Annotated in this window: 41 protein-coding genes; 15 read left to right on the forward strand and 26 right to left on the reverse strand. The window is 38.5% G+C overall.

Translation table 11 applies throughout. The annotated features are described in order from the left end of the window. Positions 1 to 239 precede the first annotated feature (239 nt). The 5 genes from NEOC95_RS09480 (at position 240) to gatB (ending at position 4,910) form a co-directional block, all read left to right on the forward strand. On the forward strand, positions 240 to 371 hold the full coding sequence (locus tag NEOC95_RS09480) for a hypothetical protein (RefSeq protein WP_283248237.1): 132 nt from the start codon (positions 240 to 242) through the stop codon (positions 369 to 371). Between the two features lie 160 nt (positions 372 to 531). Continuing rightward, entirely contained in the window at positions 532 to 1,551 is a 1,020-nt protein-coding gene (locus NEOC95_RS02465; protein WP_213151287.1) for a hypothetical protein, read from the forward strand. Positions 1,552 to 1,664: 113 nt separating this feature from the next. Continuing rightward, positions 1,665 to 1,964, forward strand: a complete 300-nt coding sequence (gene gatC / locus NEOC95_RS02470; RefSeq protein WP_166158015.1) for an Asp-tRNA(Asn)/Glu-tRNA(Gln) amidotransferase subunit GatC — start codon at positions 1,665 to 1,667, stop codon at positions 1,962 to 1,964. Positions 1,965 to 1,981: 17 nt separating this feature from the next. After that, positions 1,982 to 3,439: an Asp-tRNA(Asn)/Glu-tRNA(Gln) amidotransferase subunit GatA gene (gene gatA, locus NEOC95_RS02475; protein ID WP_249270141.1), complete on the forward strand. Its 1,458-nt coding sequence runs from the start codon at positions 1,982 to 1,984 to the stop codon at positions 3,437 to 3,439. A 10-nt stretch (positions 3,440 to 3,449) separates the two neighbouring features. Beyond that, entirely contained in the window at positions 3,450 to 4,910 is a 1,461-nt protein-coding gene (gatB, locus tag NEOC95_RS02480) for an Asp-tRNA(Asn)/Glu-tRNA(Gln) amidotransferase subunit GatB (protein WP_213151289.1), read from the forward strand. A 398-nt stretch (positions 4,911 to 5,308) separates the two neighbouring features. Here the strand turns inward: gatB and NEOC95_RS02485 are convergent, their stop codons facing one another. Beyond that, entirely contained in the window at positions 5,309 to 5,713 is a 405-nt protein-coding gene (locus NEOC95_RS02485; RefSeq protein ID WP_166158021.1) for a hypothetical protein, read from the reverse strand. A 119-nt stretch (positions 5,714 to 5,832) separates the two neighbouring features. Here NEOC95_RS02485 and NEOC95_RS02490 point away from each other — a divergent pair, with 119 nt between their 5' ends. Next, positions 5,833 to 6,339 (forward strand): SycD/LcrH family type III secretion system chaperone, encoded by a 507-nt coding sequence (locus NEOC95_RS02490; RefSeq protein WP_166158024.1) that lies wholly within the window; start codon positions 5,833 to 5,835, stop codon positions 6,337 to 6,339. A 35-nt stretch (positions 6,340 to 6,374) separates the two neighbouring features. On the opposite strand, the gene xerD is transcribed toward NEOC95_RS02490, so the two are convergent. From xerD to NEOC95_RS02515, 5 genes are all read right to left on the reverse strand, one after another. Next, the gene (gene xerD / locus NEOC95_RS02495) at positions 6,375 to 7,277 is read right to left on the reverse strand and encodes a site-specific tyrosine recombinase XerD (RefSeq protein WP_213151294.1); all 903 of its coding nucleotides are present in this window, start codon (positions 7,275 to 7,277) and stop codon (positions 6,375 to 6,377) included. A 3-nt stretch (positions 7,278 to 7,280) separates the two neighbouring features. Beyond that, complete coding sequence (locus NEOC95_RS02500) at positions 7,281 to 7,787, reverse strand: hypothetical protein (RefSeq protein WP_213151295.1); 507 nt, start codon at positions 7,785 to 7,787, stop codon at positions 7,281 to 7,283. A 19-nt stretch (positions 7,788 to 7,806) separates the two neighbouring features. Further along, entirely contained in the window at positions 7,807 to 9,426 is a 1,620-nt protein-coding gene (locus NEOC95_RS02505; protein ID WP_249270142.1) for a glucose-6-phosphate isomerase, read from the reverse strand. A gap of 179 nt (positions 9,427 to 9,605) precedes the next feature. Next, positions 9,606 to 10,652 (reverse strand): hypothetical protein, encoded by a 1,047-nt coding sequence (locus tag NEOC95_RS02510; protein WP_213151296.1) that lies wholly within the window; start codon positions 10,650 to 10,652, stop codon positions 9,606 to 9,608. Next, positions 10,649 to 11,326, reverse strand: coding sequence for a tRNA (guanine(46)-N(7))-methyltransferase TrmB (locus NEOC95_RS02515; RefSeq protein ID WP_213151297.1), 678 nt, complete (start codon positions 11,324 to 11,326; stop codon positions 10,649 to 10,651). Before NEOC95_RS02515 ends, NEOC95_RS02510 begins: the two co-directional genes overlap by 4 nt. Before the next feature lie 227 nt (positions 11,327 to 11,553). Here NEOC95_RS02515 and NEOC95_RS02520 point away from each other — a divergent pair, with 227 nt between their 5' ends. Next, on the forward strand, positions 11,554 to 12,447 hold the full coding sequence (locus tag NEOC95_RS02520) for a methionyl aminopeptidase (protein WP_213151298.1): 894 nt from the start codon (positions 11,554 to 11,556) through the stop codon (positions 12,445 to 12,447). Between the two features lie 122 nt (positions 12,448 to 12,569). On the opposite strand, the gene NEOC95_RS02525 is transcribed toward NEOC95_RS02520, so the two are convergent. From NEOC95_RS02525 to NEOC95_RS02535, 3 genes are all read right to left on the reverse strand, one after another. After that, the gene (locus NEOC95_RS02525) at positions 12,570 to 14,624 is read right to left on the reverse strand and encodes a hypothetical protein (RefSeq protein WP_213151299.1); all 2,055 of its coding nucleotides are present in this window, start codon (positions 14,622 to 14,624) and stop codon (positions 12,570 to 12,572) included. A 492-nt stretch (positions 14,625 to 15,116) separates the two neighbouring features. Beyond that, the gene (locus tag NEOC95_RS02530; protein ID WP_166158045.1) at positions 15,117 to 15,320 is read right to left on the reverse strand and encodes a hypothetical protein; all 204 of its coding nucleotides are present in this window, start codon (positions 15,318 to 15,320) and stop codon (positions 15,117 to 15,119) included. Positions 15,321 to 15,684: 364 nt separating this feature from the next. Next, positions 15,685 to 15,927, reverse strand: a complete 243-nt coding sequence (locus tag NEOC95_RS02535) for a hypothetical protein (protein ID WP_213151300.1) — start codon at positions 15,925 to 15,927, stop codon at positions 15,685 to 15,687. 306 nt (positions 15,928 to 16,233) lie between these two features. Here NEOC95_RS02535 and recD2 point away from each other — a divergent pair, with 306 nt between their 5' ends. The 4 genes from recD2 to dapA all read left to right on the forward strand — a co-directional run bounded on the left by recD2 (position 16,234) and on the right by dapA (position 21,280). Next, positions 16,234 to 18,417 (forward strand): SF1B family DNA helicase RecD2, encoded by a 2,184-nt coding sequence (recD2, locus tag NEOC95_RS02540; protein ID WP_213151302.1) that lies wholly within the window; start codon positions 16,234 to 16,236, stop codon positions 18,415 to 18,417. Next, entirely contained in the window at positions 18,417 to 19,466 is a 1,050-nt protein-coding gene (locus tag NEOC95_RS02545; protein ID WP_213151304.1) for a phospholipase D-like domain-containing protein, read from the forward strand. The genes recD2 and NEOC95_RS02545 overlap by 1 nt, the downstream gene beginning before the upstream one ends. 156 nt (positions 19,467 to 19,622) lie before the next feature. After that, positions 19,623 to 20,390, forward strand: a complete 768-nt coding sequence (dapB, locus tag NEOC95_RS02550; RefSeq protein ID WP_213151306.1) for a 4-hydroxy-tetrahydrodipicolinate reductase — start codon at positions 19,623 to 19,625, stop codon at positions 20,388 to 20,390. Positions 20,391 to 20,392: 2 nt separating this feature from the next. Further along, positions 20,393 to 21,280, forward strand: coding sequence for a 4-hydroxy-tetrahydrodipicolinate synthase (dapA, locus tag NEOC95_RS02555; RefSeq protein WP_213151308.1), 888 nt, complete (start codon positions 20,393 to 20,395; stop codon positions 21,278 to 21,280). Positions 21,281 to 21,382: 102 nt separating this feature from the next. On the opposite strand, the gene NEOC95_RS02560 is transcribed toward dapA, so the two are convergent. The 3 genes from NEOC95_RS02560 to NEOC95_RS02570 form a co-directional block, all read right to left on the reverse strand. Further along, positions 21,383 to 23,929 (reverse strand): leucine-rich repeat domain-containing protein, encoded by a 2,547-nt coding sequence (locus NEOC95_RS02560; RefSeq protein WP_213151311.1) that lies wholly within the window; start codon positions 23,927 to 23,929, stop codon positions 21,383 to 21,385. Positions 23,930 to 23,952: 23 nt separating this feature from the next. Further along, positions 23,953 to 24,198, reverse strand: coding sequence for a hypothetical protein (locus tag NEOC95_RS02565; RefSeq protein ID WP_213151313.1), 246 nt, complete (start codon positions 24,196 to 24,198; stop codon positions 23,953 to 23,955). A 201-nt stretch (positions 24,199 to 24,399) separates the two neighbouring features. Next, a complete protein-coding gene (locus NEOC95_RS02570; RefSeq protein WP_249270143.1) occupies positions 24,400 to 25,086 on the reverse strand; it encodes a uracil-DNA glycosylase in 687 nt (228 codons plus the stop codon). 472 nt (positions 25,087 to 25,558) lie between these two features. Between NEOC95_RS02570 and NEOC95_RS02575 the strand changes: the two genes are divergently transcribed. Then, positions 25,559 to 25,813 (forward strand): nucleotidyl transferase AbiEii/AbiGii toxin family protein, encoded by a 255-nt coding sequence (locus tag NEOC95_RS02575; protein ID WP_213151345.1) that lies wholly within the window; start codon positions 25,559 to 25,561, stop codon positions 25,811 to 25,813. A 51-nt stretch (positions 25,814 to 25,864) separates the two neighbouring features. Then, positions 25,865 to 26,077: a hypothetical protein gene (locus NEOC95_RS02580; protein WP_213151315.1), complete on the forward strand. Its 213-nt coding sequence runs from the start codon at positions 25,865 to 25,867 to the stop codon at positions 26,075 to 26,077. Between the two features lie 200 nt (positions 26,078 to 26,277). Here NEOC95_RS02580 and NEOC95_RS02585 read toward each other — a convergent pair whose 3' ends face one another. Continuing rightward, complete coding sequence (locus tag NEOC95_RS02585; RefSeq protein WP_213151317.1) at positions 26,278 to 33,759, reverse strand: ubiquitin carboxyl-terminal hydrolase; 7,482 nt, start codon at positions 33,757 to 33,759, stop codon at positions 26,278 to 26,280. Between the two features lie 1,247 nt (positions 33,760 to 35,006). Between NEOC95_RS02585 and NEOC95_RS02590 the strand changes: the two genes are divergently transcribed. Next, a complete protein-coding gene (locus NEOC95_RS02590; RefSeq protein WP_213151319.1) occupies positions 35,007 to 35,264 on the forward strand; it encodes a type II toxin-antitoxin system Phd/YefM family antitoxin in 258 nt (85 codons plus the stop codon). 358 nt (positions 35,265 to 35,622) lie between these two features. Here NEOC95_RS02590 and NEOC95_RS02595 read toward each other — a convergent pair whose 3' ends face one another. The 13 genes from NEOC95_RS02595 to murG all read right to left on the reverse strand — a co-directional run bounded on the left by NEOC95_RS02595 (position 35,623) and on the right by murG (position 54,495). Beyond that, a complete protein-coding gene (locus tag NEOC95_RS02595; protein ID WP_213151320.1) occupies positions 35,623 to 36,045 on the reverse strand; it encodes a bis(5'-nucleosyl)-tetraphosphatase in 423 nt (140 codons plus the stop codon). Continuing rightward, positions 36,045 to 37,292, reverse strand: coding sequence for a beta-ketoacyl-ACP synthase II (gene fabF, locus NEOC95_RS02600; RefSeq protein WP_213151322.1), 1,248 nt, complete (start codon positions 37,290 to 37,292; stop codon positions 36,045 to 36,047). The genes NEOC95_RS02595 and fabF overlap by 1 nt, the downstream gene beginning before the upstream one ends. A 17-nt stretch (positions 37,293 to 37,309) precedes the next feature. After that, on the reverse strand, positions 37,310 to 37,675 hold the full coding sequence (gene rsfS, locus NEOC95_RS02605) for a ribosome silencing factor (protein WP_213151324.1): 366 nt from the start codon (positions 37,673 to 37,675) through the stop codon (positions 37,310 to 37,312). 14 nt (positions 37,676 to 37,689) lie between these two features. Then, a complete protein-coding gene (gene nadD / locus NEOC95_RS02610; RefSeq protein WP_213151326.1) occupies positions 37,690 to 38,325 on the reverse strand; it encodes a nicotinate (nicotinamide) nucleotide adenylyltransferase in 636 nt (211 codons plus the stop codon). A 358-nt stretch (positions 38,326 to 38,683) separates the two neighbouring features. Beyond that, positions 38,684 to 39,664 carry a hypothetical protein gene (locus NEOC95_RS02615; protein ID WP_213151328.1) on the reverse strand — a complete coding sequence of 327 codons (981 nt, stop codon included), beginning with the start codon at positions 39,662 to 39,664 and terminating at the stop codon, positions 38,684 to 38,686. A gap of 88 nt (positions 39,665 to 39,752) precedes the next feature. Then, complete coding sequence (locus NEOC95_RS02620) at positions 39,753 to 44,861, reverse strand: hypothetical protein (RefSeq protein ID WP_213151330.1); 5,109 nt, start codon at positions 44,859 to 44,861, stop codon at positions 39,753 to 39,755. A gap of 115 nt (positions 44,862 to 44,976) precedes the next feature. After that, positions 44,977 to 45,651 (reverse strand): HAD family hydrolase, encoded by a 675-nt coding sequence (locus tag NEOC95_RS02625; RefSeq protein ID WP_213151332.1) that lies wholly within the window; start codon positions 45,649 to 45,651, stop codon positions 44,977 to 44,979. Further along, positions 45,614 to 47,335 carry a coiled-coil domain-containing protein gene (locus tag NEOC95_RS02630; RefSeq protein WP_213151334.1) on the reverse strand — a complete coding sequence of 574 codons (1,722 nt, stop codon included), beginning with the start codon at positions 47,333 to 47,335 and terminating at the stop codon, positions 45,614 to 45,616. The genes NEOC95_RS02625 and NEOC95_RS02630 overlap by 38 nt, the downstream gene beginning before the upstream one ends. A 94-nt stretch (positions 47,336 to 47,429) precedes the next feature. Then, a complete protein-coding gene (gene miaA, locus NEOC95_RS02635) occupies positions 47,430 to 48,461 on the reverse strand; it encodes a tRNA (adenosine(37)-N6)-dimethylallyltransferase MiaA (RefSeq protein ID WP_347566664.1) in 1,032 nt (343 codons plus the stop codon). A gap of 905 nt (positions 48,462 to 49,366) precedes the next feature. Next, positions 49,367 to 49,597: a KH domain-containing protein gene (locus NEOC95_RS02640; protein WP_039384138.1), complete on the reverse strand. Its 231-nt coding sequence runs from the start codon at positions 49,595 to 49,597 to the stop codon at positions 49,367 to 49,369. A gap of 264 nt (positions 49,598 to 49,861) precedes the next feature. Beyond that, positions 49,862 to 50,764, reverse strand: a complete 903-nt coding sequence (locus NEOC95_RS02645) for a cell division protein FtsQ/DivIB (protein WP_213151336.1) — start codon at positions 50,762 to 50,764, stop codon at positions 49,862 to 49,864. 204 nt (positions 50,765 to 50,968) lie between these two features. Next, on the reverse strand, positions 50,969 to 53,395 hold the full coding sequence (gene murC / locus NEOC95_RS02650; protein WP_213151337.1) for a UDP-N-acetylmuramate--L-alanine ligase: 2,427 nt from the start codon (positions 53,393 to 53,395) through the stop codon (positions 50,969 to 50,971). Next, positions 53,392 to 54,495, reverse strand: a complete 1,104-nt coding sequence (gene murG, locus NEOC95_RS02655) for an undecaprenyldiphospho-muramoylpentapeptide beta-N-acetylglucosaminyltransferase (protein ID WP_213151338.1) — start codon at positions 54,493 to 54,495, stop codon at positions 53,392 to 53,394. Before murG ends, murC begins: the two co-directional genes overlap by 4 nt. A gap of 508 nt (positions 54,496 to 55,003) precedes the next feature. Here murG and NEOC95_RS02660 point away from each other — a divergent pair. Further along, positions 55,004 to 55,323: hypothetical protein (locus NEOC95_RS02660; RefSeq protein ID WP_213151339.1), on the forward strand; the 320-nt coding region annotated here is incomplete at its 3' end.

Genomic DNA, 55,323 nt, shown 5'->3' on the forward strand with positions numbered 1-55,323 from the left:
TGTAATGATTTACTTGTAAAGAAAATATAGCATTTTTTGATAAAAAACTCTCCTAAAATATTATCTCAGGGCAAAAATACTTTAAATCATGTTGAACTACCTTAAGCTTTCTTTGCCAAAGTCAATATTTAGTTTAAAGTTAAGAATTTCTACACTCAAGGGTTCGGGTGTAATTAAAAGTGTTGGCAAGATAAGAAAGGATTAATACATACTGAAAGCGTAGCAATAGGAGGTTGCATATGCTTAACGAAGAAGAAGCTAATAATGTAGTAAATTGCTTAAAGAATCATCCCGGCCTATTAGAATCCATTAAAGATTTATTAGATATTACCGAAGGAGTTAAAGGGATTGAAGCGGCGGATGATGCTTAATTTGCTCTTATTCCCGAAGTTAGAGGCTTAGGGAAAAAATGCCTAGAGGATTGGGCAAAGCATCAAGTAAATGAGCAAGAAGCCAAGGCTCAGGAAATGAAATTAAGACAGCATTCCAAAAAAAAAACTAAGTTGGCATACAACATTTGGGATAGTAGGCATGGAAGAGAGATGCTTCCTACAAGCAGGAAAATTGATTAGACCCTTTTCCTTTTCTTCCAAGGTTAGATGCAGAGGGCATTCTTTACCATTAGAGCGAGCAATAACCGACTTTGGAGCAGATATTGCTTTTGGAAAAGTAGGAGAAAAGATGAAGGAACATTATGGAATTGAAGCTTCTTCTTCCATGGTTAGATTGATTACCCAAAAGCATGCAAGCAGAATAGCTAAGCTAAAAAAAGAAGCGGTTAGTCAAGAAGCAATCATTATTAGTAAAACAGATAGGAGTATGGTACCCATTGTGGAGATAGGCGAGGCCGGCAAACAAGCAAAAAAAGATGCAAGAAAAGCAAGAAAAGCAAGAAAAGTTTGTTGGAAAGAAGCCAAGCTAAGTCTGGCAAGAGGCAAGGACAGAGCCAACCGCTTCTATGCTGGTAGTATTGGGACGGCAGAACAAGCAGGCCAACAGATGCTAGAATGCGCTCTTATAGCGGGCCTGAAAGAAGGCAGCTATGTGCATGCCATAAGTGATGGAGCGCCTTGGATAGCCGAACAAGTAAAGCTAAAATTTTGCAATCGAAGCGGCCACTTAATTGATTTTTACCATCTATGTGGATATTTATCCGAGGCTGCCATTTGGTGCAATATTTTTGAGCCAAAAAAGTGGCTAGAAGAAAGTAAAGAGAAGTTAAAAGCTGGGAAAAGCCGAGAGGTTTTCAAAGAGATTGAAATTAAGTTCAAAGCGTTAGATCATCCTGAGCAGGAGAATGGCTTAGTAAGATGCTATAGGTACATGGAAAAAAGACTGGATATGATGAATTATAAAAGCGCTTTGGATAAAGGCTTACCGATTGGATCAGGCGAGATAGAGAGTAGCCTTAAGGCTGTGGTACAAAAGAGGCTGGAAATAGCGGGAGCTTGGTGGAGGACAGAAAATGCTAATGCGATGCTGAACTTAAGAATAGGTAGGTTAAATGGTTATTGGGAAGCTTACTGGAATTCCTACAAAGCTGCTGCTTAAAAAGAATTGCCAACACTTTTGTTTACACCCAATCCCCTGCAAATTTTTTAGCTTCTGTTGCATAATAAGCAGACTCTCATTATTATAAAGCGATTCATTTCAGGAGCTATAAAATGGCACATATTGATAAAGATACTATTCAGAACCTAATGGCTTTAAGTCGCATCGAGTGTACTGAAGAACAAAAAGAGGTTCTGCTTAACAATTTAAAGAAAATTATTGGATACTTTGAGCAATTGAATGAAATCAATACCGATGATGTGCCACCTTGTGATCATGTTCTTGCTGATATGTGCAATGTGATGAGAGAAGATGTGCCTGGGCCTACCCTGCCCCGTGAAAAGTTTTTATCCAATGCTCCTGCGCACATTGGAGGAATGATAAAAGTTCCTACCATCATTAAGCAAAACTGATTATCTGAAGGAAAGACATGATACATACACTGACCGCCTGTGAAATTAAAGATAAGTTTTTAAAAGGAGATCTTACCGCGCTAGCTGTTACCGAAGCTTTTTTAAAACGTATCGATCAATATGACAGCCAGATTGGAGCTTTTCTTGCAGTGTACAAAGAACGCGCGATTGAAAAAGCTAAGCAGCTGGATAAGAAGAGAGCGTTGGGAGAAAAATTAGGAAAACTTGCGGCTGTTCCCATGGCTATCAAAGACAACATCCATATTAAAGAAGAAATTTCTACATGCGCCTCTAAATTCCTCGTTAATTATCGCGCTCCCTTTGATGCTACGGTTGTTCGCCTTTTGGAAGAAGAAGATGCTATTCTTTTAGGCAAGACTAATATGGATGAATTTGCGATGGGCTCTTCTAATGAAAGCTCTGCTTTACAAAAAACTTATAACCCTTGGAACTTAAAATGTACTCCCGGTGGCTCTTCAGGTGGATCGGCTGCTGCTGTTGCTGGACGTCTATGTCCCCTTGCGCTAGGTAGCGATACAGGAGGATCTATCCGCTTGCCCGCTTCCTTTTGTGGAGTGGTAGGTTTTAAACCTACCTATGGAAGGGTTTCCCGTTATGGATTAGTCGCTTATGCTTCTTCCCTTGATCAAATAGGCCCTTTTGCTACCAATACGCGAGATGCCGCTTTAGTGATGGAAGTGATTGGAAAGCACTGTGATAAAGATTCTACCAGCTTACCCGCTGAAGCGGACGATTACCTTACGAAGATGAATAAGGACATTAAAGGAAAAAAGATTGGAGTACCTTGGCATTTTTTAGATACTCTTGCTGCCGAGCCTAAAAAAGTCTTTAACAATTCTTTAGAAATTCTGAAGGGCTTGGGAGCTGAAATTGTAGAAATTGATTTAAGTATTTTAAAGTATTCTTTACCTGTTTATTACATTCTGGCCACAGCCGAAGCTTCTACCAATTTGGCACGCTTTGATGGAGTGCGCTATGGCCACCGTTCTAGCCGTGCTCAAACCTTAGAGGAAATCTATGATTTTTCAAAAAGTGAGGGCTTTGGAGAAGAAGTGAAGCAAAGAATTCTTCTAGGCACCTTCGTACTTTCCTCCGGTTATCAACAGGCTTACTATAAAAAAGCACAAAAAATTCGTACTTTAATTATACAAAGCTATCAAGAAGCCTTCAAAAGATGTGATTTGGTGGCCAGTCCCGTTAGCCCTTTTGCGGCCTTTGAAATAGGATCGATTAAAGATCCCATACAAATGTATTTAGAAGACATCTACACGATAGGCATTAACTTAGCAGGTCTTCCTGCCATCAGCATTCCTGCCGGTTTCTCTGCTGAAGGAAAACCTATGGGCTTGCAATTAATAGGTCCTCAAAAAGATGAGGTAGGTGTTTTTCAAGTCTCTCATGCTTTTGAAAAGGCTACCTCCTATCATATGCACATGCCTGAACTAGTGAAATAGGAGAAATTCAATGACGCAGCATATTAACTGGGAAGCCGTAATTGGTCTTGAAATACATGCCGAACTTAACACCAAAACTAAACTGTTTAGCGTAGCTCCCAATCATTTTGGCGACGAACCTAATACAAACATTACAGAAGTTTGCACAGGCCAGCCAGGAGCTCTACCCGTGCTCAATAAGGAAGCCGTTCGAAAAGCCGTGCAATTTGGATGTGCCATCAATTCCACTATCGCTAAATTTAGCAAATTTGATCGTAAATCCTATTTTTATCCTGATAGCCCTCGCAATTTTCAGATCACTCAATTTGAGCAGCCTATTGTATTGGGAGGAACTGTTGTCGCCGAAGTTAATGGAATAGAGAAAACTTTTGCTGTCAACCGGGTACACTTGGAAGATGATGCAGGCATGCTTAAACATTTTACCAATTTTGCGGGGGTGGATTATAATCGTGCAGGTGTTCCTTTGATTGAGATTGTTTCTGAGCCTGTCATTCATTCTGCCGATGAAGCTGTAGCTTATGCATCAGCTATAAAAGCCATTTTACAATATATTGATGTTTCTGATTGCAACATGGAAGAAGGCTCGCTACGTGTAGATGCTAATATTTCCGTGCGCCTGAAAGGCGAAACGGGGCTTCGTAATAAGATTGAAATCAAAAACATGAATTCATTCAGCAATATGCATGTAGCGATTGAATGCGAAATTAAACGTCAAATCTCTGCCTACATAAAGCACCCTAACATTCCTTACAACCAAATTATTCAACAGTCCACTTATCGATGGGATCCGGAAAAAAAAGAGACGGTTCTTATGCGCCGTAAAGAGCGAGCCGATGACTATCGTTATTTTCCTGAACCCGATCTTGTACCTATTGTTTTGACCGATAGCTATATTGAGGAAGTGCGCCAGTCATTACCAGAACTACCTTTGCAAAGAGAGAGGCGTTATGTAGCCGAGCTTGGTCTTTCTCCTCATCACGCCTTTGTTTTAACGCAAGATAAGCCAATAGCTGATTACTTCGAGGAAGCTCTTAAAAATTGCTCAAATGCACGCAATCTTTGTAATTGGATCATTGTAGAATTTGCAGGAAGGCTTAAAGATTCGGGCAAAAATCTTTTAACTCTTGGTATTCCTCCTATTCAGCTAGCCAAATTAGTAAATATGATTGATAAAGGAACGATCACGGGAAGAATAGCTAAAACTGTAGCTGATCAAATGGTTGCTCAGCCCCAGATGGATTGTGAAAAAATTGTAGCTGATAATCCTGATTTTAAACCGGTGAGCGATCAAGGGGAAATTGCAGCTATTGTGGATAGAGTATTAGCACAAAACCCTCAATCTATTGCTGATTTTAAAGCAGGTAGAGAAAAAGCATTTGCTTTTTTAGTAGGACAAGTGATGAAAGAAACTAGAGGTAAAGCGGCACCCACCGTGGTAAACGAGATGCTCAAGCAGCGTATAAATTCCTAAAGAATGAGCTAATAAACTTGCCAAAAACTTCTATTTTTTTGACTTTATTCTTTTAAATTAATTTTTAAATATTAAAGAGAGAGAAGCTAAAAAAAACTAGATGCTCTTTTTAGCAAGCTTATAGGTAAGAAAATTAAATAAAAACGCTCGAAAAATAATCAGTTCTACTTAAGGTGGAGGTATTAATTTAAAATCTATTCAAATAACCTCTTCCTTTCTCTTTGTAGTTCACGCCCGCTTAAGGAATAAATTAATAGCTAGCTTCTTCGCTCGTTTTAATTACTTCAAGCATTAAAAAATTGGTACAAAGATTTTTATCTTGTAGCTAGCCTTATTTATAAGCTAATCCAATTAAAAAGGGGTGAATAAAAAGAAAAATAGAGCTTTTAGAATTCCTTTCAAGCTTTATAAAGCATTTTTTCATCAGCTTTTTTATAAAGATAGCTTCCTAATGAGGCTTGCCAAATAACTGCGGCAGTAGCAAGGAAGACAGGCAATACCAACATACCTATTCCCCAACAGGCAATAATTACAGGGACGGAATAAGCGGACAGAAATACTTTTATCCTATTTACAGCCTTTTCTATCGATTGACTAAAAGCTACCCCTATTACTAATGAAATAAAGCACATTCCAGGATTGGTAGCAAAAAGAGCTAAGGTTAGTAGGCTAATAAACACAACGTTAGCCACTTCCTTCACTTTGGAAAAAGCCTGAGAAGCTTTCTCTCGCCATGCAGGATTAACAGGCAGATGAATAGATCTTCTATCACTCTTTAAGTCGACAGATGCTAACGTTGTCATATAAACCTCTTTATTATTGAGGAAGTATTATGCTAAATCAGAAGATAAGAAACAAGCCTGAAATGTTTTATTGACAAACTGAAGAAGAAATTCATAATATCAGCCCAACGGGGTTAAAAATGGAAAGCGACGATATTGGTGAATTTAAGATAACTAAAAAAGTCAAAATGAAGCTTAAAAATAAAAAGCTTCTTAAAAAGCAACTTGCCCAAGGTAAAACTGCTCAGCAAATTTTAGAATTTAGCGATGAAACCATGGCTAAATTCTATGGCGCTGCCTATCGCCTCTTTGACCATCGTCGCTATGGGGAAGCGGCTCAAGCTTTCTTATTCCTGGTCACTCTTAATCCTTATAACCATGAATATTGGGTGGGGTTAGGAATGTGCTCTCAACTTAACAAAGATTACGAAGCTGCTATCGATGCTTACGAAATGGCAGCTATATGCCGTATTGATAACCCCGTTCCCTATTTTTATTTAGCTAAATGTCTCTTTGCTCTGCATGATAGAGAGAGTGCTCTGCAAGCCCTAGATTTGGCTATAGAATATGCCTCCAACCATCCTGAATTTTTAGAGCTTCAGCATCATGCCGAAAATGCTAAACGGCTTTTACTTAAAGATATATAAATATTTTCTTAATTTTTTAAACCTTTAATATTCAATTAAGCCCGCGGGTGAAATTCATCAAAGCTTTTTTGCAAGCGCGATTTGCTGATCTGCGTGTATCTATCTGTACTACTGATACTTGCATGCCCAAGCATTTCTTGGATAACGCGTAAGTCAGCCCCATTTTCTAATAGATGAGTGGCAAATGAATGGCGAAGAGAATGAGGGGATATATTTTTAAGGATTCCTGCTTTTTTCATATATGTTTTGATCATCCTCCATACACTCACTCGATCGATAGGTTTTCCACGGCTAGAAACAAATAATTCTTTAGATTTTTCACTCTCTGTTAATGAACGATAATGATGAAGATAATGATCGATAGCTTGGATAGCTTTAAATCCTATAGGAACTAAACGTTCCTTCTTTCCTTTACCCATCACCCGCACATACTCATCATCCACATCATAGATCTTCAAGCTACAAACTTCAGAGACCCGCAACCCGCACGCATACATAATTTCTAGCATAGCTTTATCCCGTGAGCCTTGTAGAGTCTCTACATCAGGAGCTCCTAATAATCTTTCAATTTCTTCGTAAGAGAGCACTGTAGGAATAAGCTGCCAAGCTTTAGGTGTAGCAAAATATAAGGAGAAATTGCTGGGTAGATTCCCCTCTCTTTTTAGAAAACGACATAATACTTTAATGGCTATGAGATTGCGTACAATACTTGAACTGGCATATCCTGCTGCTTGCAGAGAGGCCACGAAATCCATCAGCTGTTCTTCATCGACCTGTTGTATAGCATCAAAGCCTTTCTTGCTTAAAAAAGCAAAAAATGCGGCTATATCTCGTTGATAAGCTTCTATAGTATTTACAGCTAAACCTTTTTCCGAGCCTATATAGCTTAGAAAATCTTCAAAAATAGTATCCAAAAGACTAGAAGAGGATTTCTGCATGGCTTAGCGCGCTAACTTTTCGGCAATTTTTACTTGAAGGGCTTCAATGTCGCTAGCGCTCAATGGCTTTCGTTTAACAGCCCACATCTCTTCAGTAGCTGCTACCTCATAAATAGCAAGTACCGATCCATCCTCCTGCGCCAACTCTTGCCTTAAATAAATAATTTTTCGTCGCGCCAGGTAAAGTGCCAATATGAATGCTTCTGCCCATTCTTCTTCCGAAGGAGATTGCAATAAGTTTTTCAATAAATAAAAAGCTTTTTCATCGCGTGTTTTAAAAGATATTTCTTCCTTCTCTTTTTTCGAAACGACTTTAGCTTTCCAAGCCGTTTTAGCCCTAGCGCTAAAATTTTCTTTAGCAAATTTTTCCCAGCAAGCTAAGCAAAAGTCTTTCCTCTCGTATTCTTCTTCTTGAGAAAGCAAGATCGAATAAAACTCCATCTCTGGAATAAGAGGTTCGTTGCCATGCATGCAATGCGCGGCACGTTTGGGAATTTCGATTTTCAACATGATTTTCTCCCTAAGGACATTACAAAGTCTCTAAATGGCGAACCATTGCCTCACCTAAAGCAAACTCAGATTTTTCGCCCATCCCTCTTTTAAAAGAAAATTGATCAACAATTTTATTAGCTAAAATTTTACCCAATTGCACTCCTTCTTGATCAAAAGAATTAATCCCCCAGATAAATCCTTCAAAGGCTACTTTATGTTCGAAGTAGGCAAGTAAAGAGCCTAAAATATGGGGCGTTAACTGACGTGCTAACAGAATATGAGAAGGCCTATTGCCAAAAAAGCTTTTATTTATATTTTCAGGATCTTTTTGACCGGCTGCTAAAGCTATGGCTTGCGCAAAAAGATTAGCTAGCAGCTTTTCTTGAGAGTAAGTCCCTTTATATAAAAAATCTTTTTTATACTGAGATTCTTTAAAACCGATAAATTCCACAGGAATGGGAGATGTTCCTTGATGAATAAGCTGAAAGAACGAATGTTGGGCATTGGTACCTGGCTCACCCCATATGATAGGCCCTGTCTGAAAATTAACGTGATTGCCTCTTCGATCGGTATGTTTTCCGTTAGATTCCATGTCAAGCTGCTGGATATGAGCAGGAAAACGTGATAAAGCGTGAGAGTAAGGAATAAGCGCCACGGTAGGATGCCCTAAAAAATTTCGATTCCAAATGCCTAATAAAGCTCCTAGTAAAGGCAAATTATGCTTGATGCTTGGATTTAAAGCCACCTTATCCATCGCGTTGGCGCCTCTAAGTAGCTCCCAAAACACTTCAAATCCAAAGGCAAAAGAAAGCATCACTCCTCCTACCATCGAGGTGGTAGAATAACGTCCTCCAATCCAATCCCAAATGTAAAAGCTTTCTAGGTATTGATCAGGATTATCCATAGGGCTGTCACGACCTGTAACAGCTACAAAATGATTACGAGGATGAAGGGAAGCTTTTTGGAAATGAGACCGAACAATTTCTTCATTCGTTAATGTTTCAAGTGTGGTCCCAGATTTTGATACACAAACCACTAAAGTAGCAGACAGATCCACATCTTTAAGAACCGTGGTGGCATCATCAGGATCGACATTGGAAATAAAGTGCACTTTTCGGCCCTTTTTCTGCAAAGGCTGCAAAGCCAAATAATGAGCTTTGGGTCCTAAATCTGAACCTCCGATGCCTATCATAATTAAATCTGTAAAACTTTGATCTTTATCAATTTTATTGATAAAATGCTGCAGCTTATCGATCTCCTTTTTAGCCTCTTTTGTTGCCTCGCAAGCCTCTTTCGACTGATTAGGAGCCTCAAAAAAATCTCTTACCGCTGTATGTAAAACCTTTCTATTCTCACTAGGAAAGCCTTCAATTTTATTAACAGTTTCACCCGCCTGCATCTTTTTCATCGCTTGTATTACGCCTGCTTCGCGTGATAGCTCCACCAAAGCTTGCATAACCTCTTCTGTTACTTGTTCTGTGCCATACAAAAATTTTATGCCACAAGCTTCAGCACTAAGCTGCTGCAAACGAGTTGGAGTTAAGAGTTGGGGATCCGTTAAGTCACAAGGATGCCTGGCTAGTTCCTTTAGTTTCGCAGTAGCAAGAAAATGATCAAATGACCGACTGTTCACACCACACTTTTCTACCATAGACATAAAAAAACCTCACTTGAATAGGATAGCCTTGTTATAACCGATGAACAATAAATGATGAAGAGCAAAAGTAAAATTTATAAATAAAATTTTATTACTTTTTTGGGGCTTAAAAAGGAAGGCTAATCAACTAAACTTTTCTCTTGTCCAAACCCTTAATAGAGAATGAAAGTTAAGCTGCCTTACTCGCCATCTCTATTATTCATCATGCTAAAAGATCCTTTTTCACTTTTTACATACGGTATCTCTTTTGCTAACCCTAGAGAAGAACCCACAGTAATGACTGTCCCCCCTGCAGCACAAAAGCCTTGCAGGTTGCGCTTACCTTGCCTTGTTAAGCTGGAGGAAATGACGACTAAATAGTCCAGCCCTTCCCATTCATGAAGAAGATAATTTTCTGGGATAATATTGAGAGCAACTCTTTCATTTAATAAATCGCGTAATATCTCTTCTAGCTCTTGATAGGTTTGTTGATCTCTCCATTGATAGTTAGGGAGGCAAACACCTACAGGTGCAGGCTTAAAATTAAATAAGTAGGGAAGCTCACTATTTTTAACGAGCAGATGTAATCTCCCCCATCGTTCGCGATGCGTTAGCTGAACTTCTAAACTTAAGCTTAACGATAGATCTTTATCTAAAGTCACAAAGATAGGCATTTCATCAGGCATTCGATTGGCTAAAAGTGCTAAATATTCTGCTCCCACCTCACGTGCAAATAATGCTTGAGAGGTAGAAAAGGGTAATTGATCATTTTCATTACCCTTCGTAGTTTTCCATTCTTTATAATTAGATTGTAGTTCATCATCCCAGCTCATTTGAGATTTAAAGTTTACGGGCCCTCGATAGATGTTTACCCCTAAGGTTTGAGCTTTAAATTTATCCCATAAATTATCCCGAAAGTGCTCGAGAGAAAGAAGCAGAGATAAAAACTGGGTTTGATTAGATAAGGGCCACTCTAAACGATCAAATAAACCTAAATCTAAGTCCCAAAAAAGCAGAAAGCCTTCTTTCGAATAATTTTCTGCCACCTTTTCTATTTTTTTCCAGTCAAGGCTTGCCGTCACTTTGCCATCTAATTTAAGTGAAATGACATTATAGCCAGCAGGGATTTTTTCATCCTCTGCTTGCCATTCATAAAGCTTAGGCTTAAAAATTTTTCCTTGGTAATAAAAGTAAGGTTTATCCCAAACTAGCCTTTTTGTATTTTCAGGGATCTCCTCGACACTCATTTTTTAATAAACCTATGATAGCGAATTGTTTTACCCTTGGAGCGCCAAAGCTCCTCAAAATAAGAAGTGCCATAACCTTCTTCTTCGGTAGAAAAGTAGGGGTGAGAATAGTAAGATTTAAAATCTGCGGCTGACAAGAAAACTTCAATCGCTTCTTGCGAGTAGCTTATATCATCCGTAACAAAAGTAAGAGCTTTATCTGTTTGCATCACCCGGGCTAATTCCTGGACAAAGTGAGGCTGTATTAAACGGTGCTTAGCATGTCGCAATTTAGGCCAAGGATCCGGAAAGTTGATGAATACATTAGCAATACTAGCTGAAGGAAAGTAAGTGCGAGTGGCCATCAACCCTTCTCCACAAACAACAATCAAGTTCTTGAGCGAGCCATTTTTAATTTTGGACCAGATCTTACGCACACGGGTAAATTTTCTCTCAATGGCAACCCAATTAAGATGAGGATGGGCCTCTGCTTGTGCTACTATCCAAGCCCCATTTCCGCTGCAATATTCTATGTTAACAGGCTGATCATTGCCAAAAAGCGAAGGATGAGACCACCCAGGAAACTCAAAATGATTTTGAGCTAGATGCCTATCGGGTAAGTACCATATGCCATCATGGATGGTAACTTTTCTATTATCTTTAGGAAAAGGGGGTATCAAATCAGCAGGCTTCATAATCCCAATAATTTTTTTGAAACAAGTTAATATAATCTGCCACCCAAGCATGTAGCCAGGGTACATTATTCCAAGCGGCCTTACTAAAAAACGGCTTTAAGTCAATCGATCATTCATCTATAATGCTCAGGAGAGAAAATAAGCCCTTTTTTAAAATTTACTTAAAATAAGATATATCAAATCTACCAAAAAGTCTACTGCTTATCTTTGGGGATTTAAGGAACTCTATGATCGGTCGAAATCATGAATGTTGGTGTAAAAGCGGTAAAAAATGGAAGAAATGCCATTTTCCTCATCTTAGCCCTGCATTAAAAGAAACAGAACACTCCCAACTTTTAAAGAAAGAGTATTTAAAAAGATACAATATCATCCTTAAAAATGAGCAGGAAATCACAGCCATACGTAGAGCCTGCCATCTAGCTTCCTATATTCTTGAAGAAACCTGTAAAATAGCTAAAGAGGGTATTACCACCTTGGAAATCAATGATTTTGCGCATCGGTTGCATTTAGAGATGGGAGCCATTCCTGCTCCTCTTCACTATGGCCATCCACCTTTTCCTAAAAGCATTTGTACTTCTCTTAATGAGGTCGTTTGTCATGGCATTCCTAATAAAATCCCCTTAAAAGAGGGAGATATATTAAATATTGACGTCACTTGCATTTTTGAAGGCTACTATGGCGACTGCAGCAAGATGGTTAGCATAGGTAAAGTTTCAGAAGAAAAACAGCTAGTCATGGAAGTAGCGTATGAGTGTTTAAAACGCTCTCTTGCTATTTGTAAACCTGGGGTGGAAATCAAAGAAATTGGTAACGTAATAGAAGCTTATGCGCGCGCGCATCACTGTTCTGTTGTCCATCAGTTTGTAGGACATGGGGTAGGAATAAACTTTCATGAAAACCCCCAAATTCCTCATGCCTATAATGGAAGCCAGATTCCTTTGGCACCAGGGATGATATTTACTATCGAGCCTATGATAAATGCAGGGGTTCAAGAGGCGATAATTGACCAAGAGGATGAGTGGACAGCTCGCACTAAAGATGGTAAAGCGAGTGCTCAATTTGAGCATACTTTACTCATTACTCCTGAGGGGCATGAAATTTTAACTAACTGGCAAAGATAACGATCTTTAAATTTCCCCTCACCTTCCCTTTTCCTTTATATACCTACTCTCGCTTACCTTCATTGCAAGCTAGTAGCTAGAGCAAGTGGCGGTGGCTTTACCTTTTTTAAAAGAATAAAAAATTATAAGCTAAGCTTAGTAATAATCTCGTTTAAACTCTCTACCTCTAGATAATAAGTTTTTTCTAAATTATCCAATTGGTTTTGCATTTGGATGATATGTTGCGTTAAATGTTGGGCATAAGGGTCTACATTAAACTGCTCTTTTTCTTGAATAAGCAGTTGTAATTGAGAAATTTTTTCTTCTGCATAAAAAAGTTTTTGCCTGGTGTGCTCTAAAACAATAGATTTATCATTAAATTGCTCTTTTAGCTGTAAGTACATTCCCTCGGCACGGCGCCTTAAAGCATACTCTTCATGGGAATTGGGTGTAGGTTGAAGGATAAGTTTTTCTTTCTTATCTTGCCTAGCATACTGCTTAGCACTTTCCTCTGCTTTTTCTATTGCCAGGCGAGCTGCCTCAAGCTCCTGCATGTTTTCCTTTAAAGCCGCTTCTAACCGCGCTTTTTCTTGCTCAAGATCTTTAAACTGTTGGAGCTCATCTTGAAACTTTATAAGAGTAGAATTTAAGCTTATCTTTTCCTGTTGCAAGTCTTCGATTTGATGGGCCCATTTTTCTTGTAGAGCTTGATAGGCTATTTTCTCTTCCTGAAGCTGAGTTAGTTCTTTTTCATGCGTTTGTAAATCTTCTAAAGCACTCTGCAGGCTAAATTGTATATTAAATATCTCTTGATCTTTGGCGTTAATTAGCTCGCTAAGATTTTGAGTTTCACTCTTATGACAAAGAATACAATCTTTAAGCTCATTTTGCACTTGTTGCAGCTGCATTTTTACTTCAAGAGAAGCTTTCTTTTCTTCTTCCAGTTCTTCCCAAGCTTTCTTTTCATTAAAACTTTTAAGCTCTAGCTCTTTTTGCATGAACTGCAGGTTATCCTTAGAACGCTCAATTTCTTGCTTGGCAAGTTCTATCTCAAGGGTAGCTTGTTCAGATCGCTCTTCTAGCCAGGAGCTTTTCTCTTCAAAATCTTTTAGTGCTTGAGAAAGAGCTCTCACCTGCTCTTCAAAATGTTGAATTTCTCGTTGATGTTGGCTTTTGATATTTTCTATATTTTCTGCAGAATGGCTATCAATGATACTTGCACACTTTTCCAGCTCTTCATGGGCTTCTTGAAGTTGATCTTTAATGTAAAGGATTTCCTTACGTTTCTCCAAAAGCTCATCTAGCATACGCTCATTTCTAACCGCTTGATTATTCAGCTCTGCAGTGAGTAAATGCACTTCTTTCTTAAAAGCTTGAGCCTCTTGTTGGGAATCTTTTAGCCCCTCAGTAAGTGCTTCTAGTTGTTTATTTGCACTTTGCATGTCAGCTTGGTATTGCAGCCTAAGCTTTTCTAATGGAGGATCATCCTGCATAAGCTTGAGTGCTTCTGTTCGCTTAGCTAGCTCTTTATTAATTTCAACGAGTTGATCGCTAAGCTGCAGGGCTTCTCCACGTTTGTCCAGCAGCTCTTGTAATAGCTGCTCCTCTTTAAAAGATCTTATTTCAAGTTCATGTTTAATAGCTTGGGCATCAGCCTTATACTTTTCATTTTCTAATTTTACCTGCTCAATCTCAGCTTGAGAGCTTTTTAAAAGAGAGTCTAGATGATTATTTTTCTGCTGAGAATGGTAGAGTTTTTGAGTAATTTTCTCTAATTTTTCCTGGGGACTTTCTTTTTCATGCTGGCTCTCTAGCCTCCCATTTTCAAGCTTAAAGAAGCCTTCTTCTGTAGCAGAAGAGGGAGATTGAACCTCTTGTATCAGAACTAAAGCAGTATCATAGCTATAACTGGTGATAAAAAAAGTAAGTAAAATGGAAAAAGTAATCCCTCCATGCCACGCGGGAGAATTAATAAGTATCGGATGATAGAAAGACAGCAAAAATGCTAATGAAAAGCCAGCTAAAATGAGACCGCCTCTTTTTAAATACCAGCAAACAGGTAAACCTAAAACAAGAGTGAAGGCTAACAAGGGTGTGAGTGGAGTGGGACGCAAGAACATGATGAAAAGGGTAGCTAAGGCTAAGAGTGGACCTACCACGCTCCATAGAAAAAACTGACGTTCACGCGTTAAGTTCATTACTATACAAAAATGCTCTAAAGTCTATTAATTAGGGTCAACCTTATAACAAACTCATCAAAATGTAAAGTAGTAAGTGTGAGAGCCTGCTTAATAACATTTAGAGCAAAGCTTTATTGGCACAACCCGAATTTCAGAACTAAAGGCAATAGAGAAGCTAGCTCTCTCTATAAATAGTGGTGATAAAAAAATTCTGCAAGCTTAAATAGAACCCTATGCGTAGAATATTAATCAATGATATTACTTTTGCTTTCACAAAAAAACTCATCTTAAAAAATTTATGCCACACGATAAAAAATGCTTTTATGCGCGTTTATTCTTTTCAATCATTATTAAAGCTGGATCAGGCTAAATTTCCTGAGCGATAAATATTTTCTTCTAATTAAGCAAGATGAAGAGCTTCTAAGAATATTTCTTTAACCTCTCTCCTCAGAACTAGAGGCCTCCTGCTTATTTAATAGGAAAGAAGACTTTCAAGTAAGGCTTAATTTTTTATAAGAAAGCTTCTTCTTCTTTTTCATCAATAAAAGATTGGGCCCCTTGTAGCAGATAAGCAACTAAAGAAGAGTCCCCTTCATAAGTCATCTGCACTTGCATGTTACCATCTTCTACGGGTTTATCGCAGGTAATAAGAACATAACAAGCATGATTTTTAGATAACGTATCGTATAATTGCTTTTGCTTATTAGACTTCATCTAATCTCCTTAGCATTTGCCTCCACCTCTAATTTTTTTGGCTTAAAGCTTCTTTATAAATTCTATTGATCAATTAAAAGCTCCCTTTACCCACTTATACTTTTAACCCAATATTTGTCACATTATACGATGAGAGTAATTATGAAAAGTTAATTTGATAAGATTTTTTATTGAAGATGTAAGCTAATGTAAATAGGCACTCTACAAAAAAAATTTTCTAAAGGAGTGCGCTCTTTAGCATTTAAGTAGAGAAAAAAAGTCTAAAATAACCCCCTCTACAGCTGAAGTGAAAAAAATTCTAAGCTTAATTTTTATCTTCTTGTTTTACATTTGCCTCAAAGGAAAGATAAGCAACTATTATTTTTTATTTAGTAAAATGGTCATAAAAAGCATCTGCTCGCATGCCTGGCCATCCATAATTTTTTTCGTCCAAATCACCCATATGGCTATCTATCGCTCTTCCATAAAACAATCTGGCCCCCCTCTTTGGAGCATAGCAATCTTCTGTTATTTGGCTCTCATCTTCACCAACACTCTGTTCCTCTGCTGCCTCTAAAGGCATATATCCTATCACAACCATTCCCATCAAAAAAGCTAATCTATGCATTTTTTTCTCCTTTACCACCACAAATAGTATTATTAATTTTTTTAATAATTTTTCAATCTTTTAATCATTTAGGGAGCATAAAGGAGCTGAAAATAGCAGGATATTTCTATCTTTCAACATTTTATATGGGCTAGGTGGCCTTATCGAGAGAGGTAGTTAATTTTAGACTTTAAGGCAGAAACAGTTAAAATTTAAAAAAGATCTTTTCAAAAGTAGCTGACCCACCTATACTACAAGATGAATAGATGTAAATTTTTTAACTCTTCACCTGTTTATCCATCTTTAAATTGCTCAATCAAAATGTTTATGGAAATTGTTGTTGGCTACATTGAGAGAATTACCTTTCAAAATGCAGAGACAGGCTATACGGTTGCACAGCTAAAAACAGCTCAATTAAAAGAGCTTGTGTGCGTGGTTGGAGTCATGCCTACTGCTCTTCCTGGTGTGACCGCGCGCTGTAAAGGACATTGGAAGCAGCATCTAGTTCATGGACGGCAATTCATCTGCCAAGAATATCAAGTAGAAGCCCCTGCTGATCTTTTAGGGATCAAGAAATACTTAGGCTCAGGGCTGATCAAAGGAATTGGCCCTAAATATGCTGAACGCATTGTGGAAAAATTTGGGATAGAAACTCTAGATGTGATTGATCAAGCTTCTCACAAATTATTAGAGATTGAAGGGCTAGGAGAAAAAAGAATTGAAAAAATTAGATCCTGTTGGGATGAGCAAAAATCTGTACGAGAAGTCATGATATTTTTGCAGTCTAAAGGAATAAGTCCTGTTTATGCGCAAAAAATTTATAAAAATTATGGCAATCATAGCATTGAGAAAGTTCAGCAAAACCCTTATATCCTTGCCCAAGAAATTACAGGCATTGGATTCAAAACAGCAGATGCTATTGCCAAAAAAATGGGAATGGAACACGATGCCTCTCCCAGGATCGACGCCGGCATTGAATTTATCTTAGCCGAATTATCTAAGGATGGGCATGTCTGTTTTCCTTTAGAAGAGTTTGTGGCTGAAGCTTCAGAAAAGCTGGAGGTGGAGAGCCCCAAAGTTAAGGCCCGTATTTCCTCTTTAAAAGATGAACGGCGCATCGAACTATTCGATCTGGTTAACAACCAAAAGATACAAACTTTTATTTGGAATATGTCCCTGTTTGTAGCCGAATCGGGCATTGCCCGTGAAATTAAAAGGTTAAATAGCTGTGCATGTAATTTAAGAGCGGTGGATATTCCTAAAGCTCTTGAGTGGGTTCAGCTAAAGCTAAATATTAAATTAGCTAATAACCAAAGCATTGCGATAAAAAATTGCCTTTATCAAAAGCTTCATATTATCACAGGTGGCCCGGGTACGGGGAAAAGTACCATCACAAATGCTATTCTGGCTATTACAGAAAAATTGAGTGATAAAATTCTGCTGATGGCACCTACTGGGCGTGCTGCTAAGCGCATGAGTGAAATTACAGGTAAAAAAGCTTCCACTATTCATAGTATATTGGAATACAATTTTAAAAATGGGGGATTTAAACGTAATCGTGAAAATCCTTTGGATTGCGATCTACTGATTGTGGATGAAGCCAGTATGATCGATACCTTTCTCATGTATAGTTTATTAAAAGCTATTCCCAATACATGCAGGCTTATCTTTGTGGGAGACATCAATCAGCTGCCAAGTGTTGGCCCTGGCAACGTCTTAAGTGATATGATTAACTCGCAAACAATCTCGGTCACTCTGCTAACAGAAATTTATCGTCAAGCGGCAGGCTCGCGTATTATTACTAATGCTCATAAAATTAATAGTGGTATCTTTCCAGATATTCATAACCATAGTGAGAGCGATTTTTTCTTCCTTGAAGCTGTAACCCCTGAAGAAGTATTAAAAAATATTATCGCTCTTATTGCCCAAAGGCTTCCCCAAAGATATGGCTATGATCCTCTCCATGATATTCAAGTGTTGACACCCATGCGTAAAGGAATCATTGGGGCCGATAACTTAAACACCGTTTTACAAGAGACTCTGAATAAAAATAGCAATCCCTTATTTAGAGCAGGGAGAAAGTTATTAGTCGGAGATAAAGTTATGCAAATCCGCAATGATTATAAAAAAGAGGTTTATAATGGAGAAATAGGAGTAATCAAAGAGATAGACATTCTTGAACAGCAAGTTCTTATACAAATAGAAGATCGTGACATTATTTATGAATTTACCGATCTTGATGAAATTGTCCTTGCCTATGCTGTTTCCGTGCATAAGTATCAAGGTAGCCAATGTCCCTGTATTATTATGCCTGTGCATACTACCCATTTTGCTTTGTTATATCGCAATTTACTCTACACAGGGGTAACACGTGGGCAAAAGCATGTAATCATTGTCGGAAGCAAAAAAGCGATCGCTATCGCTATTAAGAATGATGAAGTAAAAAAACGTCATACCGGACTTTATCATGCTCTTATAGGAATTAATAATATTAGCGTAAGCATGCCATAATGAGAAAAAGTAAAGCTCCCTTGTTTTCTGAGAAATTTCTCATTCAGTCTGCTTTAACACTTATCTCTAGCTTACTTTTAATCGGTACAGCTTTATTCCACGATGCTTTATGGATAAAACCTATCCCTGTAGCTGAAGAAACAGCTAAGTTTTTCTCCAATCAAACGGGTGATCAGTTGGAAAATGCTTACATTTCGGCTATAAACAATGCTAAGAAATCCGTTCTCCTCCTCATTTTTTCTATGACGAGTGAAGAAATCATCGACGCCCTACGTCATAAAAGCCAAGAAGGTATTCCTGTAAAAGTTATCTGTGATGCCAAGGCATGCCCCTATATTAGCAAAAAATTGGGCCCTCAGGTGGAGCTCATTCGGCGTTTAGGTAAGGGACTCATGCATATAAAGATCTTAGTGATTGATGATATAGAATGCTGGATTGGTTCTGCCAACTTCACCAACGAATCTTTAAATATGCATGGTAATCTTGTCGTCGCCTTAAAAAATGAAGCGCTTGCTGCCACTATTAAAGAAAAAGCTTCTACTTTGCATGAGTATGATAGAAAGGGCGAGGTTACTCACCACACCTACTTGGCTGGCGACCAAGAGTTACAAATCTCTTTTCTGCCTGATGATAAAAAAGCAAGCGTGCGTATTAAGCAACTGATTCGAGAAGCTAAAAAAAGTATACGCATCGCTATGTTTACCTGGACACGCTTTGATATGGCTAAGGAAGTAGTGGAGGCCCAAAAGCGAGGTGTTAACGTAGAAGTGGTGCTGGACAGAAGCTCCTCTAACGGGGCGAGCGCTAAGATAGCAGAAATGCTTAAAAGCCACCGTGTTAAATTATTTTACAGTGCAGGCACAGCATTACTTCACCATAAATTCATGTGGCTAGATGATCATACATTAGAAGTGGGTTCTGCCAATTGGACTAAAGCTGCTTTCACACAAAATGATGATTGTTTTTTAGTTCTCCATCCTTTAACTCATGAGCAGCGCCAGCATATGCAGAACTTATGGCAAGCCATTAAAGCAGACTCCCTTCGTTAATAAGCTAGCTGCATGATATTAACTTGATTCAATCCTTTAAAATGCTTCTCTCACTTATTAGGAACACAAAAAAAAACAAGCTAAAAATTACTGAAAAATGGTTTAAATTTATTTACATTTTTTGTATCTATTGTGGGTTCAATCTAGGAGTTTGTCATGAAAATTGTGCTTATTGGATATGGTAAAATGGGACATCTGATCGAAGAGATCGCCTTACAGCAAGGACATACCATTGTAGCCAGACTCTCCTCCAGCGAGGCTGTCTCTTCTCTTAAAGAAAATTTAATTCAGCAAGCGGATATTTGCATAGATTTTAGTGCTCCTCAAGCCGTTTTAAGCAATCTTCAAAGGCTTGCTCCATTTAAGAAAAATATAGTCATGGGAACAACAGGCTGGGAAGAGCATAAGGAGGAAGCGAAAAAACTTATTCATGAACACCAAATAGGTTTTCTATTTTCTCCTAATTTCTCTATTGGAGTTCATCTTTTTAAAAATATTGTGGAAGCTGCTGCCCAATTAATGAATGAATTTGATGATTATGATGTAGCTGGACAAGAACTTCATCATTATCAAAAGAAAGATAGCCCTTCAGGAACAGCCAAAAGCTTAGTTTCCATATTGCTTGAAAAAATTCAGCGTAAAAAAACGCCTCTTTATGATAGAGTTGATCGTCCTATAGCCCCACATGAACTTAATTTCTCAAGCGTGCGCTGTGGCTCTATACCTGGCACCCACACGATAATCTTTGACTCCCCTGCGGATACTCTTACCATTACCCATCAGGCAAGGAACAGAGAAGGCTTTGCGCGAGGAGCCTTGGCAGCAGCCGAGTGGCTAATAGGAAAAAAAGGAATTTTTACTCTAGAGGATATGATCTGCTCCTCAAAAAAACATTTCCAACACCTCCCCTTTACAAGGAAATAATTATGATGAAACCTAAAATTTGGGGCGTCTATACCGTGCTTATTACCCCTTTTGATAAAGAAGGACAATTAGATGAAGAAGGCTTAAGAAAAAACATTCGTTTTCAGCTATCTTATCATATTCAAGGATTAGTGGTTTTAGGTACTACCGGTGAAGCCCCTACCTTAAGCCAAAAAGAAAAAGCGAAAATCATCAGTATCGCCCGAGAGGAAACACTAGGTAAGTGCCTTCTTATGGTTGGTACTGGTAGCTATGCTACCCATGCTACTATTGAAAACACTTTAGCTGCCCAAGATGCTAGCGCCGATGCGGCCTTAGTGGTTACGCCTTACTATAACAAGCCCACCCAAGAAGGTTTATATCAACATTTTTCTACTCTTGCCAAAGCGGTAAAGCTGCCCCTTGTCATTTACAACATTCCCGGTAGGACGGGTCAAAACTTACAGATCGAGACATTAAAACGATTGGCTGCCATAGAAAATATAGTAGGAGTAAAAGAAGCCTCTGGAAACATTTCACAGATGATGGATGTAATTGAAAGTATAAGGCTTATTAGACCTGATTTTAGCATCATGTCAGGAGATGATGCTTTAACTTATCCTTTAATGGCTCTAGGGGGACATGGCATCTATTCTGTTTTAAGTAATCTATTCCCTCAAGAGGTTAAAAAATTATGCGATCTAATGGTAGAAGAAGATTATCCTGCCGCGCGTGCTTTGCATTATGAATTGCTTCCCTATATGAAAAGTATGTTTATCGAAACCAACCCCATCCCAATAAAAACAGCAATGAATCTAGCAGGCCATGCAGCAGGCCCTTGCAGGCTACCCTTATGTGCAATGAATGATGAAAATCTAGAGAAATTAAAAAAGTGCTTAAAAGTTTTGTAGCTAGGAAAACAGCAGGCAAGATAAATCACCCATGGGATGCTAAAGGAAGGCCATATTTTTTACAAGTTAAGGCCCCCCTTTATTTAAAGTATAGAATTGGATTCATTCATTCATAGCATCTACGAGGAAGGGAAGCTTGGCAGATAGCTGGTTTATCTCCTCAGCAAGAGTACTTATTAGATTATTTTCTAAGTTAAGCATTTGCAGCCTAGATAACTCTCCTAAGAAGGCAGGCAATGAGCTAAGCTGATTATGCTCTAAAATAAGCTCTTGCAAATTAGATAATCTTCCTATCTCGTTGGGAAGAGAAGTAAGCCGATTGTTGCTTACATAAAGCCTTTGGAGTTCACAAAGATGCCCTATCTCACTAGGAAGAGCTGTAAGTTGGTTGTGTTCTAAAATAAGCTCTTGTAGTCGGTGCATCTGCCCTATTTCAGGGGGAAGATGGGTAAGTTGATTATGGCTTAAAGTAAGCACCTTGAGCTTAGATAGTTTTCCTATCTCGGCAGGGATATAAATAAGCTGATTATGATCTAAAGTAAGTTCTTCCAGCTGGAACATTTGATCGATCTCATCAAAAAGAAAAGTAAGTTGATTATACTCTAACGAAAGTTTTTCCAAGTAAATAAGCCATCGCATAGCTGCAGGCAGATTGGTAAGTTGATTATGATCTAAGGTGAGAACTTGTAACTTAAGCAATTTTCCTACTTGTTCAGGAAGAGAGGTAAGTTGATTGTATTCTAAAGTAAGTTTTTCTAAGTGAAATAAATCCTCTATTTCACAAGGAAGAACGGTTAATAGGTTATGATTTAAAGTAAGTTTTTGCAAATTCAATAGTTTTCCTATTTGTTTAGGAAGAGAGGTAAGTTGATTATGATCTATATCAAGCTTTTGCAAATTAGATAAAAGCCCTATTTCGTCAGGGAGTATGGTTAATAAATTGTTGCTTAGGCTAAACTTTCGCAATTTAGAAAGCTGTCCTATCTCAGTAGGAAGAGAACTAAGCTGATTATACTCTAAAAAAAACTCCTGTAATTGAGATAGGCCTCCTATTTCTTGAGGAAGAGAAGTAAGTAAATTGCTGTGTGCATAAAGTTTTTGCAGCTCAGTTAGTTGGCCTATCTGAGTCGGAAGAGAGCTAAGCTGGTTATACACTACAGAAAGTTCTTGCAACTGAGGTAAATCTCCTATTTCTTGAGGAAGAGAAGTAAGCAGATTATTGCTTGCATAAAGAACTTGTAGCTCACTTAGCTGACCTATCTCACCAGGAAGGAAGCTAAGCTGGTTATCGTCTAAAATAAGTTCTTGCAAATTAGATAATCTTTCTATCTCGCTAGGAAGAGAAGTAAGCAGATTATTGCTTACATAGAGTTTTCGTAGTTCAGTTAGCTGGCTTATCTCATCAGGAAGGGAGCTAAGCTGGTTATGGTCTAAAATAAGCTCTTGCAAATTAGATAATCTTTCTACCTCATTAGGAAGAGAAGTAAGCAGATTATTGCTTACAAAGAGTTTTTGCAGCTCAGCTAGCTGGCTTATCTCATCAGGAAGGGAGCTAAGCTGGTTATGGTCTAAAATAAGTTCTTGTAGCTGAGATAAATCTCCTATCTCTTGAGGAAGGAAAGTAAGGAGATTATTATTTAGAAGCAGAGTTTCTAGCTCCCACAATCCCTCTATCCTAGCAGGGAGAAAGCTAAGTTGGTTGTGTCCTAGACTAAATTGTTGCAGCTTGTGCAGCTGATTTATTTCTTCCGGAAGGATGGTAAGCTGATTGTATTCTATATCAAGCACTTTAAGCTGACTCAGGTGGCCTATCTCAGCAGGAAGAGTAGTAAGCTGATTGTAATCTGCAGTAAAACATTCAAGCTGAGATAGCTGACCTATCTCAGCAGGAAGAGAAATGAGTTGGTTATATTCTAGATGAAGGCTCTCTAGCTGGGATAGTTGCCCTATTTCAATAGGAAGAGTGGTTAGTTGGTTATGCTCCAAATGGATGATTTTCAAGAGAGATAATTTCCCTATCTCTGGTGGAAGAATAGTCAGATTGTTTTTGGCTAAGGAAAGTGCTTGTAGGCAGGACAATAACCCTATCTCGGACGGTAAATAAGTCAAACCAATTTTTTTTAGGTCTAGAGCTATGATATCTGTACCATATTTTTCAAGCCATGGCCTAAGTAGAGCTCCTTTTTTTTCTACGGTCAAGTGCATGATTTTTTCATCCTCTAAATATTCTTTTCCCCCTTCTAGAGCTTTCCATAATAAGAGACGGTTAATATTGACGAGGTAAGAATAATAATTAGCTAATGTTAGGTACCTCTTTTCCTCAGTCTTCCATTTAAATTCTAAGGGAGAAAAAGATTTAGCTAATTTAAAAAGATGCCTGAAAATCTCATTTATCTTTTTTATATACGAGAATTGAGCATCTATTTGATAGATTTTATCTATAATGAGTGCTTGCTCATTAACATTTCCTGTAGGAAAATGCATACGAGCTATCTTTTTATAAAGGTTTACCATTGCTTCATTTGACAGAATATGGTGCCATTTCGCGCAAACGCTGAGCAAAGACGGGTGGGCACAACTCTCCAAGATAGGAACTAAAATTTCATTAGGTAATTGCTCAATGGTAATAGAAGGAGTGAAAGGATGCATCTGGTTATCTCCTTAATTTTGGGTCAAAACCCTTGCATGATAAACTCAGCGTAGCGTAAAAACATAAAACTAGCAAGAAAATCTTGGATGCAAAGCTTTAACACTAAAAGCTTGAAGATATAAATATTGCCAGAAAGGATATAAAATTTCCTATCAAGCCAAGGTGTGATGATAAGTTCTTCTCCTGCTTGATCCTGCCCAGCGATTATCAAATAGGCCTTGGCTGAAATGCTTAAAAGGCCCTCCAGGTTACTCTTTTTAATTCTCAATACCACTTAAATAAGCTATTGAGAAATTCACTCATCTACAATTTTTTTAGATAAAATCTTTAGGGCTTAATTATTAAAAGAATAAGGTTCTATGGGCTACTTTATCCTAGCTGCATTTTCTTCTATGCGATAAAGAGAACTAAAGGAAGAAGTCAATTTTAAATTCAGATTTTAAAATATTTTATCAGCATAAGTAAACCATCATTTGGCTTTTTTAATCTCTTCAAGAAGATCGTAAAACATTTTCTCTGTCAATGTACCTGTATTGACATTGCGTGGTGTAGGATGATAACTACAATAAAGCTTAAGGCCATTTTCTAGTCTATAGAAAGCGCCATGCTTAAATTTTATTCCTTTTGTCGATAAATCCTTCTTTTTTAATGCTAATAAAAAGGCATCGAAAGCTAATTTTCCCAGCACGAGGATTACACGCAATTTAAAAAGCATTTCTATTTCTTGCATATAGTAGGGGTGGCAATTCACACATTCTTGGCGAGTAGGCTTATGTTTAGGAGGAAAACATTTGACCGCTGCCGTTAGATAACAATCCTTTAATATTAAGCCGTCATCTAAAGACTCGGATATAGGTTGATTTGCCCACCCCTGTGCATGAAGCGCTTTGACTAAAAAACGTGCAGTTGCGTCGCCGGTAAAAACGCGGCCCGTCCGATTTCCTCCATCTCCCGCCGGGGCAAGCCCCGTGATCAATAACCAGGCTTGCTGATCACCAAAGCCAGGCAAGGGCCTTCTCCAATATTTTTGATGCTGATAGAGAGGCCTAGCAGGCACTGTTTCGCGATGAGCCACAAGGCGCGGACACTTTCGGCAATTGATGACCGTTGCTTGAAAATTTTTCCACATCGATAAATTGTTCGTTTTAGTAGCCATACCCCAACTTCTCCTTCCCCTTATTTATCCTCACTGAAATTATTAAAGAGCTATCAAGCTTCAAAAAGCACTTAACCATATAATTTTTTTATAACGTAGGGACCAAAAACCCTTAAAGCCTAAAAGATTAGGTAACAACCTTTCTTTTAGTTAGACGGCTCTTACATAACATGCATTTTCTGAAATTTTTTATGCTATGTGCCATGCATTTTTGGCAGCATACAGGACTAGCCTAGCTAATAAACCAATTTTATAGTTATAAAGTATTTTTTGGAAGCCCAGCTGGAGGCAGCATATCATGGAAGGAATGCCTCGTGCCTCATTTTCGGCTAAGCTATTTACAGTAAAGCTTCCCATGAGGGTAGATTTTAGATTTAATGATACGATCTTGCCTCAGCCTACTATCGTAAAATATCCTAGCCTTTTGGATTTACCTGCATCAACACTGAAAGGCTATACCCCGTAAACTTTAATTGCCGAAAAGTTTGAATCCATCATTCGTTTAGGATTTGCTAATACCCGCATGAAAGACTTTTATGACATCTGGCTATTGATTCAACAACTCGATTTCGATCGCGACGAACTGCAGGCCATCATTCAGCAAATTATCAAGAACTGTGGCACGATTGTTAAAAGCTCTTCCCTAGCATTTGAGAAAGCCTTTTATAATCATTCGCTAAAGCAAGATCAATGGAAGGCTTTTCTGAAGGGGAGGCAGACCAATTAAACATACAAAAAGAGAATTAGTGAAAGCTATTTTTTATGTCTTAAGGACCGGTTGCTGGTAGTATTATCTACTCGAACGCTTTCTTCCTTGGAAAACGATCTACCCTTATTTAAGAAGTGGAAAGACGCACATTTGATTGAGAAAATTAATCATCATTTAAGGAAAAATGTAAAGGTTTTAAGAGAGAAGAATCCCGATTTCAGCTCTGTCATCGTCGATAGCCAGCCAGTTAAAACAGTAGAAAGGGGGGCTCACAGGTTATGATGGAGCTAAAAAATTAAGGGGATGTAAAAGGCATATTTTAGCCATAAATCGGGTAATTATCTATCTTAAGCTCCCTTAACCTAAGCAGCAATTAGCTTACGGCTTTACCTGTGGCCATTAGTCTGCTTTCTCAATTAAAATTGCTTGGTTTAGGCAACCACCAGTTAATAGCTCTTTCTACAACAAGCGAAATTAGCCCTTTATTTTGCCTCCTGCCGGTGATAAATAAGCAGATAGGCGTTGCGGTCAGGATCTGCGCGCCAGTGTCGGATGTTCGTGCCAATATGGCTGGTATAGCTATCGTTGTGTTCCAACCATTGAACCTGGCCGTCTTTTTCATAGCGGCACCCTGCTACGTAGTGTCCCCAATCCAGATGGCACCCTACCGATTGCAGGGCATACACTGCTTTTTGGCCATCCGCCAGTGTTATGGAGATTTCATTGTCTAGGGTAACTTCATCCGAACGATGGGCTCCAAATCGTTTCAACGCCAGGGGCAAAATATCAGGAGCGTCCAGTAAGATTATTTTGCTGTGAGTATATCCTTCTTGGGTCGGTTTTTCCAATGTTTCACTCGCAAAAAAGTGGTCTATCATGGTTTGGACGGAGCCTTGTCGCATAGGAAGTTGAATCATCGACGCGGTTTCGGAGGCTAACATCGTTGTCGTCTTGGCATTAGGAATCTCTAACACTCTACGGCACACTATTTGCTTAAAACCTATTTGATCCAAAAGCCGGGTGGTAAATTCCTCCATATCCTGATAGGCGGCCCCGAAACCGATTGCATCATAAAGCTTCCGAGCGGAAATGGCACCTTCAGCGGTTAATAAAGACTGCATCACTTCCAGGCATAACGAACGATTCGCCTCCGTATCCGCTAAATAAGCGTTCTCCCTCCACTTCTCATTCTGCATTTTCATCAGAAACTGGTCAGCGCCATTTTGAAGATCGCTAAGGTTTTCGAGAAATTCTTTCTCCGGATCAAAAAGCCGCAAAATATCGCGGATAACATTAATCGCAGCCGCTCGTTTCGTTTCTTCTCCTGACTTAATAATCATTAGTGCCTCGTGTACCCGGCCATACATAGCGGTTAAAAATTCGTGGAGCTGACCCTTAAATTTGCTACTTTTAAAAGCTTTTCTACAATTTTGAAGATTGGCTTGACTTTGTTCGGAAAGTCTCGCATAACTCTCCCCAGTCAGTTTCAAGTGGGCGATAAAATGCGGCGAGGTCAGCGATTGCAGCGCAGTGTTTGCGTAGCACACCAGGTTATAATTTTCCAGGCCTGCATGCGGGTGAAATACAAAGTCCAACAAATCCAGATCTTTGCTCAAGTCAAGGCCCTTTAACACATACATGGCGGTTGTGGGATTCCATTCCAGAGTCATTCCATGCATTTCTAATACAAAACGGCCTTTATCTTTATAAGCACTTTTTGCGGCAAATGCAGTTCTTGGATCAGCCTTGCCATCGTTTCCGAAAAGAGACTCCAATTCAATGGCGATCTGCGCCCCCAGCTTCAACAGCAGGGGCGATTTAACGCTGGGTTCTTTCATGCCCATTTCATATAACAGTCGATCCAATTCTTTAGCATAGGCTTCGGATTTCACCGCATCAAAAGCAATTATTATGCCACCTTTAATCGTACAAACATCCCTATAGGCCGCTTTTAATTTCTCAAACTTCTCCGAATAATCCTTAAAAATGGCACCATCTACCCTATCCGGAGCCTGATGCCCAGAAGATATGCTGCCTCCCATGCCCGTAGCCTCAGCAAACTTGGGCAATACTAGGGAGACAAAATGGGCCTCATCCTTATGGCGGATATACAACGGCGGGGCATCGTAGATGACACCAAAAGGTAAAAAAACACCATCCTTTTCCACAATAATCGGACTTTTAGTCACCCGCACCAGAGCCTCAATTGCTGGTGAAGTTAAATACTTCCCCTGCTCACTGACGATCTGCTCGGCATAGCCTTTGGCCAGCGTGCGAAAATTCCCAGCCGTCTGCCATTTCTGAACTAACTTCTGATAGCTTGAAATTGTTGGAAGATCTTCCAATTGCGCAAAATAGGGCCCCAGCAATTTTTCAAAATCCTTGTCAATGGATGCAGACCGCACACCATCGATCTTCAATTTTTTTGACATAAAGGTCATAAATTGGTCGCTTAAAAACCGATCGATAATGCCTTCAAATTCATCCAAATGGTCGGTAATTTCCTTGGCCATGCGGATGCGTAAGTCTTTAACCTCTTTATCGGTCGCTTTATAGGGCTTATCGGATTTCTGTGAAGATTGTACGTTTTGAACATAGTGGGAATTGAGATAAGAATAAATCAAACAATCGCCCCCGCCAGGGTTATCTAATTCCACCAGGCCACGAGGCATGACGTGATGGTAGTGGAGACGTAGCTCCAAAACAACCTTATCAATCAGGGGTTGTACCCGCTCCGCAGAGTCTTTGGTAATTTCTGAGAGTTGCGGGACAACTAGCGTGCCCCACGGCAACCGACAAAGCGCATCAATTAGCTGGCGACGCAGGCCATCGTCCGGTATCGGCTGACAGAACAGAGAGCGGTCTAAATTGGCTAAAATCTGTTCCATTCCCAAAAAGGCATTTTTCCGCCCGGCCCCGACCAAGCTTAGAGCGTGTTCCCAATCTGCCCCTTCGGAAATCCAAGCACTGAATGCTTTAACAATGGCGTCACTGATTTGCTGTTGACATTTAAAAAATTGTTGGATGTAATCCCTTACCGGATACCCTGAAAGGGTTAGTGTCTCGATATTGTCATTTGTTTTTTTCAGCTCCCTCAGTACGGCAGACTCCTCCCTCTTACCAGCATTGAGCATATTAGTGGCACAGATTATGACGGACTGTAAAATCTGGCGTTCCTTGTCTGGGCGTTGAATACATTTACCCTCATGCCGAAGCTTACCGATCAATTTCGCAAACCAGGCTCGGTCCTTTTCACTTAGCAACGCATACTGGGCGCTGGCTTGGGGATCGCGAAATTTTTCGGCCAGAACCCTCAATTCTTTTTCGAATAACTCGTCCAATTTCAACGTCAATTGTAGAACAGCCTCAACATGTGCTGCTGTGAAGGGTGGTGTAAGCGCCTCTAGCACTTTTAATAACTCCACGAAAGCCCTATTCCACGCTAGGCTTGTGCCACTATTTTTCATTAACATATTCCGGCAGTTTAAGAGCTTAAAATATGCCTCTCCCTTAATTTCCTGTATCATCAGAAGTTGAAAGTTCTCCAGAGATTTCTGGGCTTTAGCTACATCCGACTGGCGATAATAAGCAAAATTTCGCTTAAGAGCCTTCGCTTGCTGGGCGTTTTCGGACGACAGGAAATCACGAAAAGTGGTCAGTCTCTTAAATTCCAAAGAAAGGAATAAATTTTCCATAAAATTAGGATAGGGAATCACAGAGTTTGGAATACGAAAACCTGATGAATAACCGCTAGGTTTGGTTGGAACAGAGTTTTCATTTTGAGTTAAACGTTTTTTATCGAACTGAAAGAGAATTTCTTCGCGATCATCAAGAATTTTTCTAGCGATTTTATGAAATGTTTGGGGATTATAATTTCTTTGAAGAATTGCAACTTTGCTATATGAGTCGGAAACAAAGTCAAAAGGAATTTTCTGCTTATAGAGCGCTACATAGCAGAAATATAAGCTTAAAAACCGAGCATGGATCGGATTTTTGATACCCCAAAAATCAATTTCTAACTGAACGTTGTCTTTGGTTCTTTTTCGGTAATAAAGTGACAAACCGTCGATCTTAAATACTAATTTGTCACGTTCAATCATCAACCGTGGGCCTTTATCAGTAAGATTAAGTGTAATTGTTGTAAAATCATCTGGATCCGGCTCGTACCGATGTCCGCTAAAGTCCAATTCTATAAGCTGTGTATAAGAGGCCTGATCAAAAAGCTGCCATTTTTCTTCAGTATCTAGCCATGTAGCCGGCAGAATTTCATAGCCTTTTTTGATGAAAATGCTGTTTTCCTCAAACCAGTTTTCATTGAGGACAAGCCAAAATTTTCCATCTTTAAAATCAAAACTCAGCCTATACCTACAGTTTTCACCTGAAAAATCGTAGTAGCCGAAACGATTCCAAGGGGTATTGTCTGGCCGGATACAAAAGAAGTTATCAAAATTTAAATGCTTAACATTAATTAATCCATTCCAATGTTGATTAACGCTTGTAAGATTTATAGTATGCTCGTTCCTAACCAGGCCATTTTGAGGTTGAGTTTGACGCTGCGTAAGGCAGCTGGCTAACAGACACTTAATAAAGGGGGTAATTTGCTTGTCCGTTAAGGGAATATCCTGCTGAGGAGCGAAATGGACATAGAGCTCTTTTTCATTTAGAGATTGTTTCCACGATTGAATTGGCCCTCCATATCGGCTTTGCAGGGTTTTATAGACCACTTGGATAGTTCCCTTATCCAATACAAACTCACGATGAGCATTTGCCCGATCTGGCAGAGGTTCTTGAATCCGAACGGGACTTGCGCTTTTGCCCCTCACTGGATACATTGCCTTAAAAATTTCCACTTTCTCTGAAAAATAATTATCACGTTTGGGATAAGTTAATTTTGGCTGATCTTGTACACTCTCAAAGAAAAACTGAGGCCTATATTCACGATTTAGTATAAAACATATATAAGTGATCATATCCGCATATTGAGACAATAACTCTCTCTCCAGGCCCACCGTAAACCGAATCACATGCATGCACTCATTAATGCTGGAAAGCGGAAAGCCAATACTCATCCGCTCAGTAAGCGGAAGATCAAGCCATTCTGCGAGTGGAATAAAGAGCTTCTTAATAATATCGCTGGTAAAACGGCTAATTTCTTCTTCAGATAAATTAAAGCACGGATCAAGAAGAGAAAAAATGCCTCTGGAGTTGAATGCCAAGTAACAGGTATGTAAATCTGTATTACAAGTAAGTGCCAATATTTTTTTACTGATAGGCAAATTGAGTTTCTGATAGCGCTTAAGAACCCTTTGGTAAAGATCTCGGGTATTTCGATTAATTTGCTCAATATAGTACTTTTGAAGATGAGGGGTATAACCGGTGAGGCAGGCAAAAAATTGAAGCGTTAAAGAATCCACAGGTTCTTGCTTTTGGAAGATATGCAATTGATCGTTAAACACCTTCCAAATTTGCTGGTTTGTGTTATAAGCGGCCAAAAAACCTGCGCTCAGCTTATCCATTCCTAATTGCGAAAACTTTGTGAGGCTTTGTACCAATACTAGATTTAGCTGACCTGACTGGATCAAAGGATTTGCTTCGTTCAGTAGCATTCTGACTTCGGAAGCAGAAAGCGAACTTAAAGTAATATCCACCACAAAAGTAGAACGTCGATTTTTCAGAATTGTTTTTAGTGTTTTAATGATTTCCGGAATATCATGGGAGAATAGCCGGGCTTCTACGGCGTTGTTGGGGTGAATATCGATAAAATAAACATCGCAATCTTCTAGCTGGGCATCTGACTGCGAAATGATGACATCAGTAGTTTCTCGAAAACGCTCCATATTAGTGATCAACTCAAAGTAAGATTGATTAAATACCTGAATACGCAAACGAGCCGTCTTGCTATTTGAATACACAGGCACAAGGGCTTGTAAGATGCGCGTAAAGCTGCGCATCGCATAAGGCGTGAAATGAACCACTGTAGGCTTAGAGGGCAAAGCGTCTCGGAAAACCTGAGTAGGGTCTTCTACTAAAGGTTTTGAATCAATATAGAGCATCCAAGCTTCCATCACATCTTGAATGTGTCGAATGAAGAGATGGATCTCATTCCTATGTTTTAGAGCCATTGTCATACTGTCGGTCATTTTCATAATCGCGAAAAGTGTAGCCTTATTTAAATCTTTCTTGGTACGCAATATAGGATTAAGTAAGGCACATAAGAAACGGCAATAGAGCTTAGCCCAGCCTGTGTTATTGCCTATAAGGGCCAACTTATTTAGAGCAGCCTCAAAATTTGAATAAATATTCTCAAAAGCCAAGGAGTCCAGGTTGTTGAGAGTATTCAAATTTAACAACGCTGTCGACGCGATCGGCTGCATCTCTTTAGGAAGACGAAGGAACTTGGTTTTAATTACCGCTTCTAAAAAAGATTCCTGTTTATGTGCAGGAAAAAAGGAAGGATATCCTCGAAGTAACGCCCGTAAAAAACGAACTGCATCTGGAGAATATCCTAGATTGCCTAGCACCGTAAGTAGATTATGCAGACTCTCCCCCCCATGGGGAGAGATAAGAGCCGGTAATCCTTCAAAAGAAGCCGCATAGAAAATACCAACTGCATCTTCCGCTTTTCGCTTGCTGCTCGGAACATTGTCTCTAACATCATTCTGAAAAGCTTTAAAATAATCCTTTGGCTTCAAAAAGTTGGGAGCAGATAATAAGGTAAGCGCTTGATTTATAAAGTCCTTGGAAGTGCTTTTATCTTTTAAGAAATTTTGTAGATTAGTAGGGTTCTTAAATACAGGCGTAGACGGGAAGGAGTCAGGATGATTGATATAGAGAGTAAATAGAAATAGAATCTGATTATCTTGCCAATTTCCGTTTGTGCAGGAGCTTCGAATAGTCTTGCAGAATTGTTGATGTCCTTCCGAAAGCAGCTTACCATAGCGCTTCTTTAAGAAGTTCAGAGCTTCCAATGTACAATATTGGTCTGTCTTTTTTCCGAGTCCCCCTTTGGCAAGGATCACAAGCGCCGCTATTCGGAGTATTTCAGGAAGAGGATCTTGATTAAAGTAAGCCTTCAGGCTCTGATTGTTTTCAATCTCAATTAATCTTTCAGTAATCTCCTTAAGCGTTTTCTCTGCAAACTCCTTAGCTTTTTTTAGCCTAGCCCGCGGCTCATCGGGAAGATCTTTTAAGAAAATATATAAAGGTCGGCGAGGCTCTTTATTACTATCCAGCCATCTTGCCTGAGGCATTTGAAGCATATGAGGCGTTAAGAGAGAAACTTCTACGACTTGATAGAATTGCCTTAAAAAAGCTACAAAATTAGCATGATCAATCCAAAGAATAGAGATAGCTTTTTCAGTGATGCTTAATTGCTGATAAACCAACTCAGAAGCAAGCTGCATCCAAATCGTTTGACTGGAGCGCAAATAGGAATTCCGATCTGTAATATTTAAAGGAGAGGTTTGATATCCCAGACGTACATTTTCTTGTTGGCTAAATGGCGCATTGTAGAAATAGCGGTGAGCTAGATAAAAAAACAACTTTTGGTGGGTTTCTGTAGAAAGCTTGCAAGACTGAATAAGAGAATAAACCTTTCTAAGATCAGTAAACCAAGACTTAAAAAAGGGAGATAAGGGAGCATCAGTGGCAGGACTAGAAACGTAACGTTGAATCCCTGAAAAAAAGATAGGATTGTTTGCAGTTCTTTCAGGCTTACATTCTAGTAATCGGATAACCTGTCCTTCTCTGATTAAATAGAAGCTATTCTGAATCTCAATCTCCAGATTTTTTAAATTATCTACCTTTCTATCCTTATTTTTATGGGCACTTTTAATTGCATTGAGGGCAACTTCCAAGTTCTGTGCTGGCCTACCATAGACTCGGACTTTTTCACCTTTGGTATTTAGGTTACTTAGGTCTTTTTGTTTAATCCATCCCCCTGAAGTCAACTCATTATTAACCATTGGCTACCTCCTTTAAATGATACACCTGAAGCTAGGATATTTGATATTTCTAAGCCAGGCTTTTCCACAAAATTTCCGATCTGCGTTAACAGTAGGCAAGCTTCATTTTTTTATCAAGGATAGTTTTGAAAAAGCGCGCGAATATTAGCAATCTTTAAGGCATCTTCTTTTTTAAGTTGCAGGCTGGTGATAATGACCAAACATCTTATGCCCTTTGCGTATAGCAATTTCATCCATACCCCTGTAAGCATTTAAATAAAGGATATCTCTCAAATTGAATATACTCGGACATAAAAGGGGAGGAACTTTTCTAGCCAATATGCTGGCTGGAATAGCAGCCTACTGTCACAAACCCAAAAAGCCTTCTCTGAAATTTGCTGGCCATGAAACGAGCATCTTGATTGCTATCTAAAAAACCTAAATTTAGATTAATAACAGTGCAGAAAAAACTTTAAGAAATCTAATTATCGTACGTAGATAATGTTTTGATAGCTAGTCTGCCTATGGCAAAAGATGGATAGAAGTACTGCATATCTACCAAAACTCTTTATTGCCCAGCAAATCTATTCTATGGTTTCCTGCAGAGGCTATACATGTAGCTCTCTTATCAAGCAGCCATACCCTCATGTTATCTCTCCCTTTAGATCTCTCGGTCAATTAATCCTACAATAGCTTTAGACATACGGAGATCAAGTTTAAAAGAAGAAAAGCTGTAATACCTAACTAATCCTAATGACTTAATCGACAAGGAATTAAAATAAAGAGCACCTATTTTTTCCTAGCTTTTGATTGATAAAAAAAATGACCTTATAAGCACACTAAGCAAGATTTATAAAATGCTATCCTTCTTGTCAAGTGTGCAGAATACTAAGAGGGACACTTTTAGCCACGACTCCTCAGCCTTAAAAAATGGTAGAGGCTTTGTTAAAAGAGGTCTAGTTAACTTTTTCAACGAAGAAGCTTGCTGAGAGAGTTAAAAAGATGAGTAGCTACCTTATAGGCACGAATATCCACAGGAAAGGCAGAGTCCTAATTAATTCATGGGACAATTTGCCAAGCTTGATGGCAAATATTTTCTCTTTTATCACAGCTGATAGCTCGGCTTATAGCACCCCTTGTACGTCTTTAATTTTTTCTTCTCTTTACCCTGCGAAATATGCCAGTATAGCCTCCTACATGCTTCATCTTTCCATTAATTAATATTTGTACAAATGTTAATGTTGAGAGTAGACATTAAGAGGTAAAATATGAGTATTAGAAGAGATTTCTATCAAGCACAGAGAGAAATAACCAAAATCGCAAATCATATAGCTTTCTGCCATGATCGATATATTTTAACTCGTAATGGTAAAGATGTGGTCGCCATAGTGCCTATCGAGGATCTTAAAATGCTGGAGACACTAGAAGATGAGCGTGATATCGAGGTAGCACGACGTGTAGACGAAGATATTAAAAAGCATGGCACAGTCAAATGGAAAGATGCTAAAAGAGATCTCGGGCTGTGATCTATGAAATTGAATTGAGCCGTATTGCGCTTAAAAGCATGGCTAAAACCCCAAAAAAAGAGCTTAATCACATTCAAAATCGGCCTGAGGCCCTCTCATTGGATCTCCGTCCAGAAGATCTAAAAAAGATTTAAGGCAACGATAATCTATATAAAATTCAGAGCGGAAATCATTGTATTCTCTATAAAATAGTTGATAGCAAGCTTTACGTTTTAATAGTAGATATAGACCATAGAAAAGATATTTATAAAAAATTTTAAATATCAATTAATCTGTCTTAATGTTTTAATGCTTGTAAAATTACTTTTCTGCTAACTAATAGCTAAGGGATATAACTCGCTCCCCTCCATTAGTTTAGCTAAATTTCTGCTACAACTTGCACAACTTGGCGACAAATATTTTTTCCTTGATCAAAGGTTATATAATCAGCAGCTTGGTTCAACGGCACCCATTGCACGGCTTTAATCTCTTCTTCCATTCTCTGCACTTCCCCTTCTACCTGGGCAATATAGTAGCTAACAGTCTTATGAATGAGTACACCTTCGAATTTGAAGTAAAAGCTTTCTTCAAAAGTTTGATCAGATAGAAGCTTGCAAACCTTTAAACCTGTTTCTTCAAACAACTCTCTTTGAGCTGCTTCCCAAGCAGTTTCGCGGGGATCAGGATGACCTTTAGGAAAGCCCCAATGTCCCGCATACGCTTGGACAAGAAGGACATACCAGCCATCTTCAAGTTGAGCTAAGGGAACAATGCCATAGGAATACTCTTTCTTTGTAGCCATTAGGGATGGTAAGCTCCTAGCACGATAGTAGCGTTATGGCCACCGAAGCCAAATGTATTGGAGATAGCAATGTTAATATCCTTTTTTTCCGCTGCGGTCGGAATATGAAATTCTAAATCGGGTTCAGGATCTTCCAAGTTTATACTCGGATGAACCCATCCTGATTCAATCGCTTTTGCTGTAACGACAGCTTCCATCGCTCCTGCAGCACCTAAACAATGTCCAATCATCGACTTAGTCGAATTCATGGTGATTGAGCTAGGTTCTTTGAAAACTTTTTTTAAAGCGCGCACTTCTGCCATATCGCCTGCAGGAGTCGAAGTACCATGAGCATTAATATAATTCACTTCCTCAGCTTTTATGCCTGCATCCAATAAAGCATTGCGTACACATAAAGCTACACCTTCACTATCGGCACGAGGCTCGGTAATATGATAGGCATCACATGACATGCCTCCACCTAAGTACTCCGCTAAGATTGGAGCTCCTCGGGCTAAAGCATGCTCCAAACTTTCAATAATAAAAATTCCTGCACCCTCTCCCATTAAGAAACCATCACGGCCTCGATCCCACGGACGAGAAGCTTTTTCTGGTTCATCATTACGCTGGGACAAGGCTTTGCATGAGCAAAAACCTGATAAACCCATAGGGATAATAGGAGCTTCAGAACCACCGCAGATCATTAAATCTGCCTCACCTTTGCGAATATGGTTAGCTGCTGCAATGATCGCATTATTTCCCGTAGCACAGGCTGTTGAAACAGAATAATTAGGTCCCATAAAACCTATATCCATGGCTAGCATTGCTCCACCCATGTTGGTAAGAATATAAGGCACAAAGAAAGGACTGACCCATCGCTGGCCTTTTTGCATGAGCGTCTGAACGCCTTGACAGTAGACATCCATTCCCCCCATGCCAGAGCCAATAACTACACCACAACGCTCTTTATTAAGCTTTGCTATAGCCTCAGGATTAAGCTGGCTTGCTTCTAAAGCTTTTTTTCCTGCTACCATGGCATAAGCAATATTTTTATCAATGCGGCGTGCTTGCTTTTTATCAATATAATCACCGGAGTCAAAATTTTTAATTGAAGCAGCGATGCGAGTAGGATAATCTTCACAAGGAAAACTTGTAATCAAGGAGGCTCCACTTTTGCCATCCAATAAAGATTTGTAATAATCATCTACCTCGTTACCAAAACAAGAAACGATGCCCATACCGGTGATAACAATACGTTTTTTCTTCATGAAATAACTTAAACCTTCTAATTTTCCTTCACATCAATGTGAAGATCTACAATTTTTGCCTGTTGCCACAGCTGCTCCAGTGCATATTTTTCTCGAAATTCTGGAATAAAAAGATGAATGATGATTTCCCCATAATCCATCACTAACCAATCAGGAGCTTTACTCCCCTCAATATGAAGAAGTTCATCTCCTTCTTGGGTCATCGCTTCTTCAATTGTTTTTGCTATGGATTTAACATGACGATCAATATTCCCTTCAGCGATCACATAGAAATCGGTCATCGTAGAAAGATCGCGAACATCTAAAGCGAGTATGTTAAAACCCTTTTTATCATAAATAGTTTGAGCGATTAAATCTAAGTTTTTTAAAACAGTTTTCGACATATTCTTTTAAATTTTTATTTTTGCCCTGGCCTAGAAGAATATAAATGATTTTGATATATGTAGTCTATCACTTTCGCAGGGACCAAATGGCCAATATACAACCCTTGTAAAACCCTTTCACGTATGCGGCTCGCGCTGATTTCCATCACATAGGTAGAAGTCATTCCCTTTTGAAGAGCTGCGCAAATCTCTGGATCTCCTTCCCAAATAATAGGTTGTTCGGAAGCATAACGACGGCAGATAAGAGGTGTAGCTAGCGTAAGAATCTCTTTAGCCTCCTTCCAATGAACAAAGCTGAAGGCCGTGTCTTCACCCATGATTAAGTAAAATTTACTTGGATATGCCTCTTTTTTCTCCTCCTTGATAATTTCATGTAAAGTATCAATAGTATAAGAGGGTCCGGGACGCTCCAACTCATAAGGAATGATGCCAAAATAGGGAAGTTCCTGCAGAGCAATTTCTAGCATTTTAAGACGGTGATAAGCCGAAGTAGGTTCCGCGCCTAGCTTATCAGGATTGACTAACGCTGGGCAAAACCATACCTCATCGAGTTGATGAGCTTCCATAATTTCTATAGCAGTATTTAAATGCCCTAAATGAATAGGATCAAAAGTACCACCATATATTCCTACATGCTTATGAATACGCATTTAAAGCTTACATCCCATGGTTAGTTTTGTAATATTGAAAGAGTTAAGGGCTTCCCTTATATTGGCATTTTTCTTCTAGCTGGCATGCGAACTAGCTTCTTAACTTGCATTCTTCCCCATCAAATTTCAGGAACTTTTTACTCATAGTAGAGTAATATCTATTAAATTTACTTACTACAGTCCTGAGTCATGGATTTACACATTGTTGAGGTCATTTCTAAAAGTAATGAAGGCTTGCAGCAATCCCGGTCCCCAAAAAAAGCAGAAAGCGTGTAAATTTCTTAAATTTAAATACCCTTTAGTTTTTCAGTGTCTTATTTATTTACTTGTTCATTTGCCGCGGGCCATTATGCCTTAATCAAAAATTGCCTGAATGAGGTAATAAACGCTCTCCCTTTACCAGAAGGTAAGTCTCGAGAAACTTTTTTACCAAAGCTTCGCGTGTCCAAGAACGCTGTTCTAACAATCTATAAAGGGCTTTTCTCTCTTCGATGTTTAAAGAAACTAACTTCATGAAATTAAGAAAAGCGCCGTGTTGTTCTTTCTCTAGCTTCCAAAGCCCAACTAGCAAACATTCTATCTGCTTGACTTTGTTTATCCTGTCTTTGAAAAATTTTTTCTCTGATTGCATTTCCTCTACTTTACATTTTTTTTCTAAATCTATGTTTCGTAAAGACTCACAAAACGATTTGAAATAACATGAGAGTTCGTCGACTGGCTTATTATCAATGAACATCTTATAAAACACCGTGTAATCGGACCAAATTTCTTCTTGAACAGCTTCCAGGTCACTGACATAGTTAGAAAGCATTTCGTTAAGCTGTGTTACTAATAAAGGTTTTTTATCAATAAGGTCTAAACTGTTATATTGGAGAAAAAGTTCTAAGGCATATAAAGCATGAAAGCCACAACTCCAGCCATCCGTTTGAGGGGTCAACTTATTTTTGGCGGTCAGCTCCATCTGAAGTTTCTCTTTTAAAAATACATTTTCTAATTCATTTAATTCGAGTTGTAAAGAATTATAGCGGAAAGCCCCCTCTTTATTTTTTATGAAAATGCTATAGTGCATTTTATTATTAATAAGAAACACAGTAGGTCGATCTGTGGGTATTTCCTCTACACCAATAGTAATCAACTGTAAGACATCTTCATTTAAGATGGCTCCAAAAGCAGCATTATACTTCTTACACAATTCCTGATTTTTATCTTCCATCCAATTTTCTGAAGCAAGTTTGCTAAAACCATTAATTGTTTTCGAATTTCCATCAAGAGGCTTTCGCCCTTCATGCAAGCTTCCTTGATTACTATCCAACTTAAGCATGCTAAAGTCTTCAGTCAATTCAGAGTTTTCCTCTAAACACCCTTGCTCTTCACTCTAGCTTCCTTGATTACTATCCAACCTGAGTTTGTTAAAGGCGTCATCCAATTCAGCATTTTGATCTGGAGTTTTTTTGCTCGTCTTGCAAGCTTATTCTTTCAAATTCTTTTGTGAATGATACGTCTAGCGATTTACCTTCTAGGCCAGGCTGGCCTTTCTTGTTAGTCAATTTTTCATCAATGACAACATCGCTATACCCACTCGAAGAAAAATCCATATTTTTACGCGCTTCATTGGCAAAGCTCACACGCTTGCTAGTTTCTACTTCCTCTTGGTCTAACTTTAAAGCTTTTATTTGTTGCTTTAGCCATTCACTATTAAATTGTTTTTCGTTGGCACCCAATAGGATTTTGAATACTTCATAGACCTGTATAGCACAGTTATTATTGTGTTGATAGTTTTCCGTTAATGCAGTTAGGTTAATTTTTATTTCGCATTCTTCAAATAGTTCTTTAATAGCAGTCCATGTCTCCTTATAGTCACCATATGAATCAAGATAAACGCCAGCTAATTCGTTTTCTTTATTTTTGCTAATGGCTAATAAGGTAAAATGTTTATTATTAATGTTTATCGGAACAAATAGCTTTTGGTTTGCTGACAGATTCTCTATTTCCTTAAGTATTACAGTAACTAAATATGACTCCTTTATATTCGAATTACGTCGTAACCAAATTTTCATATCTTTTCGCGTCAAATGCTGGATTTTAGCATTTGCATTCTGCTCAGATATGATTTTCTGCATTAACAAAATAAGGGGATTGATAGGAATAAAATTGCATAAGGTAAATTTTAAAACTGGCAATTCACTATTTGTGCTAGCACCGTTACCCTGTGAAGGTGAAGCCGCCAATTTAGTTGTTTCTGCTTCACTTAAAGCAGCCTTGTATTTTTTTGCAATGTGTTCTTTTATCTCCTTCTCTTCTGAAGGGGAAAATTTCTTACCGCTTAATCTATCTCTTAAAAGGTCGAAGACTTGCTTAGTAATCGCTTCCTGAGAATGTTTGCCTTTGTCTCCATTATCCTGGAGTTCTTGCTCAGCGGGTGTATTTTCCTTCGATATAGATGAAAAATCTGAGGAAGAAATATTTTCTTTTTTATCTATCTCAGCTTTGGTGCTAGAAGAACCGACTGTAGCGCTTGCAACACTAGGTGCATGTAGGCTAACTGTTGCATTTTCCTGCTGCCGTGATTTAGCTACATTGGATGAAGGCTCTAATGTATTTGAAGAAATGGGCCCGACGTCTTGAGAAGAAGTTAATCCTTTTTCTTTAGGAGCTCTTCTTTGTGCTTTCTTTCGAGCATTTTTGCTTATTTTTTCTATTATAGGGGCTTTTTTTTGAGCATCCTCATTAAATTTTTTAATATTTTCGTAAGTTTGCATTTGCTCAAAATGGAGACTTATGAATTGAATATTCCTTTCTGGCCAGGGAAGAGACAAGAAACGAATAGCGCCTACGTAAGACAAAAGATCGAGTTCGAAGGATAATTCAATATACTCCTCAATTTTAAGAATACGACCATAAGGATTATTGTTGATAAACCATTTGAATAATTTTTCATAGTTAGATTCTACTTCCTTGGAAAACGGGTAAAAACCAGATTTACTTTCTTGCAACTCATCCACTTCAGTAGCTAATTTCTTCCATTCCTTTCGAAAGAATTTTGTAAAGTCGGAACGTTTTCTCATTACCTTTATAAAAGCCTCATTATCAATTTCTCCTACCAAATATAAATGCCTTAGTAATCTGATCAATCGCTCTCGTTGTCGCTCGTACAGATGATTAATTTTTGCTCCAGCTTTTATTAGAAACCAAGCTACTAAAGCATACTTTACTTCTAGCGCGATATCTAATGGACGCTCTTTTTCTATATCTGGCTCATTAGGGTCAATGCCAGGTTCTCTGAGCAGCATATCAATAGCAAGCATTTTTTTGAGTGAAGCAGGCTTAGGAGATGCAATGTGACTTAAGTATTCATCAAACCCCTCATAGTAACGTCTTCGATCAACTGTGGGATCGCTATTAAAACGACGTGAAGCCGCTGGAAAGATGGCTTCATGTAGAATTGGACTACCATCTCTTTCATCAACAACGGCTAAAGGAACGCCCAATTCTTTTAACTCTTCTAGCCAACTATTTGGATGCGTAGTATTAACAACAGCACAAATTGCCAGAGGACGGCCGTCTCGATCCACTAGCTCGGAGGGAACTTTCGCTTTTGCTTTTAGGTAGTCTGCTTTAATTTTTATAAAGGTTCCATAATTATTTTGCCTAATTGATTCAGCTAGAGGAGTGGTAACTAACTCTTCTAACTTGGTTATTTCTTTTTCATCATCCATTCCAATTAGGATTTCATTTTCAATGATCCCCTGCTCTAACAAGGAAAAACCATGTCTCTTGCATTCAAATATAGAACGGGGCTTATATTCTCCTTCTCGTTTATTCATAATGGCTAACAAGGGGTTTTGACGCTCCTTGAGTGAGGCAAGCCTTGCCATGCTTTCAATGTCCTCAAATACAAAATTAGGCACATCCCAACCAACCATACATTGTTTGACAATACTGCTCGCATTTTCTAAGCGTGTGAGAGCTAAACCTAGTGCCGTTAATCCCATATCTGTTTTTATAAACCGGGTTTCCTCTGAGACAAGAGCTGTAACAAGGGGAAGATCATTTTCATTGGTTTCTGAAATGCCATTATTGATTAAGTACAACATAGCACAATGTAGTGGTAGAACATGACCATCTGCTTCAGTAGATGCTGATACATATTGCAATGCATATTGCACTAATTTGAAGTCGCCTACTAGCGCTGCGACGTGGAGACCATTTAGGCCAAACTTACCTTTTTCTAACAGAGCTTCCTTTGTAAAAGAGGGGGAAGCAGGGTCATACTGAGCTGCCAATATATCCTCTTGAGCTTTAGTAAAAGACGAGCCAGCGGAATATCCTTTTCCAGATTTTTCAGTACACTCTTCATAAAAACTTTCCAGAAAATTCTGAGTTAATCCGGAAAATTGTGTATTCAACTTATCATTATATAGCTTAGCTAAGGCACCAGTAGCGTCAAATGCAGCTTGAATACATTTTTGGCCAGTATCTTTTCCAAGCAGGTAAAGAATAAAAGCTTGTATTTCTTCATTTTTCCATTTTCTTACAACCCCTTCTCTGTCTTTAGCTGATATAGGAGAAAGAGTTAGCATAAGTTTTTCCCCCATTTTTCGAATTTTTTCTTCAGACTCGCCATCTATAGCTAATAAGGGAGGTCGTTTTTCAGAATAAGTCGATAATATTTCAGAAAACTGCCTAATTTCAGGTTGAGAACTTGCTGTACTCATGCTTCCGAGTATACTGAGAGGGTCAAGTTGTCTAAACAACACCTCAAGTACATTTTCGAGAGCCCCCTTAAAATCTTTAAACTTTATTTGAGGTTTTTTTTGACCCCTCACGACAGGGGTAAGTTCGGTGCCCCATTCAGCTGGCAAAATGCGAATCAAACGACTTGCCCATGCTTTCGGCAAGGCATGCGATTGAGCAGTACTAATTAAGTAACGCAAATCAGAAATTCGCCATCTAACTATTTTTTGCTGGCTATTGAATTGCCCATGAAATAATTTTAATTCTTTTCCCTCTAGCTCGTATTTCATTCGTTCGGGCATTGTAGTCATAATAGGATTCGAAGCATCGAAAATAAAATCATCATTAGGATTTAGGTTTCGTCTTTTAATAAGGTCTGCCAAAAAGGTCGGTGATTCATAGGCATCGCGATATTTCTTAGGTTCTTTTAATGAAGCCCCTTCCATAAAAGACTCGGACATACTATCAGAATTGAACAACACCATCATGTTGGGTTCTGGGTAATAAATACCATTTTTCACATATTTTGCTGTTTCATGACGAACAGCCATATCAAGTTCCACTGCAAGTGCATAAAGTGGTGAGGCATGCTCTTTTGCATCTGCATGAGGTATTTTGTAGCCGGTAGCTAAAACCGTCGGTGCCTTACCTTCATGGCTTTTCTGGTAAGACGTTATCAGGTTGGTATAAGTATCAAAAACTTGTGCTGCTGAAATCATGTCGGGATCAAATAATCCCAAATAAACAGGTAAGCTGAGATTAGTGCTACGAAAAATCTGGGCCATATTTGAAGTAAAGAAGTGTTGTTTAATCACCTCTCTTATTTCTCGATAGGGTACAATTTGCCCTGAGACTTGGTTAATTTCTTTTAAGATCTGCTTTGCTAGACGGGGATTCTTTTTTTTTATTTCTAAAAAATGCTCTCTCACCTCTTCAAAAGGAACTTCTTTCTTTTCTAAATTCACCCATCTAGGACGCCAATGAAATCCAAAGCGATGAACTTCGCATTTCGTGTTAACAGGCTCTTTTAATTTGTTTATAATTGTATTATTTAAATCTTCATCTAGTGACTCCATCATATTTATACCAACTACAAATACAAGCGAATTAGCAGCTTTTATGGCTGAACTTTGTCGGTCGGGTCCAAAGCTACTATTTTCAAAAACTTGAATAACTTCTGAAATCGACTGGGGGTTTTTGGCATAATAGGGAATATTAACGATTACCCGATAAGGAACAGATGATTCGGATTTATCATTAAACTTAGATTTAAATGAGACTGGCTCAGCATAGAAAAATTGGCCATTTTTATCTGCATTGATCACCCCTCTAAAAGGGAGAATTTGAAATGGAAACCCTTCAAGCGGCTTTTTATTTTGTATAGCCAATATAGAGATGTTAGAAGTAGATATACTTCCAGTTTCTCCTAATGCTTCATTTTCGTCATGATTATCGTTAGGAACCACATTCATATTCACGCTCAGCAATCTGCGAATCTCAGTTTGGATGAAAACTTCATCATTATCATCTAAACTAGCTGGTCGAGCAATGGAGGAAGGAGAAGCGATTTCCTGTGCATTAGAGGGAAGCCCTGGCTTGTTAATCGATGCCTGAGAGGAGATTTTCTTGAACTTCCGCCTCTTTAATTCATCGACCTCGTTCTCTTCTGAATCGTTGTTTAGAGAAGATTGAAATACACGCGTTTCACGCTGGATATTATCCTCATTATTTCCTTCTGCGGGATAGGTTGAATAATCGTTTGATACGCTACTACGAGAATTAACACCAGGGGCTGTGTTCATGAGGCCTCTCCATATAAAGGTTGTGCAATAGCGGTAATGTAAAACAAGGGCGAAATTTTGGAAAGATCAATTAACACAACAAGCTCATTAAATGAGCTCAAAAGTCATTGCCAACTTAAATAATTGGCCATTGATTTTGACGACAAATAGCCTTTAAGCGTCGATCTGGGTTGACGCCCACGGGATTTCCAACTGCGTAAAGGAGGGGTAAATCTAAATAGCTATCTGTGTAAGCAGTCACATTAGCTTTAACGATTTGCAATTCTTTTAAAAGCAGCTCAAGAGCTTGAGCTTTTTGAGGACCTTCCATTACTTGGGTAATATGAGTAAAATCACCCTGTTCGTTTTTTTGATAAGTCGTAGAACTCCATCTATCAACACCTAGTCTCAGCGCCACTTTTTCCACTAAAAAGTTTGGCGAACTAGAAAATATGGCAGTATACGATCCTTCATTTTTAGCTTCTAATAGTTTTGAAAAGACGGGATGATAGATAAGCTTATCCAGTTGCTGGGATAAAAATTTGGTGGCATGCTCATTAACAAGGGCCACGGAAAGGCCACAAAAAAAGCATTGAAAAGTAGATTCATGCAAGTTTTTTAGGCTAATCAGTCCAAGCTTGAACCTTAAATAGAGAGAAGATAGGCGCATCATTCGGTAAAAAGGAAGGATTTTTTTCCGAAAAAGATAGATACCAAACGAGAGACTACAATTTTTGCGAAGAAGTGTATGGTCGAGATCAAAAACAACTAAGCTATTTTTTCTTTTGGAATTGTACAATTTTGTTTTCAATTTCTTGAATGCCTTGGTTGATTTTTTCTAAGCGCTCTTTTTCAGACTTTATCAACTCGTTATTATTCATGGCTTTCTCAAAATCTAAACCTGAAACTCCTCCCGCTTTGCGCAAAGACTCTAGCTGTACTTTTATCGCTTGTCTACGTTCTTTTCTTTGTTTTAGAACTTCGCGAAGTTGCTCAATAGATTGACGATCATCCTCGGACAAGGAAAGTAAAGCTTGTTCCTCTTTATCTGAAAGAACATCGGTGATTAAGCTACGTAAGGATTTATAAAGGCGCTCTATCTCTTGCTTTTCAAATTTATTAAAGGAAGAGCTTTGTATTTTCTGAGCAAGCTCATCTCTAGCTGCTGCTAGTTCTTGAGCTTCTAAAGAACGAGCATTATTACCAAGCTGTTCGATTTCATTTTTTACTTCTTCTATTTTAGCTTTACGTTGCTTTTCTTTTTCTTGCTCATGTTGAAGGCGCACTTGCTCTTGTGCTTTCTGTTTTTCTAAAATCTGATCTTTTACGGCAAACATTTCGCTTCTTAGAGCTTTGATTTCATCTCTTCCCAGTTCAACATTTCTCATGAACTTAGAAATCTCATCTAAATGCTTATTCGCTTGATCATCCGATAATTCTGAAGACTCATATTGCTTTTTAAGCTCATGTATTTTGGCTTGGACGGTATAAAAATTTTGCTTAAAAGTAGCTTTTAGCTGGGCGCGTTCTTTTTTACGTTCTTTTTCGGCTAATTTGATTTTATCCCAACATTCGCTAAGACGCATTCTGGTGTGGGTAAAGGCATGTGTGTTAAGGGTTAAAACCTTAGCAATGCCTTGTAAGTCTTTAATTTCTTCTCTTAATGCAAACAAAGAATCATCAAAGTTACCTTTAAAGCTATCTTCAATAAAGGCTTCCACATCATCGCTAAATGTTTGGCTAACTTCTTTGATAAGCTCTTTCCTTAAAGGAAAAACTTGATCGCCTATTTCAGAGAGCCTTTGGAAAAACTTATTTTTTTGTCTTACACGCATGTCCGTTTTAATAAGTTCTTTGCGTAGAGCATTCACACGGGAAGCTTGCACATTAAGCAAATTAAGTCTTTTTTGAGTGTCTTGATAAAATAGGGCTTTGGCAGAAAGCCTTGTGGGGATAGGGCCTAAGTCAGGATTGGCAATTTTAGCTACTTGCTCTTCAAAAAGCTTTATATCGTTTTCTAAAGCTACGATGGCTATTTCAATTTGTTCGGCTGCAAAAGAGCTTTGTTCATCCAACATTTCTTTTAGACGGCGGGCTTCTTTGGAAAGCTCGCTATATTTTGTCCATAATTGCGTACGCACAAGAGGAGGGAGGTTTTCTTTAAAGAGTTGCAAGCAAATATTACGCACTTCCCAAAAGGCTTTAAAATGTGGGGCTCCACTTTGTGCTAAAGAGCTTTCCATAAAATCTAAAGCATATTTAACCTTAGCGTCTACTTGAAGTAAATTTTCCATCTCTTGCATAAAATCGTCGAGATGAGGATTATGCTTTTTTTCGACTACAGGCTCTTCACTAATTTCTTGCTCTGCTCCTTCTAAAGAAGGGGTTGTTAAGCTTAGCTCTTCGCCTTCTGAATTAATCGAGGATAGGAATTTCTCATCTTGATGAGGTGTCGTTTCTTGTATATTTTGATTTTTACTTTCTAAGTCGCTCATGGAAATTCTTAAAGATATATGTTTAATGGAATTTTAGAGCAAAATCATAGCTGATTTACCCTTTTCGGTAAAGCTCTTTAAAAAACAATAATAATTAGCAGCTGTCGATATCTTTAGAAATAAGGTCGGCAATCATTTCCGTGTCATAAAGGTCCATATCAATCCAGTTAAACAAAGGTTCTTTGCCAAACCAGGTATGCTGACGTTTGGCATAGTTTCTAGAAGCTCGTTTAAATGTCTCGACAAACTGAAGATAATCCTCGGGCCTTCTGTCGGTTGCTAAATAAGCAATCGCTTGCTTATAGCCTATCGCTTGGGCTGCAGAGGAGTTAGCTAAGAGACCTTGTTTTAACAAACCTTGGACCTCTTCTAGCAAACCTTCTTCAATCATTTGATCACAACGGTTTTCAATGCGATGATATAAATGAGGCCTAGGCCGAAATAAAAACCAGCACCGAAAGTCATAATTTTGAGCCTTATGGCGCCCCTTCCACGAAAGCTTACTAACTTTTTCTCCAGTTAAAGTAATGATTTCCAAGGCACGCACAATTTTTTGCTTATCATTCTTTGTAATCCCACTGGCGTAATGGGGATCTAGCTGCTGAAGACGAGCATATAAGACCTCGGGGCCTAGCCTATCATATTCTTCTTCTAAAGCTTTTCTAATTTCAGGAATAGAGGGAGGCCCTAGAGGAGGTCCATAGAGTAAAGAATGAATATAAAAGCCTGCCCCTCCTACTACAATAGGCACCTTGTCTCTATTGTGTATGCGCTGGAAGGCTTGGCGCGCTTCATAGCAAAAATCTACAACATTGAAAGAATCTGCTAAATGGCAAATATCGATGAGGTGATGAGAAATCTGTTGTCTTTCTTCAAGTGTAGGCTTAGCTGTACCAATATCCATTCCTTTGTAGACTTGCATGGAATCAGCTGAAACAATTTCTCCATGGATCTTTCTTGCCAGCTGAAGAGCAAAATGAGACTTGCCGCAGCCAGTAGGACCGGCAATGATGATCACACGTTTTTTATTTTGAGGAAGGGCAGTAGGGAGCTGCTTTTGAGCTTCGATAGCAAAATTTATAAAAATTTGTTCTATTTCTTCTTTTTCTAATGTTCCACTAGCCACTGTCAACTACCTAAACTTGGTCAAAGCATTGTTTATTTAAATTTAACCATTTATTATTCAAGGCCTTAAATTTTAACATATCTTTCAAATGGTAAGATCAAGCATAAAGAGACCTGTTAGATAATTCTTTGCTCTGATTGTAAAAGCTAAGAAAAGCTCTCATGATATTTGAAAAAGATAGCTAGCTCCTTTCAAAATCCCATCATCTTGTTAGTTATTTAATTATTTTTTTTATTTTCCCCGCAAGTAGCACTTACAGCTCTTTTCAACTTTATACCTACCTGCTTAAAGTTATTCTCCCTCTTAAATTCAATCATCTATTCACTTCAAAGAACATCAAAAAAACTTTCTGAAATGTGATTATTAGCCTTTTAAGAGGATCATATTTTGCTTTTTTTATAGAAAGTAATGATTAAAAGCTGCAAGCGCTCGTCTTCTTAAACGCTCTCCCTTTTATGCCCCCTTTCTCAAAGCTAAGCTTTTTTCTGCAGGTATGCTTTATTAGCACTTTTAATTCTTTGTTTTAACAATCTATATCTTGCATTTGCAGATGGTCTTTCATAAAAGCAAAAGCTGAAAAGTCTGCTGCTTCTATATAACTTTCTTTTCGGTTCCTTTAGGGCCCAGCCCTTAACCGCAGGCTCTTTGCTGTTACTTCCTTACCAGCATCAAAGATTCAAGTTATAAAGCAGTAAAAAAATCTGTTAAAAGCCTGATAGCTGGTATTTGATGAAACTTAAAGTAAGGCTAAAATCCCAAAAAGATTAAAGATAAATCACTTTATTTGCTGCTTATATGTCTAGGCTTTAAGCATTTATTTAAGCACACTTGCTGGCAATGAAGTTATCTAAAAAAAGATTAAGTAAAAAAAGCAAGCTATTCTCCATATTTAATGCTTAACAGGATTACTCAATAATTTCCACTCTAACGCGTCGTCCAAGCCGAGCACAAATCATCATGGATATTGTTCGTAAGGCTTTGATAGTATTTCCTTTCCTTCCTACAACTTTCCCAATATCATGAGGATTAACCCGTACTTCTACGATCATTCCTCGTTCCCCTTCATAGCAATTAACATTTACATCATTAGGGGCGTCTACTAAATTTTTTACGATATATTCAACAAATTCTTTCATAGCTCTACAAATGTTTATTATAGTTTTACAAGCTAGCATTTTTAGCATCAGGAAGAATTTAACTCAAGAAGTATCCCATTAAAGCTCTTTGCCTGCTTATCTGAAACGTACGATAAAATGAATCTGGAGCCTTATTTCTCACCTAATTAAAAAGCAATTAAACAATTTTTTAATTCCTCCCTATTTTATCAGAATTTTATCGAACGGCATGATAAGGTAAATTGCTTTTTGAACTCTCAACTACTTTCTCAGCTGCTAAGACCTCTAAAGAGGAGAGCTTTTGATGTAGGCGAGCGCAGGAATACGTAAATCTACAATTAGAGGTGCATATTTTAATAATTTTTCTGCCTCCCCTCCTTCCACATATTCGGCATGATAATTTAATAAGGGGCGCAATTGCAGATAATTGGCTAATTCTTGCCGATAATTGTCTACACTCAACCGCAATACATGCGAAGCTATTCCTTTGACAAGCTTTCCTGCTTGATCTGTTCTTTCCACCTGCTCATCAAGGATAGCTACAATTTGCCTTTTACCTTTGCTATCTGCAAAAGCCTGAGAGACATCAACACGAGATAGATAAGAATATTCCGAGCAGCAATAGGTTGAAAGCAGATCAATTAGATAAAGGGCGAGCTTGCATTTAATTTCTTGGATAGGTTTTCCCCAAATCAGCGGTGAAGAATCTGTTATTCCCAAGTATATTTCTGGTAGCTTTTTAGGGGTAAAAAAAGGTTTAAAGGGAAAGGTAACACCCTCACGATCGATAACTGTGTTATGATAATCTAATAAGTAAGCAAAAGGCTTTCTTAATCCATAATCCACATAAATAGTTCCTGGAAGGATTTTTTTTACATAAGCATGAGTAATCAAAGGAGAATTTAAAAGTTTTTGTTGAGCTTCTTGGGTATTAAAGCGAAAGATATTGGTTGGATGATCAATCGATAGGCTAAGAAGCTCAGCAAGATACGCCGTTTTCAAAGGTTCTTTATCAGGAGTAGTTTGCGCAATAGCTACAATGTTATACTGCGGATTATATAGACGCTGCCTTTTTATATATTTATAATAAATTAAACCTCCAGTAGCAGATCCGGAGATGGCTAAAGTAAAAAGCATAATCCATAAACAAGCTGTACGTATGGAAAGCTTCTCTTGTTTTTTTCTCATAAGAAATTTTAACCTAAAGGGATGAAGATGGTAGAAGCGCTCTGGTGGTGAGATACCCCCCCTCTTTTGATAAACATAAAATTCAGGACCATTTTTGCTAGCTTCTCACTCAGCCAAATCATAGCATTTTTTCTTACTTCCTGCAAAGATGCTCTCGCATCAGGGATTAAATGAAAAGATGTAGTTAGGGCATCCCTAAAAGCTTTAACGCTGCCTACATAAAATAGCATCTCTTCGTTTTCGTTCAAGCGCAAGTATAATTAAGCGATTGAATAGCTCCTCTCCATCCACTCCATTCAGTTGGCATATCATAGGATAAAGACTAAGAGAAGTAAATCCTGGGATTGGGTTAATTTCGTTTAACCAAAATTTTTCATCAGCATCGTGAAAAAAATCTACGCGTGCCATTCCTGTCCCTCCAACTGCTTGATAGGCAGCTAAAGCTAGCTCTACCCCCTCCCTATTTTTTTCGGGCGATAAAGAAGCTTGAGGAATGGCTTTCATACTGTTTGCCCCATATTTAGCCTCAAAATCGTAGACATTACCTTGAGAAAACACTTCACCAGGCGGGAATACCTCAGCCTCTTCGTTACCTAAAACTGCAAATTCTATTTCCCTAAAATTTGTAAGCCCTTCCTCTACGATTAATTTAAAGTCAAATTGAAAAGCTTCTTGAATTGCTGAGTATAATCTATCAGCATGCGTTACTTTTTGCACGCCAATCGTTGACCCTAAATGCACAGGCTTTATAAAAAGCGGAAAATTTAATTTGTTTTGAATCGACTGAATCATTGAGGTACTATCTGTTCTCCACTTTTTATAGCTGATTTCTACAAAAGGCAAGGTAGCTATCTGATGAGCTTGCATAAGATATTTGGTGTGAGCTTTGTCCATAGCGATAGCCGCGTAGACATGATCAGGGCCTATATAAGCTTTATCGAGAATTTCAAAAAAACCTTGAATGGTTCCATCTTCTCCATAAGGGCCGTGCAAAATAGGCACAAATAGATCGCACTCCATCAATTGATTAAAAACACTTACCTCTATACAGGAGGTAGTTTTTACAGCTGCTAGCTCCTGCATGCGCTCTTTAAGCGCCTGCATGTTATTATCTTCTGCAAGCCACTGTCCTTGCTTTGTTATACCAAAATACTTAATCTCATAAAGCTCGGGTGAAACGTATTTGCAAATATGGCTAGCCGATAAGAATGTGACCTCATGCTCTACTGAGCGCCCTCCAAAAACTATCCCTACTTTAAGCTTACGTGACGCTCGTTGCCTTAATAGCTCGAGCAGCTCGTGAGAAAGCTTAGTAATATCGCCGGCTCCCATTGAAACAACAATATCATGAGGATGAACAAAATCAAAAAGTAGAGAGGCTAGATCGTGCCGCTGCACCGCATGAATTTTTTTTATTCCTTTAGCCTCTATTTCCTTGATAATTTCTATCGAAGAAACCCCCTCTATAGGTGCTTCGCCGGCAGCATATATCTCCGTGATAAATATCTCATCCGCTTCATCAAAAACATCTTTATATAATCCCAAGCAATCTTGAGTACGGGTGTAACGATGCGGTTGGAAGACAGCAATCAGGCGTCGTCCCTCTGCAGCTTGACGTATACCTTCTAGAGTGGCTTTTATTTCTGTCGGATGGTGAGCATAGTCGTCAAGCATTAAAATATGATGCTTCTCGCCCTTTTTTTCGCAGCGACGCTTAATACCCCCGAATGAAAGAAAAGCTGCACGGATTCTATTTTCTGCAATTCCTAAGCTTAAAGCTAATCCTAGCACGGCCGCAGCATTAAGAGCATTATGACGTCCCACCATAGGCAACTGAATAGACGAATAATGACAACCCTTAAAATCTACATCAAAAGAGATATTCCATCCTTTTTGAGAAAAGTTGCTAACTTGTAGCTCACAATGGCTTCCAAATCCATAACTAACGCCCTTAGGCTTTAAAGCTAAAAGATGTTTATCATCCCCACACCAAAAAAGATGCTCCGATGTTTCCACTTTGCTTAGAAATTGGCTAAAAGCCTTAATTAAATTCTCTATCTTGCCAAAGTAATTAAGATGATCGGCATCAATATTAGTGATAATGCCCCCATAAGAATGATACTTAAGAAAGGTGCCATCACTTTCATCAGCTTCGGCTATAAAATACTCCCCTTCTCCATGTCCAGCATTTGAATTAAAAGAAGAAAGCATTCCTCCCACCGCATAGGAAGGATCCAAGCCAGCTTGCATGACTATCCAGGCTAAAAGAGCCGAGGTCGTAGTTTTACCATGCGTTCCTGCCACCGTTAAAGTTTTCTGCTCCTGCATTAAGTACAAAAGCAAGTCAGAACGATGAAGCATTAAGCACCCCTGCTGTAAAGCAGCATAATATTCTGGATTATCAGCTTTAATATCTGAGCTATAGATGACAGCGGCATGAGCAGGAACTTGATGAGCCGCATGGCCGATAAATATTTTAGCTCCATTTTTCGACAATTCTTCCGTTACATAGTTGGCTTGCATGTCGCTGCCTGTTACAACCATCTTCTTGTTTAAAAGAATACGTGCTAAACCGCTCATGCCGATGCCACCAATGCCAATAAAATGAAAGTGCTTTACCTTTGAAATCATACGTGGAGCGCCTCCAGAATAAGCGTATAAAGCTCTTTAGGCCGGTGGTTAATCTTGTAATTTTGCATCGCTTGGCTCATCTTTTTCCGTTTTTCTAGGGTAAGAGATTCTATTTCCCCTGCTAAATGAAAAGCATTTAATTCTTTTTCTTGGCACCTTAAAGCTCCCCCTACTTTTTCTACTAGAAAAGCTGCATTTTTTTCCTGATGGTTATCGGTAGCATAAGGATAAGGAATCAATATCCCGGGCACCTCAAACTCCATCTGCTCAGCAATGCTCCCTGCCCCTGCACGGGTAATGGAGATATCTGCCGCCTGCCATGCTAGTTCCATATGTGTCTCAAAAGGTTTGACACAAGCCTTAATGCCTGCTTTTCGATATTCTTCTCTTAAAAATTGGGAACTAGAAGCATCGCCTGTTAAATGAATAATCTGCCATTGCTCTTTAGCATGCTTTAAATGCTGAATCAAAGCTTCGCTAACCAAATTATTCAGATTTAAAGCGCCTTGTGAGCCTCCAAAAGCTAAAATAGTATCTCGCTCTTTCTCTAGCCCAAAAAATTCATGTGCTTTAGAGGAAGAGCTACCTCCCTTATAATATTCTGGACGTAATGGCATGCCAACTTCATAAGTTTTTCCCACTAAAAGATCTGCCGTATCAGGAAAATGGATGCCTACAAAGGAAGCATACTTTGCCAAACAACGATTAACTTTTCCGGGAACACTATTAGCTTCATGAAGGATGAAAGGAATTTCTTTAGCTTTTGCAGCTAGAAGCATAGGCAAGGTATAATAGCTCCCAAATCCTACTAAAATATCAGGACGGTATTCATTAATGATTTTGCAGCTTTGCTTTATACCCTTTAAAATCTTGTAAGAAGCTTTTAACGTCTCCCAAGAAGATTTATTTATAAAAGTAGCGCAAGAGATCGCCTGGTAGCGGAAGAAATCTTTGTCAAAATAAGGGTTAATATCAAGATTTCCGCCTACATACAAAAGTTCAAGAGAGCCATCTGCTGCCATAAGCTGCTTGCCTAAAGCAATAGCAGGATAAATATGGCCCCCCGTGCCTCCTACAGTAATGATAATTTTTTTACCCATCTTCCGCTCCTGCCATTAAAAGTGTCTACTATTACAAAAGTGGGATTTCTAATTCCAGACAATGATAAAAAAATTGCTCCCAGGAAGAGGAATGGCTTTAGATAGATAAAAATAGATAAGTTTCGAAAAATAGATAAGTTTCGAAAAATAGATAAGTTTCGTCTGTATGTTAACCGCTCAGCAACAAACGTTATTTTAAAATAATAAACATACTCTTTTATAGGCAAAAATGGCTAAACGTTCTCTTACTTCCCTTAGATTAAAAAATTCAATGAAAAGCAAGATTCAAAAAATTCATGCTAAGGAATAAATCATTTATACTAAATAGCCCCTGCTTAAAGATTATGCCAAAAAATTATAATGGTTGCTTTTATAAGCTTATTTTTTGTATGAAAGGTAAAAATATTTTTTACAACCTTCTTAAGAATAAATGGAATGTATGTAAAGATTTTTAATCAGCTCTTGCTACGCATTGAAATACAAGCCAACTTAAAAGAAGGATAAACGAATGCATTTAGAAAACCTACAGAGGTCGCCTATACAATCCCCTGAAAACAATTCCTCTCCTATTGCAAAGAAAAACACTTTGGACCCTTCTAGTCCCTTGGCTACCCTACCTTTAAAAATTTTCAAAAAAATTTTTATTTCTTTCAGCAGTTTAACTGAAAACGAATTAAGAAAAATCCTTGATGCAAGGAGCTGTGCCCGTGTGTTTAAACAACACATGCCTAATAATGTCAAATTTTTGCATCTTTATCAGCCTCAGAAGCTACAATTCTATTTTGACAAACTCTCAAGCCATTTAAATAAAAATCCTTTTTCGACCGA

The sequence above is a fragment of the Neochlamydia sp. AcF95 genome (assembly GCF_018342455.1).
Classification (GTDB): Bacteria; Chlamydiota; Chlamydiia; order Chlamydiales; family Parachlamydiaceae; genus Neochlamydia.

Excerpts from the sequence above, each read along its gene's own strand:
- NEOC95_RS09480 (WP_283248237.1), top strand. The coding sequence starts at position 240 with ATGCTTAACGAAGAAGAAGCTAATAATGTAGTAAATTGCTTAAAGAAT.
- NEOC95_RS02465 (WP_213151287.1), top strand. The coding sequence starts at position 532 with ATGGAAGAGAGATGCTTCCTACAAGCAGGAAAATTGATTAGACCCTTT.
- gatC (WP_166158015.1), top strand. The coding sequence starts at position 1,665 with ATGGCACATATTGATAAAGATACTATTCAGAACCTAATGGCTTTAAGT.
- gatA (WP_249270141.1), top strand. The coding sequence starts at position 1,982 with ATGATACATACACTGACCGCCTGTGAAATTAAAGATAAGTTTTTAAAA.
- gatB (WP_213151289.1), top strand. The coding sequence starts at position 3,450 with ATGACGCAGCATATTAACTGGGAAGCCGTAATTGGTCTTGAAATACAT.
- NEOC95_RS02485 (WP_166158021.1), bottom strand. The coding sequence starts at position 5,713 with ATGACAACGTTAGCATCTGTCGACTTAAAGAGTGATAGAAGATCTATT.
- NEOC95_RS02490 (WP_166158024.1), top strand. The coding sequence starts at position 5,833 with ATGGAAAGCGACGATATTGGTGAATTTAAGATAACTAAAAAAGTCAAA.
- xerD (WP_213151294.1), bottom strand. The coding sequence starts at position 7,277 with ATGCAGAAATCCTCTTCTAGTCTTTTGGATACTATTTTTGAAGATTTT.
- NEOC95_RS02500 (WP_213151295.1), bottom strand. The coding sequence starts at position 7,787 with ATGTTGAAAATCGAAATTCCCAAACGTGCCGCGCATTGCATGCATGGC.
- NEOC95_RS02505 (WP_249270142.1), bottom strand. The coding sequence starts at position 9,426 with ATGTCTATGGTAGAAAAGTGTGGTGTGAACAGTCGGTCATTTGATCAT.
- NEOC95_RS02510 (WP_213151296.1), bottom strand. The coding sequence starts at position 10,652 with ATGAGTGTCGAGGAGATCCCTGAAAATACAAAAAGGCTAGTTTGGGAT.
- NEOC95_RS02515 (WP_213151297.1), bottom strand. The coding sequence starts at position 11,326 with ATGAAGCCTGCTGATTTGATACCCCCTTTTCCTAAAGATAATAGAAAA.
- NEOC95_RS02520 (WP_213151298.1), top strand. The coding sequence starts at position 11,554 with ATGATCGGTCGAAATCATGAATGTTGGTGTAAAAGCGGTAAAAAATGG.
- NEOC95_RS02525 (WP_213151299.1), bottom strand. The coding sequence starts at position 14,624 with ATGAACTTAACGCGTGAACGTCAGTTTTTTCTATGGAGCGTGGTAGGT.
- NEOC95_RS02530 (WP_166158045.1), bottom strand. The coding sequence starts at position 15,320 with ATGAAGTCTAATAAGCAAAAGCAATTATACGATACGTTATCTAAAAAT.
- NEOC95_RS02535 (WP_213151300.1), bottom strand. The coding sequence starts at position 15,927 with ATGCATAGATTAGCTTTTTTGATGGGAATGGTTGTGATAGGATATATG.
- recD2 (WP_213151302.1), top strand. The coding sequence starts at position 16,234 with ATGGAAATTGTTGTTGGCTACATTGAGAGAATTACCTTTCAAAATGCA.
- NEOC95_RS02545 (WP_213151304.1), top strand. The coding sequence starts at position 18,417 with ATGAGAAAAAGTAAAGCTCCCTTGTTTTCTGAGAAATTTCTCATTCAG.
- dapB (WP_213151306.1), top strand. The coding sequence starts at position 19,623 with ATGAAAATTGTGCTTATTGGATATGGTAAAATGGGACATCTGATCGAA.
- dapA (WP_213151308.1), top strand. The coding sequence starts at position 20,393 with ATGATGAAACCTAAAATTTGGGGCGTCTATACCGTGCTTATTACCCCT.
- NEOC95_RS02560 (WP_213151311.1), bottom strand. The coding sequence starts at position 23,929 with ATGCATCCTTTCACTCCTTCTATTACCATTGAGCAATTACCTAATGAA.
- NEOC95_RS02570 (WP_249270143.1), bottom strand. The coding sequence starts at position 25,086 with ATGGCTACTAAAACGAACAATTTATCGATGTGGAAAAATTTTCAAGCA.
- NEOC95_RS02585 (WP_213151317.1), bottom strand. The coding sequence starts at position 33,759 with ATGGTTAATAATGAGTTGACTTCAGGGGGATGGATTAAACAAAAAGAC.
- NEOC95_RS02590 (WP_213151319.1), top strand. The coding sequence starts at position 35,007 with ATGAGTATTAGAAGAGATTTCTATCAAGCACAGAGAGAAATAACCAAA.
- NEOC95_RS02595 (WP_213151320.1), bottom strand. The coding sequence starts at position 36,045 with ATGGCTACAAAGAAAGAGTATTCCTATGGCATTGTTCCCTTAGCTCAA.
- fabF (WP_213151322.1), bottom strand. The coding sequence starts at position 37,292 with ATGAAGAAAAAACGTATTGTTATCACCGGTATGGGCATCGTTTCTTGT.
- rsfS (WP_213151324.1), bottom strand. The coding sequence starts at position 37,675 with ATGTCGAAAACTGTTTTAAAAAACTTAGATTTAATCGCTCAAACTATT.
- nadD (WP_213151326.1), bottom strand. The coding sequence starts at position 38,325 with ATGCGTATTCATAAGCATGTAGGAATATATGGTGGTACTTTTGATCCT.
- NEOC95_RS02620 (WP_213151330.1), bottom strand. The coding sequence starts at position 44,861 with ATGAACACAGCCCCTGGTGTTAATTCTCGTAGTAGCGTATCAAACGAT.
- NEOC95_RS02630 (WP_213151334.1), bottom strand. The coding sequence starts at position 47,335 with ATGAGCGACTTAGAAAGTAAAAATCAAAATATACAAGAAACGACACCT.
- NEOC95_RS02640 (WP_039384138.1), bottom strand. The coding sequence starts at position 49,597 with ATGAAAGAATTTGTTGAATATATCGTAAAAAATTTAGTAGACGCCCCT.
- NEOC95_RS02645 (WP_213151336.1), bottom strand. The coding sequence starts at position 50,764 with ATGAGAAAAAAACAAGAGAAGCTTTCCATACGTACAGCTTGTTTATGG.
- murC (WP_213151337.1), bottom strand. The coding sequence starts at position 53,395 with ATGATTTCAAAGGTAAAGCACTTTCATTTTATTGGCATTGGTGGCATC.
- murG (WP_213151338.1), bottom strand. The coding sequence starts at position 54,495 with ATGGGTAAAAAAATTATCATTACTGTAGGAGGCACGGGGGGCCATATT.